The 55804-nt window shown below is 63.2% G+C and carries 54 protein-coding genes and 1 tRNA gene (2 of these 55 running past the window's edge); 36 read left to right on the top strand and 19 right to left on the bottom strand.

The window, feature by feature from the left end; translation table 11 throughout:
• The 4 genes from ACSHWJ_RS01000 to ACSHWJ_RS00985 form a co-directional block, all read left to right on the top strand.
• Positions 1-1125, top strand: the end of a protein-coding gene (locus ACSHWJ_RS01000; protein ID WP_432539165.1) for a phosphoketolase family protein. 1311 nt of this gene lie to the left of the window's left edge; only the last 1125 of its 2436 coding nucleotides appear in the window; its start codon lies beyond the left edge, outside the window; its stop codon occupies positions 1123-1125.
• 61 nt (positions 1126-1186) lie between these two features.
• Positions 1187-1486, top strand: a complete 300-nt coding sequence (locus ACSHWJ_RS00995) for a hypothetical protein (protein WP_218797771.1) — start codon at positions 1187-1189, stop codon at positions 1484-1486.
• Between the two features lie 6 nt (positions 1487-1492).
• Positions 1493-2677, top strand: coding sequence for an acetate/propionate family kinase (locus tag ACSHWJ_RS00990; RefSeq protein ID WP_218797772.1), 1185 nt, complete (start codon positions 1493-1495; stop codon positions 2675-2677).
• A 48-nt stretch (positions 2678-2725) separates the two neighbouring features.
• Positions 2726-3262 carry a DUF2058 domain-containing protein gene (locus ACSHWJ_RS00985; RefSeq protein ID WP_256996453.1) on the top strand — a complete coding sequence of 179 codons (537 nt, stop codon included), beginning with the start codon at positions 2726-2728 and terminating at the stop codon, positions 3260-3262.
• Positions 3263-3610: 348 nt separating this feature from the next.
• Here ACSHWJ_RS00985 and ACSHWJ_RS00980 read toward each other — a convergent pair whose 3' ends face one another.
• Genes ACSHWJ_RS00980 through ACSHWJ_RS00970 form a run of 3 tightly spaced genes read right to left on the bottom strand, consistent with a single transcriptional unit; the run spans position 3611 to position 5041 of the window.
• A complete protein-coding gene (locus tag ACSHWJ_RS00980) occupies positions 3611-4249 on the bottom strand; it encodes an RluA family pseudouridine synthase (RefSeq protein WP_017365308.1) in 639 nt (212 codons plus the stop codon).
• A 1-nt stretch (position 4250) separates the two neighbouring features.
• Positions 4251-4913 (bottom strand): thermonuclease family protein, encoded by a 663-nt coding sequence (locus ACSHWJ_RS00975; protein ID WP_256992912.1) that lies wholly within the window; start codon positions 4911-4913, stop codon positions 4251-4253.
• Positions 4910-5041 carry a hypothetical protein gene (locus ACSHWJ_RS00970; protein ID WP_256992913.1) on the bottom strand — a complete coding sequence of 44 codons (132 nt, stop codon included), beginning with the start codon at positions 5039-5041 and terminating at the stop codon, positions 4910-4912. The genes ACSHWJ_RS00975 and ACSHWJ_RS00970 overlap by 4 nt, the downstream gene beginning before the upstream one ends.
• 139 nt (positions 5042-5180) lie before the next feature.
• On the opposite strand from ACSHWJ_RS00970, the gene ACSHWJ_RS00965 reads away from it, so the two are divergent.
• From ACSHWJ_RS00965 to hypF, 10 genes are all read left to right on the top strand, one after another.
• Positions 5181-6743 carry an efflux transporter outer membrane subunit gene (locus ACSHWJ_RS00965; RefSeq protein ID WP_432539164.1) on the top strand — a complete coding sequence of 521 codons (1563 nt, stop codon included), beginning with the start codon at positions 5181-5183 and terminating at the stop codon, positions 6741-6743.
• 31 nt (positions 6744-6774) lie between these two features.
• On the top strand, positions 6775-7923 hold the full coding sequence (locus tag ACSHWJ_RS00960; RefSeq protein WP_256996455.1) for an efflux RND transporter periplasmic adaptor subunit: 1149 nt from the start codon (positions 6775-6777) through the stop codon (positions 7921-7923).
• Entirely contained in the window at positions 7920-11087 is a 3168-nt protein-coding gene (locus ACSHWJ_RS00955) for an efflux RND transporter permease subunit (RefSeq protein ID WP_218800114.1), read from the top strand. The genes ACSHWJ_RS00960 and ACSHWJ_RS00955 overlap by 4 nt, the downstream gene beginning before the upstream one ends.
• A 41-nt stretch (positions 11088-11128) precedes the next feature.
• Positions 11129-11803 carry a CerR family C-terminal domain-containing protein gene (locus ACSHWJ_RS00950; protein ID WP_218800115.1) on the top strand — a complete coding sequence of 225 codons (675 nt, stop codon included), beginning with the start codon at positions 11129-11131 and terminating at the stop codon, positions 11801-11803.
• A 105-nt stretch (positions 11804-11908) separates the two neighbouring features.
• Complete coding sequence (locus ACSHWJ_RS00945) at positions 11909-13375, top strand: DegQ family serine endoprotease (protein WP_249385345.1); 1467 nt, start codon at positions 11909-11911, stop codon at positions 13373-13375.
• 112 nt (positions 13376-13487) lie between these two features.
• Positions 13488-13724, top strand: a complete 237-nt coding sequence (locus ACSHWJ_RS00940) for a HypC/HybG/HupF family hydrogenase formation chaperone (protein ID WP_218800117.1) — start codon at positions 13488-13490, stop codon at positions 13722-13724.
• Entirely contained in the window at positions 13717-14070 is a 354-nt protein-coding gene (gene hypA, locus ACSHWJ_RS00935; protein WP_010960867.1) for a hydrogenase maturation nickel metallochaperone HypA, read from the top strand. Before ACSHWJ_RS00940 ends, hypA begins: the two co-directional genes overlap by 8 nt.
• A gap of 35 nt (positions 14071-14105) precedes the next feature.
• Positions 14106-14957 (top strand): hydrogenase nickel incorporation protein HypB, encoded by an 852-nt coding sequence (gene hypB, locus ACSHWJ_RS00930; RefSeq protein ID WP_249385344.1) that lies wholly within the window; start codon positions 14106-14108, stop codon positions 14955-14957.
• 12 nt (positions 14958-14969) lie between these two features.
• Positions 14970-16070, top strand: coding sequence for a hydrogenase formation protein HypD (gene hypD / locus ACSHWJ_RS00925; protein WP_218800119.1), 1101 nt, complete (start codon positions 14970-14972; stop codon positions 16068-16070).
• An 8-nt stretch (positions 16071-16078) separates the two neighbouring features.
• Positions 16079-18343, top strand: coding sequence for a carbamoyltransferase HypF (hypF, locus tag ACSHWJ_RS00920; protein ID WP_218800120.1), 2265 nt, complete (start codon positions 16079-16081; stop codon positions 18341-18343).
• Positions 18344-18365: 22 nt separating this feature from the next.
• Here hypF and ACSHWJ_RS00915 read toward each other — a convergent pair whose 3' ends face one another.
• Together ACSHWJ_RS00915 and ACSHWJ_RS00910 are read right to left on the bottom strand one after the other, a co-directional pair.
• A complete protein-coding gene (locus tag ACSHWJ_RS00915) occupies positions 18366-20612 on the bottom strand; it encodes an AAA family ATPase (RefSeq protein ID WP_218797775.1) in 2247 nt (748 codons plus the stop codon).
• 8 nt (positions 20613-20620) lie between these two features.
• Positions 20621-21046, bottom strand: a complete 426-nt coding sequence (locus tag ACSHWJ_RS00910; RefSeq protein WP_218797776.1) for a hypothetical protein — start codon at positions 21044-21046, stop codon at positions 20621-20623.
• A gap of 210 nt (positions 21047-21256) precedes the next feature.
• Between ACSHWJ_RS00910 and ACSHWJ_RS00905 the strand changes: the two genes are divergently transcribed.
• The 5 genes from ACSHWJ_RS00905 to ACSHWJ_RS00885 all read left to right on the top strand — a co-directional run bounded on the left by ACSHWJ_RS00905 (position 21257) and on the right by ACSHWJ_RS00885 (position 27393).
• Positions 21257-22759, top strand: a complete 1503-nt coding sequence (locus ACSHWJ_RS00905) for a DUF2779 domain-containing protein (protein WP_218797777.1) — start codon at positions 21257-21259, stop codon at positions 22757-22759.
• A gap of 52 nt (positions 22760-22811) precedes the next feature.
• Positions 22812-23864: a helix-turn-helix transcriptional regulator gene (locus ACSHWJ_RS00900; RefSeq protein ID WP_218797778.1), complete on the top strand. Its 1053-nt coding sequence runs from the start codon at positions 22812-22814 to the stop codon at positions 23862-23864.
• Between the two features lie 151 nt (positions 23865-24015).
• Positions 24016-24339, top strand: a complete 324-nt coding sequence (locus ACSHWJ_RS00895; protein WP_218800124.1) for a hypothetical protein — start codon at positions 24016-24018, stop codon at positions 24337-24339.
• 86 nt (positions 24340-24425) lie between these two features.
• Positions 24426-25985, top strand: a complete 1560-nt coding sequence (locus tag ACSHWJ_RS00890; protein ID WP_432539162.1) for an McrB family protein — start codon at positions 24426-24428, stop codon at positions 25983-25985.
• A gap of 4 nt (positions 25986-25989) precedes the next feature.
• Positions 25990-27393 (top strand): McrC family protein, encoded by a 1404-nt coding sequence (locus tag ACSHWJ_RS00885; protein ID WP_218800126.1) that lies wholly within the window; start codon positions 25990-25992, stop codon positions 27391-27393.
• Between the two features lie 40 nt (positions 27394-27433).
• Here ACSHWJ_RS00885 and ACSHWJ_RS00880 read toward each other — a convergent pair whose 3' ends face one another.
• The gene (locus ACSHWJ_RS00880) at positions 27434-27943 is read right to left on the bottom strand and encodes a hypothetical protein (RefSeq protein WP_218800127.1); all 510 of its coding nucleotides are present in this window, start codon (positions 27941-27943) and stop codon (positions 27434-27436) included.
• A 210-nt stretch (positions 27944-28153) separates the two neighbouring features.
• Here ACSHWJ_RS00880 and ACSHWJ_RS00875 point away from each other — a divergent pair, with 210 nt between their 5' ends.
• Entirely contained in the window at positions 28154-28582 is a 429-nt protein-coding gene (locus ACSHWJ_RS00875) for a hypothetical protein (RefSeq protein ID WP_218800128.1), read from the top strand.
• 118 nt (positions 28583-28700) lie between these two features.
• Positions 28701-28928, top strand: a complete 228-nt coding sequence (locus ACSHWJ_RS00870; RefSeq protein WP_218797784.1) for an AbrB/MazE/SpoVT family DNA-binding domain-containing protein — start codon at positions 28701-28703, stop codon at positions 28926-28928.
• 87 nt (positions 28929-29015) lie between these two features.
• On the opposite strand, the gene ACSHWJ_RS00865 is transcribed toward ACSHWJ_RS00870, so the two are convergent.
• The 4 genes from ACSHWJ_RS00865 to ACSHWJ_RS00850 form a co-directional block, all read right to left on the bottom strand.
• A complete protein-coding gene (locus tag ACSHWJ_RS00865; RefSeq protein ID WP_218797785.1) occupies positions 29016-29585 on the bottom strand; it encodes a Uma2 family endonuclease in 570 nt (189 codons plus the stop codon).
• A gap of 67 nt (positions 29586-29652) precedes the next feature.
• Entirely contained in the window at positions 29653-29922 is a 270-nt protein-coding gene (locus ACSHWJ_RS00860) for a hypothetical protein (RefSeq protein ID WP_010960885.1), read from the bottom strand.
• Entirely contained in the window at positions 29919-30686 is a 768-nt protein-coding gene (locus ACSHWJ_RS00855) for an SIR2 family NAD-dependent protein deacylase (RefSeq protein ID WP_218797786.1), read from the bottom strand. Before ACSHWJ_RS00855 ends, ACSHWJ_RS00860 begins: the two co-directional genes overlap by 4 nt.
• Before the next feature lie 7 nt (positions 30687-30693).
• Positions 30694-31191: a hypothetical protein gene (locus ACSHWJ_RS00850; RefSeq protein ID WP_218797787.1), complete on the bottom strand. Its 498-nt coding sequence runs from the start codon at positions 31189-31191 to the stop codon at positions 30694-30696.
• Positions 31192-31361: 170 nt separating this feature from the next.
• Between ACSHWJ_RS00850 and ACSHWJ_RS00845 the strand changes: the two genes are divergently transcribed.
• From ACSHWJ_RS00845 to ACSHWJ_RS00830, 4 genes are all read left to right on the top strand, one after another.
• On the top strand, positions 31362-31964 hold the full coding sequence (locus ACSHWJ_RS00845) for a hypothetical protein (protein ID WP_218797788.1): 603 nt from the start codon (positions 31362-31364) through the stop codon (positions 31962-31964).
• A gap of 5 nt (positions 31965-31969) precedes the next feature.
• Positions 31970-32974 (top strand): chromosomal replication initiator protein DnaA, encoded by a 1005-nt coding sequence (locus tag ACSHWJ_RS00840; RefSeq protein WP_218797789.1) that lies wholly within the window; start codon positions 31970-31972, stop codon positions 32972-32974.
• Between the two features lie 112 nt (positions 32975-33086).
• Complete coding sequence (locus ACSHWJ_RS00835; RefSeq protein ID WP_218797790.1) at positions 33087-34139, top strand: PspC domain-containing protein; 1053 nt, start codon at positions 33087-33089, stop codon at positions 34137-34139.
• Entirely contained in the window at positions 34139-36475 is a 2337-nt protein-coding gene (locus ACSHWJ_RS00830; RefSeq protein ID WP_256996457.1) for a mechanosensitive ion channel domain-containing protein, read from the top strand. Before ACSHWJ_RS00835 ends, ACSHWJ_RS00830 begins: the two co-directional genes overlap by 1 nt.
• Here ACSHWJ_RS00830 and ACSHWJ_RS00825 read toward each other — a convergent pair whose 3' ends face one another.
• Positions 36476-37696 (bottom strand): toxic anion resistance protein, encoded by a 1221-nt coding sequence (locus ACSHWJ_RS00825; RefSeq protein ID WP_432539161.1) that lies wholly within the window; start codon positions 37694-37696, stop codon positions 36476-36478.
• A 205-nt stretch (positions 37697-37901) separates the two neighbouring features.
• Here ACSHWJ_RS00825 and ACSHWJ_RS00820 point away from each other — a divergent pair, with 205 nt between their 5' ends.
• From ACSHWJ_RS00820 to ACSHWJ_RS00800, 5 genes are all read left to right on the top strand, one after another.
• Complete coding sequence (locus ACSHWJ_RS00820) at positions 37902-40811, top strand: ribonucleoside-diphosphate reductase subunit alpha (RefSeq protein ID WP_432539160.1); 2910 nt, start codon at positions 37902-37904, stop codon at positions 40809-40811.
• Between the two features lie 112 nt (positions 40812-40923).
• Positions 40924-41343: a hypothetical protein gene (locus ACSHWJ_RS00815; RefSeq protein WP_010960894.1), complete on the top strand. Its 420-nt coding sequence runs from the start codon at positions 40924-40926 to the stop codon at positions 41341-41343.
• A 35-nt stretch (positions 41344-41378) separates the two neighbouring features.
• Positions 41379-41933 carry a cytochrome b gene (locus ACSHWJ_RS00810; protein WP_432539159.1) on the top strand — a complete coding sequence of 185 codons (555 nt, stop codon included), beginning with the start codon at positions 41379-41381 and terminating at the stop codon, positions 41931-41933.
• A gap of 55 nt (positions 41934-41988) precedes the next feature.
• Entirely contained in the window at positions 41989-43200 is a 1212-nt protein-coding gene (locus ACSHWJ_RS00805; RefSeq protein WP_218800140.1) for a ribonucleotide-diphosphate reductase subunit beta, read from the top strand.
• A gap of 115 nt (positions 43201-43315) precedes the next feature.
• Complete coding sequence (locus ACSHWJ_RS00800; protein WP_218800141.1) at positions 43316-43726, top strand: VanZ family protein; 411 nt, start codon at positions 43316-43318, stop codon at positions 43724-43726.
• Here the strand turns inward: ACSHWJ_RS00800 and ACSHWJ_RS00795 are convergent.
• Positions 43653-44804, bottom strand: coding sequence for a fatty acid desaturase (locus tag ACSHWJ_RS00795; RefSeq protein ID WP_249385334.1), 1152 nt, complete (start codon positions 44802-44804; stop codon positions 43653-43655). The genes ACSHWJ_RS00800 and ACSHWJ_RS00795 overlap by 74 nt on opposite strands.
• A gap of 20 nt (positions 44805-44824) precedes the next feature.
• On the opposite strand from ACSHWJ_RS00795, the gene ACSHWJ_RS00790 reads away from it, so the two are divergent.
• From ACSHWJ_RS00790 to ACSHWJ_RS00780, 3 genes are all read left to right on the top strand, one after another.
• On the top strand, positions 44825-46588 hold the full coding sequence (locus ACSHWJ_RS00790) for a carbamoyltransferase family protein (protein WP_041361102.1): 1764 nt from the start codon (positions 44825-44827) through the stop codon (positions 46586-46588).
• A gap of 5 nt (positions 46589-46593) precedes the next feature.
• Positions 46594-48549, top strand: a complete 1956-nt coding sequence (locus ACSHWJ_RS00785; RefSeq protein WP_432539321.1) for an iron-containing redox enzyme family protein — start codon at positions 46594-46596, stop codon at positions 48547-48549.
• Between the two features lie 106 nt (positions 48550-48655).
• The gene (locus ACSHWJ_RS00780; protein WP_010960901.1) at positions 48656-48862 is read left to right on the top strand and encodes a hypothetical protein; all 207 of its coding nucleotides are present in this window, start codon (positions 48656-48658) and stop codon (positions 48860-48862) included.
• A 145-nt stretch (positions 48863-49007) separates the two neighbouring features.
• Here ACSHWJ_RS00780 and ACSHWJ_RS00775 read toward each other — a convergent pair whose 3' ends face one another.
• Genes ACSHWJ_RS00775 through ACSHWJ_RS00760 form a run of 4 tightly spaced genes read right to left on the bottom strand, consistent with a single transcriptional unit; the run spans position 49008 to position 51117 of the window.
• A complete protein-coding gene (locus ACSHWJ_RS00775) occupies positions 49008-49985 on the bottom strand; it encodes a foldase protein PrsA (protein WP_218797795.1) in 978 nt (325 codons plus the stop codon).
• Positions 49985-50272 (bottom strand): BolA family protein, encoded by a 288-nt coding sequence (locus ACSHWJ_RS00770; protein ID WP_017365332.1) that lies wholly within the window; start codon positions 50270-50272, stop codon positions 49985-49987. Before ACSHWJ_RS00770 ends, ACSHWJ_RS00775 begins: the two co-directional genes overlap by 1 nt.
• Positions 50269-50571: a YciI family protein gene (locus ACSHWJ_RS00765; protein ID WP_010960904.1), complete on the bottom strand. Its 303-nt coding sequence runs from the start codon at positions 50569-50571 to the stop codon at positions 50269-50271. Before ACSHWJ_RS00765 ends, ACSHWJ_RS00770 begins: the two co-directional genes overlap by 4 nt.
• A 3-nt stretch (positions 50572-50574) precedes the next feature.
• Positions 50575-51117, bottom strand: coding sequence for a septation protein A (locus ACSHWJ_RS00760; protein ID WP_017365333.1), 543 nt, complete (start codon positions 51115-51117; stop codon positions 50575-50577).
• Between the two features lie 189 nt (positions 51118-51306).
• On the opposite strand from ACSHWJ_RS00760, the gene ACSHWJ_RS00755 reads away from it, so the two are divergent.
• A complete protein-coding gene (locus ACSHWJ_RS00755; protein WP_010960906.1) occupies positions 51307-51618 on the top strand; it encodes a DUF1244 domain-containing protein in 312 nt (103 codons plus the stop codon).
• Here ACSHWJ_RS00755 and gloA read toward each other — a convergent pair.
• Positions 51615-52007: a lactoylglutathione lyase gene (gene gloA / locus ACSHWJ_RS00750; RefSeq protein ID WP_010960907.1), complete on the bottom strand. Its 393-nt coding sequence runs from the start codon at positions 52005-52007 to the stop codon at positions 51615-51617. The genes ACSHWJ_RS00755 and gloA overlap by 4 nt on opposite strands.
• Before the next feature lie 176 nt (positions 52008-52183).
• Between gloA and ACSHWJ_RS00745 the strand changes: the two genes are divergently transcribed.
• Positions 52184-52274: transfer RNA gene (locus ACSHWJ_RS00745), tRNA-Ser, on the top strand.
• 156 nt (positions 52275-52430) lie between these two features.
• Here the strand turns inward: ACSHWJ_RS00745 and ACSHWJ_RS00740 are convergent.
• Positions 52431-52805 carry a hypothetical protein gene (locus tag ACSHWJ_RS00740; RefSeq protein WP_041361104.1) on the bottom strand — a complete coding sequence of 125 codons (375 nt, stop codon included), beginning with the start codon at positions 52803-52805 and terminating at the stop codon, positions 52431-52433.
• A gap of 429 nt (positions 52806-53234) precedes the next feature.
• Here ACSHWJ_RS00740 and ACSHWJ_RS00735 point away from each other — a divergent pair, with 429 nt between their 5' ends.
• Positions 53235-55694 (top strand): putative bifunctional diguanylate cyclase/phosphodiesterase, encoded by a 2460-nt coding sequence (locus tag ACSHWJ_RS00735; protein ID WP_218797796.1) that lies wholly within the window; start codon positions 53235-53237, stop codon positions 55692-55694.
• Between the two features lie 21 nt (positions 55695-55715).
• Here the strand turns inward: ACSHWJ_RS00735 and ACSHWJ_RS00730 are convergent, their stop codons facing one another.
• A protein-coding gene (locus ACSHWJ_RS00730; protein ID WP_017365336.1) for a hypothetical protein crosses the window boundary here: on the bottom strand, positions 55716-55804 show its 3' end. It continues 220 nt past the right edge of the window; only the last 89 of its 309 coding nucleotides appear in the window; its start codon lies off the right edge, out of view — the gene reads right to left on this strand; the stop codon is at positions 55716-55718.

Here is a 55804-nt window from a genome sequence, read left to right as displayed (position 1 = left end):
CTGTTCGGCCCTGACGAGAATACCTCCAACAAGCTGGACGCCGTCTACGCCGCTGCCAAGAAATTCTGGATCGCCGAGTATTTCCCCGAAGACCAGGATGGCGGCGAACTGGCCCCCGACGGCCGGGTCATGGAAATGCTCAGCGAGCATACCCTGGAAGGCATGCTGGAAGGCTACCTTCTGACCGGGCGCCACGGCTTCCTCTCGACCTACGAAGCCTTCGTCCACGTCATCGATTCGATGTTCAACCAGCACGCCAAGTGGCTGTCCATCTGCAACCAGCTGTCCTGGCGCCAGGACGTGGCCTCGCTCAACCTGCTCATCACTTCGACGGTCTGGCGACAGGACCACAACGGCTTCACCCACCAGGACCCCGGTTTCCTGGACGTCGTCGTGAACAAGAGCGCCGACGTCACCCGCATCTACCTGCCGCCCGACGTCAACAGCCTGCTGTCGGTCGCCGACCACTGCCTGCGCAGCCAGAACTACATCAACGTGATCGTGTCGGACAAACAGTTGCATCTGCAGTTCATGGACATGGACGCCGCGATCGCCCATTGCACGGAGGGCTTGGGCATCTGGGAATGGGCCAGCAACGACGATGGCCAGGAGCCCGACGTGGTCATGGCCTGCGCCGGCGACATCCCGACCCTGGAAGCCCTGGCCGCCACCGCCCTGCTGCGCGAGGAGTTCCCGGAACTGAAGATCCGCTTCATCAACGTGGTGGATCTGTTCAAACTGCAGCCCGAGTCCGAGCATCCGCACGGTCTCAGCGACAAGGATTTCGACAGCCTGTTCACCAGGGACAAGCCGGTCATCTTCAATTTCCACGGCTATCCCTGGCTGATCCACCGGCTCGCCTACCGGCGCACCAACCACGCCAACATGCACGTGCGCGGCTACAAGGAGAAAGGCAGCATCAACACCCCGCTGGAACTGGCGATCAACAACCAGATCGACCGCTTCAGCCTGGCCATCGACGTCATCGACCGGATTCCGGAGATCGCGGTCTCCGGCGCCCACGCCAAGGCCCGGTTCCGCAAACAGCAGATCGCCTGCCGCCAGTATGCCTACGAGCACGGTATCGACATGCCGGAGGTCGCGGGCTGGCGCTGGCCGGGCTGAACGGCCACGGTGGTGACGCCCGGCCGTCCTCCTCTCTCAACCATGGCCAACGGGAATCCCCATGACACCAGTTTCCAAAGATCAAGGCGTGGCGGTTGCTCTGCTCACGGAATTCACCACTCACCGCTTGCCGCGGGCATTGGACATCCGAGCGAAAGTCGAACGCAAGGAGCCGCTCGATGACCTGGACATCGGTTTTCTCCGGGAAGTCTTCGAAACCGCCCAGCTCATCAAGTCGCAGGTGGACCGCCAGCCCGAGTACCAGGAGATATACGCCCGCGCGGTCGCGCTTTACAAGGAGATCATGGACCAGGCGATGGCGAACGAACGGGAACGGGCGGAACCGGACTCCCGGCTCTGAAAAGCCATGGGCAACCCCGTCGCCGTCGTCAACGCCGGTTCCTCGACCGTCAAGTTCTCCCTGCTGAACGGCGAGAGACGGGTGTTCGACGCCCTGCTCGACCGGCTCGGGAGCACGTCCGCCAACGGCGCTTGCGCCAGCTTGCGCGATGCCCAAGGAGCCCCCCTGTTTCAAGGACCGATCCCAGCAGACAACCACGAAGATGCACTGATCTGGCTGTTCGACTGGCTGGCCCGCGCCGGCGACGGCTGCAAGCCCGTCGCGGTCGGCCACCGGGTGGTCCACGGCGGCGATGGCCTGACCCGGCCGGTGAAAGTGACCGGCGAAATCATCGAAAAAATCGAGGCACTGATCCCGCTGGCTCCCCTCCACCAGCCACACAACCTGGCACCCATCCGGCTGCTGGCGGCGAAGTTCCCCGACATCCCGCAGGTCGCCTGCTTCGACACCGCCTTCCACGCCAGCCAATCCGCCGTGGAAAGGCGCTTCGCCCTGCCCAGGGAATACGAGGCGGCCGGCATCCGCCGCTACGGCTTCCATGGCTTGTCCTACGAATACGTCGCCGCGCGCTTGGCCGAAATCGACCCCTGCGCGGCGGACGGCCGCACCATCGTCTGCCATCTCGGCAACGGCGCCAGCCTGTGCGCCATGAAAAACGGCCGCAGCGTCGCCACCACCATGTCCTTCACGGCCCTGGACGGCATCCCCATGGGCACCCGCTGTGGCGCCATCGACCCCGGCGTGCTGCTGCACCTGATGACCCAGCCGGGCATGGATGCCGCGACGCTCTCGGACCTGCTGTACAAGCGTTCGGGTCTATTGGGGCTGTCCGGCCTGAGCGGCGACATGCGCGATCTGCTGGCCAGTGACCGGCCGGAAGCCGCCGAAGCCGTCGAGTATTTCTGCTACCGCATCGCCCGCGAAATCGGCTCGCTGACCGCCGCACTGGGCGGGCTGGACGCCCTTGTCTTCACCGCCGGCATCGGTGAACACGCTGCGCCCGTGCGTGCCCGCATCTGCGAGCTTTCGACCTGGCTCGGGGTCGCGATCGATCCGGCTGCCTACCCGATCCTGCATACGCCGGACAGCCGCATTCATGTGCTGGTGGTCTCCACCGACGAGGAAGCCATGATCGCCCGCCACGTCCGCCGAACCCTGGGACTGCCGCAAGGTTCCCCCCGATCCCTTTAAGCCTTAACATTCGCCCCCCGTGACAGAGCAGCGAACAGGATGCCTCCCATGAGCAACCCTCTCCAGGAACAACTGCGCAAGGCAGGACTGGTCAACGACAAGCAACTGAAAAAGGCGCAGAAGGATCTGCGCAAGGAACGCCGGCATGCCGCCGAAAACAAGGGTGCGGCTGCCGAAAAGACCGGGATTCAGCAGGCTCAGGCCGAGAAGGCCGCGCGCGACCGCGCGTTGAATCTGCAGAAGAAGGAAGCCGACGAGCGCAAGGCGCTCATCGCACAGATCCGCCAGCTCGTCGAAGCCAACCGCCAGCCCGCCGACGGGGAAGTCCTCTTCAACTTCGCCGACGGCGGCATCGTCAAGCGCATCTACGTCACCGAGGCCTTGCGCAAGCGCATCGTCCAGGGCCAGATCGCCATCGTCAAACTGGACGGCAAATACGAGCTGGTGCCGGCGGACATCGCCGAGCGCATCGCAGCGAGGGATGCCTCGTGCGTCGTGTTGAAAAACGCGCCGAGCCGAAGCGGCGAGGAAAACAGGGACGATCCCTACGCCGCCTACCAGGTGCCGGACGACCTGATGTGGTAGTCCGCACGGTCGAACGACGTCCATCGGCCGGATCTCCCCCCTCAGGCTACCCGGACGGCAGCCGAACTTCTGCCGACGCCGACCCAGACCATGCATGCCGGGCTCAAGGGTGCCCACGGCAGCCCGCGCCGGGTCGGGGAATCATGGGGTCGCGGATTCCCGTCCGGCCAGCAGCGCGTGGAACGGCTGATGCCGGCTGCCGGATCGATCCCCCCTCGGATCGGGGGCGCCGATAGCCAGCGAAGCGTTCCGGGAAGACGAAAGACCGAGGGAAGGTCTCCTCGGAGTTCGCCAGGAGGCTGCATGTCAAAGGCCGGTTCTGACAATCTGGTGCCAGCAGTCTCCGGCTCAAAACGGCACCGGGCTTTCGAATTCGAGCCACTCACCGCTCACCGGATGGAAGAATCCCAAAGTCCTGGCATGCAGCAGCAGTCTTCCAGCACGGGATTTCGCCGCTTCGTGCCCATACAGCGGATCACCGAGCACGGGATATCCCAGGGCGGCAAGATGGACGCGGAGCTGGTGGGATCGCCCAGTCACCGGTTCGAGTTCCACGCGGGTGGCACCGTCTTCATGACCCAGGATTCGCCAGCGGGTCAGGCTGGGTTTGCCGCGCAAAGGATCGACCTTTTGCAAGGGGCGATTGGGCCAGTCGGACAACAGGGGGAGATCGATGCTGCTCCAGCCGTTCTCTGTTTCCGGCGGTGTCCCCAAGACGCCATGCACGAGCGCTTCGTAGCGCTTGAGCACTTCCCGCCGGGCGAAGGACTGGCTGAGGGTGCGCTGCACCGCGATTCCGCGCGCCATGACCATCAGGCCCGAAGTGGCCATGTCGAGCCGGTGCACGACGAGGGCGTCGGGATAGCGGGCGCGCACCCGAGCGCTCAGGCAATCCTGTTTGTCCTGACCGCGCCCCGGTACCGCCAGCAGGCCGCTGGGCTTGGAAAGCACCAGCAAGGCAGCGTCGGTGTGAACCACCTCGATCATTTCAACACAGTTCTTCGCAAGGCGTACCGTCGCCGTCCCGGTCCAGTGACTTGACACCGCAGCGGAGCAGATAGAAACGCGCCTCCTCGCAGGAGAGCATCTCAGCGCAACGGTGTTTGGCGCCACAGGGGGAAACACGATCTGCCGGAGATCGCCTGGGGTCGGAATCCGATGATGCGGCCCGGTGGCGGAACCGCCAGGGTGGAACCGGACGAGGCTGTGACCACAGCCCCTTCTTTTCCTGCCGCGCCCGTTCTTCGGCACGGAAATAGGCCTGATCGGCGGTGTACCGTCGGTATACCCATGCCATGCCACGCCGGACCTGCTCCAGGCCGGCATCGGTCCCTTCCTCCCACACCCGGCCTACTATTCGGCCGTAGCGGTCTGCGTCCACACGCTCGACGGTCACGGTCCTCCCCAGCAGCAGCTCGGACAAGGACTGTCTGGACGCCTGCCAGTCCGCCTGTCCATGTTCCGGGGCGTCGATCTGCGCCAGCCGCACTTCGACCTCCCGCCGGCCGGCATCCACGACGATGATGGAGTCGCCGTCCAGCACGGCCGACACCCTTCCGCTGAGGCTCGTATCTGCCAAAGCGGCCGCTGCTTCCAGCAGCAGGCAGGCGGTCAGTGCGACGGCGGAAGGGCGTCGAAAGAACCGTATCACCGGGCTGCGTCGGACAGAAGCGATAGGGGGATGAACGACAGGAATTCGTCCCGACGTTCGTCGATGATGCGGCTGGTGATGGACCACTGCGGAGTCCGGATGATCGCTGCGCGCTGCACGGGAGGCATGATGGGCCATTTTCCGCCAGATGCCGGCGGATCGTCCATCCCCCGAAAAACGTCAAGGGGGCGCCTTGAGAAAAATTCGGGTTGACATCCAAACGCTTGTTTCGTATCTTCGATTCAAACATACGTTTGAATTGACCGAATGAAACGCTTGAATCAGCCGGCTAATCACAATCCGGGCGGCGAAAACAGCCAGCGCTTCGCAGGGCTCCTCCCCGCTGGAGACCATGGCCACGGCAGAGCCACGCACCGGGTCCTGCGCCTTTTTGCATCCCTGCTGGGCGCGGTGTTCACCGCCTGTTCGCCGGTGGGTCCGGACTACCGGCGCCCGGACACGACGATGCCGGAACGCTGGCACGAAGCCGAGCCCCCGCCGGCGGCCCCGTCGGAAACAGTCGGCGCGGATTGGTGGAAAGCCTTCGGCGATCCGGTACTGAACCGGTTGATCCGGGAGGCGATGGTCGCCAACCTGGATCTCAAGCAAACCTACACCCGCATCCGCGCCGCCCGGGAACAACGGATCGTCGCCATCGCGAACGGTCTGCCGATCGTCTCCAACAAGGAGAGCGTGAGCCGGCGCCTCAACAATGCCGGCCAGAGTGGCGCGGGTGGACAGCCCGGCGGCGTCGGCTTCGGCAACAACATCGACATCTTCCAGCTCGGCTTCGACGTGCAATGGGAGATCGACCTGTTCGGCGGCATCCGGCGCTCGATCGAAGCGGCCGAGGCCAACCTCGAAGCCGAGGTCGAAAACAGCCGCGCGGTGCTGGTCACGCTGCTGGGCGACGTGGCCCGCGCCTACATCGAAATGCGCAGCAACCAGCACCTGCTGAACGTCAGCCAGGCCAACCTCAAGCTCCAGCTGGAAACCGCGCGGCTCATGCGCATCCGCTACCAGGCCGGCCTGTCGGACTCGCTGGAAGCGGTTCAGGCCGAAGCGCTCGCCGCGCAGACCCAGGCGCAGTTGCCTGTGTACGAGACGGCCCGCAAACAGGCCATGCACCAGCTCGAACTGCTCCTCGGCAAGCCGCCCGGTGCCTTGCAGACCCTGCTCGATCCCGAGCAGCCGGTGCCGTCGGCGCCCGACCGTATCCTGCTCGACCTGCCCTCCGAGCTGCTGAGGCGCCGGCCAGACATCCGCCTGGCCGAGCGGCAACTGGCCGCCGCCACGGCTCAGGTGGGCGTTGCCACGGCTGATCTCTATCCCAAATTCAACATCGCCGCCTTCCTCGGCTTCCAGAACATGAAGATCACCGACGTCACCGCCTTGAGCAAATCCTGGTCGGCCGCCGGCACCTTGACCACGCCGATATTCAACTGGGGCAGGATCCGGGCCAACATCGACGCCAAGAAGGCCCAGCAGGAGCAGAGCTTCCTGGCCTATCAATCCGCGGTGCTCGGTGCCTTGAAGGACGTGGAAAACTTCCTGGTCGCTTACGCCCAGGAAAAGGACCGTCGGGCCGCCCTGGAGCAGGCGGTGGAATCGAACCGGCTGGCGCTGAAGCTCTCCAAGGAGCGTTACCGTTCCGGGCTCACCTCGTTCCTCAACGTACTCGATTCCGAGCGGGCGGTTTACTCCGCCGAGAGCGACCTGGTGAGGAGCCAGGCATCCGTGGCCGCCGATCTGGTGTCGCTGTACAAGGCCCTCGGCGGCGGCTGGGAGACCGCCCTGGTCGATTCGGGCAAGCTGGCCGGCGGAAGCTGAATCGGCCTTTCATGCAGGAGAATCCCCGACCGTGAACGACATCATACATTCCCGCGCCGTCCCGATGGCTCGCATCGTGGCTGCGATCACTCTGCTCCAAGTCGCCGGCTGTGGCGGCGGCGAAAGCGGCATGGCGGGCCTGCCGACACCGAAGGTGGAGGTGAGCCAGCCGGTGCGCCGGGAAATCCTCGAAACGGACGAGTACACCGGACGGCTGCAGGCGGTGGAATCCGTGGACGTCCGTGCCCGGGTTTCCGGTTACCTCGAACAAATCCTTTTCGCCGACGGCAGCCGGGTCAAGAAAGGCGATCTGCTGTTTGTCGTCGATCCCCGGCCCTATGTGGCGCAACTCCAGCAGGCGCAGGCCGGACTCGAGCGGGCCCGATCGAGGCTCAAGCTGGCCCGGAACCATCTGCAGCGGGCCGAGAGTCCACTGAAGGAGCAGGCGATTTCGGAAGAGGAATACGACACCCGCCGCCAGAGCCTGGTGCAGGCTCTGGCCGACGTCGAATCGGCCCGGGCGGAGGTCGATCTGGCCCGGCTCAACGTCGAGTTCACCCAGGTCCGCGCGCCCATCGACGGACGCATTTCCCGCAAGCTCCTCACCGCAGGCAACCTGGTCACGGCGGATACCACGGTGCTGGCCGGCATCGTCTCGGTCGATCCGATGTACGTCTATTTCGACGCCGACGAACGCGCCCTGCTCAAGTACCGCCGACTGGAACTGGCTGGCGAGCGCAAGGATGGAATGCCGCTTGAAATGGGACTGCTGGACGAACAGGGTTATCCGCATCGCGGGTATCTCGATTACGTCGATCCGGAGGTCAACGCGGAGATGGGCACCGTGCGTGCCCGCGGTGTCATCCCCAATCCCGACGGGTTGATGGAGCAAGGGCTGTTCGCCAGAGTCCGGATTCCCGGCGGCAGCCGCCACCAGGGTCTGCTCATCCCCGACCGCGCGATCGCGATGGATCAGGGCAAGAAGTACGTGATGGTCGTGACCGCCGATAACCGTGCGGAATACCGCCCCGTTGTGACCGGGCGGCTGTACGATGGCCTGCGCATCGTCTCGGATGGCCTGTCGCCCGAAGACTGGGTCATCGTCAACGGGCTTCAGTTCGTGCGGCCCGGCACGCCGGTCGATGCGACCCGCATCGACATGCCGGAGGCGGCTCGATGAAATTCGCCCATTTCTTCATCGACCGGCCGCGCTTCGCCATCGTCCTCTCCGTCATCACGGTGCTGATCGGCGGGATCGCGATGTTCGCACTGCCGATCGCGCAATATCCAGAAGTGGTGCCGCCTACCATCGTGGTATCGACCACCTATCCGGGCGCCAATCCCAAGGTGATCGCCGAAACCGTGGCGGCGCCGATCGAGCAGGAAGTCAACGGCGTCGAGCGCATGCTGTACATGTCCTCGCAGTCGACCAGCGACGGCCAGATGCAGCTCACGATCACCTTCGAGATCGGCACCGACATGGACATCGCCCAGATGCAGGTGCAGAACCGGGTCTCCAATGCCCTACCGAAGCTGCCGGAGGACGTCCGCAGGCAGGGCGTGACGACCAAGAAATCTTCGCCCGACATCCTGCTGGTCATCCATCTGGTCTCGCCGAACCAGCGCTACGACCAGCTTTATCTCTCCAACTACGCCCTGCTCAACATCCGCGACCAGATCCTGCGGCTCCCGGGGGTGGGCGATGTCCGAACCTTCGGCGCCGGCGATTACAGTATGCGGGTCTGGCTCGACCCGACCCGGATCGCGGCTTTGAACATGACCGCCGGCGATGTGGTGCGCGCCATCCGCGAACAGAACATCCAGGTGCCGGCCGGCGTGATCGGGCAGCCGCCGCTGGACGGCAGCCCGGACTTCCAGCTCAACGTCAACACCATGGGTCGCCTCGCCAGCGTCGAGCAGTTCGGCGCGATCATCGTCAAGTACGGCGAAGGCGGCAGCCTGGTGCGTCTGCGCGACGTCGCCAGGATCGAGCTGGGCGCCAACCGCTACTCCCTGCGCAGCCAGCTGAACAACGAAGACGCCGTCGCCATGCCGATTTCGCTGCGGCCGGGCGCCAACGCCCTGGATACGGCCCGGCGAATCAAGAGCAAGATGCAGACCCTGAAACAGCGGTTTCCGGAAGGAGTGGATTACCGGATCGTCTACGACACCACGATCTTCGTCGAGCAATCACTGGACGCCGTCACCCGCACCTTTTTCGAGGCGTTGGCCCTGGTGGTGCTGGTGGTGCTGGTGTTTCTGCAGACCTGGCGCGCCGCGCTCATCCCGCTGCTGGCGGTGCCGGTGTCCATCGTGGGGACCTTCGCGGTCATGGCGGCGCTGGGCTATTCGCTGAACAATCTGTCGCTGTTCGGGCTGGTACTCGCCATCGGCATCGTCGTCGACGACGCCATCGTGGTGGTGGAGAACGTCGAGCGCCACATCGGCCTCGGGCTTTCGGTCAAGGAAGCGGCGCGCCAGGCCATGCGGGAGGTGACGGGACCGATCATCGCCATCTCGGTGGTGCTGGGTGCGGTGTTCATTCCGGCGGCCTTCGTCTCCGGCATCAACGGGCAGTTCTACCGCCAGTTCGCCGTCACCATCGCCGCTTCCACCCTGATCTCGGCGTTCAACTCTCTGACCTTGAGCCCCGCGCTCGCCGCGGTCCTGCTCGAGCCCCACCATGCCCGCAAGGACCGCTTGAGCCTTTGGATCGACCGGTTGTTCGGCTGGCTGTTCCGTGGGTTCAACCGGGGTTTCGATGCCTGCTCCAACGGCTACGCCGGCCTGGTCAAACGCCTGCTGAGGCTGTCCGGCGTCGTGCTGGCGCTGTATGGAGGGCTGCTCGCCTTCACCGGCTACGAATTCGAGCGGGTGCCTGGCGGGTTCATTCCACTGCAGGACAAGGGCTATCTGGTGGTATTTGCCCAGTTGCCGGAGGCCGCCTCTCTGGAACGAACCGATGCCGTGCTGCACAGGGCATCGGAAATCATCCTGGCCCAGCCGGGCGTGCAGGGAACGGTGGCGTTTCCCGGTTTTTCGGTCGTCAGCGGCGCCAATACCTCGAATGCCGGCACCATCTTCGTGCCTCTCAAGCCGTTCGAGGAGCGGGTGGCCAAGGGCCTGTCGGCCCAGCGGATATTGGGCGAATTGCAGCCCAAGCTCGGCGGCGTGAAGGAGGCTTTCATCGGCATCTTTCCTCCGCCGCCGATCCTGGGTCTGGGCAGCCTTGGCGGCTTCAAGCTGCAGATCCAGGACCGGGGCAACGAGGGCTTCGACGCGCTGAACGGCGCACTGCAAGCCGCCCTCGACGCAGGCCGGCAGACACCGGGACTGGCGGGACTGTTCACCAGTTTCCAAAACAACGTTCCGCAGCTCTATGTCGACATCGACCGGGTCAAAGCCAAGTCGCAGGGCATCCCGCTCTCGGAAATCTTCGACACCATGCAGATTTATCTCGGATCGCTCTATGTCAACGACCTCAACCTGTTCGGCCGCACCTACCAGGTCACGGCCCAGGCCGACGGCGAGTACCGCCGCGAACCCGAGGACATCGGCCGGCTCAAAACCCGCAACGCCGCGGGGGCCATGGTACCGCTGGCGGCGCTAATGACAGTGAGGGAAATCAGCGGGCCGGAGCGGGTGCTTCGCTACAATATGTACCCTGCGGCCGAGATCAACGGCTCTCCCGCGCCCGGTGTCAGTTCGGGGCAGGCGATCGCTCTGATGGAGGAGCTGTTGAGGAGGACCCTGCCGCTGTCCATGGATTTCGAATGGACCGAGTTGACCTACCAGCAGATCCTGGCGGGCGACACGGCCGTCTATGTGTTCGCCCTCTCGAGCCTGCTGGTGTTCCTGGTCCTGGTGGCTTTGTACGAAAGCTGGATACTGCCGCTCGCCATCGTCCTCATCGTGCCCATGACCCTGATGTGCGCTCTGGGCGGGGTATGGCTGCGGAGCGGAGACAACAACATCTTCACCCAGATCGCCTTGCTGGTGCTGGTCGGCCTGGCGGCCAAGAACGCCATCCTGATCGTCGAATTCGCCAAGACCCGGCGGGAAGAAGGGGTGGACGCGATGGCGGCAGCCCTCGAAGCCTGCCGGCTGAGGTTCCGACCGATCCTCATGACTTCGTTCGCGTTTATCATGGGCGTTTTGCCCCTCATGTTCGCCACCGGGGCGGGCGCCGAGATGCGGCAGGCCTTGGGGGTGCCTGTGTTCTTCGGCATGTTGGGCGTGACGGTGTTCGGCCTGCTGTTCACCCCGGTGTTTTATCATGTCTTGCAAAGGCTTGCCGACCGGAGCCGTGGCCATGCCGTTCCAGCGGCCGGCAGGTCCGGATGAAATCGGGACGGCCGACCGAATCCGTAGCTCGAATCGCCAGTATGAACGCATCAAACGACACGCCTCGCCACGATCCCACCCGCAAGCGGCTGTTGCAAGCCGCATTGGAGATATTCGCCGACAAGGGTTTTCGCGATGCGACGGTGCGGGAGATATGCGCCAGGGCGGAGGTCAATGTGGCCTCGGTCAATTATCACTTCGGCAGCAAGGAAGCGCTCTATTCCGAAGTTCTCGGCTTCGCCTACCGGGAGGCCAGCGAACGCTATCCCTATACCAAGGCCGGAGATAAGAGTCTGCCGCCCGAGGTGCGGCTGCGCCACTTCATAGGTAATCTGTTGGGGCGAATGCTGGACGATACCTACCTCGGCCGCCACGGCAAGCTGCTGGCGCGTGAACTCGCCGATCCTACTCCTACCGGTGCGCTCGATCAGGTGATCGAAACTACGATGAAGCCGCATTGCGAACTCCTGGACGGGATTGTCGCGGAGCTGGTCGGCCCCGGCTATAGCGAAGCGGACATGCACCGGCTGGGTCTGAGCGTCGTCGGGCAATGCCTGATGTACTACCATTCGCGTTCGCTGATCGACCGCGTCTATCCGGAAATCATCGCAACGCCGGAGGACATCGAGAGAACCGCCGAGCACATCGCCCGCTTTTCGATCGCTGCCTTGAAACATCTGCACTTGGAACAGCCGGCCCCCGACCGGGCGGGCTGACCGCCCGAGGAAATCCGTATTTGGCTTTTAAGCTTGTTTTAAGTTTCCCTTCTTATCGTGTTCATCCAGCGGCAAACACCGCTGATTCGTGAGGAAGAAACCGCCATGCCAAAAAACGTCATGCTTTCCGCCCTGATCGCCGCCTCCATCCTCGCCGCCATGGGCGCCGGATATGTCCGCTACGGCGGCTACACCCTGGTGCCCAAATCGGATCTCATGCAGCCGCCCCCGCACTCGACCCAACCGCCGGAGGCCGCAGCCCGTGCCACGCCGTCTCTGCCTGACTTCGCCGCCATCGTCCGGCGTAATGGACCGGCGGTCGTCAACATCAGCGTCACCGGCACCAGCCGGGTCAATCTGCCGGAGATGCCCCAGTTCGACCCCAATGATCCGTTCGGGGAATTTTTCCGACGGTTCCAACCGCAGATTCCCCGTGGCGAGGATGCTCCCGCGCACGGACTGGGCTCGGGATTCATCATCCGTCCCAATGGCCTGATCCTGACCAACGCCCATGTGGTCAACGGCGCCCAGGAAGTCACGGTGAAGTTGAATGACCGGCGCGAATTCAAGGCCCGGATCATCGGTATCGACAAACCCACCGACGTCGCCCTGCTCAAGATCGAGGCCGAAGGTCTGCCGGTGGTGCCGCTGGGAGATCCCGCGCGATCCGGGCCCGGCGACTGGGTGGTGGCGATCGGCTCGCCGTTCGGTTTCGAAAACAGCGTGACGGCGGGCATCATTTCGGCGAAATCGCGCAGCCTGCCCGAGGAAACCTATGTGCCGTTCATCCAGACCGATGTCGCCGTCAATCCGGGCAACTCCGGCGGCCCGCTGTTCAATCTGAGCGGCGAAGTCATCGGCATCAACTCGCAGATCTACAGCCGCACCGGCGGCTACCAGGGCCTGTCGTTCGCCATCCCCATCGATGTCGCGCTGAAGGTCGAAAAGCAGCTGCTGGCGGACGGCAAGGTCAGCCGAGGACGGCTCGGCGTCGGCATCCAGGAATTGAACCAGTCACTGGCCGAATCCTTCGGGCTGGATCGCCCGACGGGCGCCCTGGTCGATTCGGTGCCCAACGACGGGCCGGCGGCCAAGGCCGGTATCAAGCCGGGCGACGTCATCCTGAGCCTCAACGGCCAGCCGATCGAAAATTCCGGCCAATTGCCGCCACTGGTTGCGGACATCAAGCCAGGCAGCGAAGCGAAGGTGGGCATCTGGCGTAACGGCAAGCGCGAGGAGATCACGGTCCAGGTCGGCGAAATGCCGGACACACAGCAGGCCGCCGCGACCGGCAACGGGCTGGCCAAGGGGCGGCTGGGGCTGGCGGTGCGGCCCCTATCGCCGGAAGAACAGCGGACGGCCGACGTCGACGGCGGTGTGCTGGTCGAGGCGTCCGCGGGCCCGGCCGAACGCGCCGGCATCCGGCCGGGCGACGTGATCCTCGCACTCAACGGCCATGCGGTGGCCAATCCCGGCGAGCTGCGCGAACTGGCGGACCGGGCCGACAAGCACGTGGCCCTGCTGGTGCAGCGCGGCGGTACGAGGATTTTCGTGCCGCTGGATTTGGGCTGAAGCCGAAGCGGTGTATATTGACGGGCATTTGAACCGGCTCCGAGGATTCAAGCTGACCATGTCCCGAATCGAACCGACCGCGGATCCGGTCCGCAGACTCTAGGAGGCGGCGATGTGTCTCGCCGTACCGATGCAGATCACCCGGCTCGACGGCTTTTCCGCGCGCTGCACGGCGCGCGGCGTCGAGCGGGAGGTCAGCCTGTTCATGCTGCAGGACGAAGGCGTCGTCCCCGGTGACTTCGTCCTGGTCCATGTCGGCTACGCCATCCAGAAGATCAGCCGGGAGGATGCCGAGGCGACCTGGGAGCTGTTCGACCAGATCCTCGCCGCGGGCGATGCCGATGCATGAGCTGTCGGTCTGCATGGAGCTGATCGACCAGGTCGAAGCCATCGCCCGCAGCCACGAGGCCGAACGGGTGGACACCATCGTCCTGCGGATCGGATCGCTCTCCGGCGTCGAACCCGGCCTCCTGGAAAGCGCCTTCGAAATGGCGCGGCTGGGCACGGTCGCCGAGCATGCGCGCCTGCGCACGGAGAGGATCGAGCCGAGGATACGCTGCCGCGCCTGCGGCCTGGAGGCGGACGCCGGACCGGGCGACCTGCGCTGTCCGGCCTGCTTCGGCACCGACACGGTGCTGATCGCCGGCGACGAGATGATCCTGGCCCGGGTCGAATTGCTGCAGACCGCGGACTGAATCCGCTTTTCGAGACTGTATGAGGTAAGCCCACCATGTGCGACACCTGCGGCTGCAACATCACCGACGGCAACCGCCATCTGCTGCGCGCCGACGGCTCGCACGCCAAAGTCACCGCCGTCTCCGTCCTGAACAAACTGCTCCGGCACAACGACGCCCAGGCCGAGGCGAACCGGGCCCTGTTCGACCGGCACGGCGTACTGGTCATCAACCTGATGTCCTCGCCCGGCTCGGGCAAGACTTCCCTGCTGGAAGCGACCATCAAGGCGCTGAACGGCGGCCTGCGCATCGCCGTCATCGAAGGCGACCTGGAAACCGAGAACGACGCGGCGCGCATCCGCGCGCTGGGCGTCGAGGCGCACCAGATCACCACCGGCACGGCCTGCCATCTCGACGCGCATCTGGTCGCCAATGTATTGCCCAGGCTCGATTTGGAGAACATCGATGTCCTGTTCATCGAGAACGTCGGCAACCTGGTCTGCCCCGCCAGTTTCGACCTGGGCCATCATCTCAATGTGACCCTGCTGTCCGTCACCGAGGGCGACGACAAGCCGGCCAAGTACCCGGTCATGTTCCGGGCGGCCGACGCCATGGTCATCAGCAAGACCGACCTGCTGGCGGTGCTCGACGAGTTTTCGCCCGACAAGGCGGAAGCCTGCCTGCGGCGGCTGGCCTCGAATGCCCCGGTGCTGCGCGTCTCCAGCAAGACCGGCGAGGGGATGCGGGAATGGCTGGACTGGCTGAACCAGCGGCTGGAGCACTACCGGAACCTGCGGCGCGAGAACCGCAGCCTGAGCCCGGCGGTGCAGTCCGAAGGCCGGAGGCTGCATGGCCTCGCCAGGCCGGACGTCCGTTTCAAGCCCGCACCGAAGCCCCAAACGGCCTGAAGGCCCCAGGCGATGAGCGACGCACGGCTTTGGCTGGAGCGGATCAGGGAGCTGCCGATTCCGGACGGTATCCGCATCATGAACGTCTGCGGCGGGCACGAGCGCTCGATCAGCATGGCGGGATTGCGTACCGCCCTGCCGCCCGCCATCCGCCTCATCCCCGGCCCCGGCTGCCCGGTCTGCATCTGCCCGGAGGAAGACATCTACCAGGCCATCCGGCTCGGTCTCGAGGGCGAGGCCGTCGTCGCCACCTTCGGCGACATGCTGCGGGTGCCGGTCAACCTCGGGCGCCAGGCCGTGCGCACGCTGGAACAGGCCAAGGCGGCGGGCGCCGACATCCGGCCCATCGCCTCGCCCATCGAGGCACGGATCATCGCCGAAAAGGCGGCCGGCAAGCCGGTGGTACTGTTCGCGGTCGGCTTCGAGACCACCATGGCGCCGGTCGCCGCCCTGATGGCGGAAGGACTGCCCGACAACCTCTACATCCTGTGCAGCGGCCGGTTGACCTGGCCGGCGGTCAAGCTGCTGCTCGATTCCGACGAATGCGTGCTGGACGCCCTGGTCGCGCCCGGCCACGTGGCCACGGTGATGGGGCCGGAAGAATGGGCCTTCGTCGCCGACGACTACCGCTTGCCGGTGGCGATCGCCGGCTTCACCCCCGCCAGCCTGCTCCGGGCCATCCACTCGACGATCGTCCAGTGGCTGGAGGAAACGCCGCGGCTGGACAATTGCTATCCGGAGGCGGTGAAGCCGGGGGGCAATCCGAAGGCTCGGGAATTCCTGGACCGCAGTTTCGACGTCACCGCCGGCAACTGGCGCGGCATCGGGCCGATCGCGGCTTCGGCCTACGCGCTGAAGCCGGGATTCGCCGCGCACGACGCCCGCCTGCATTTCCCCGACTACGACGCGGGCGACCGCCGTCATGCCGGCGAGATGCCGGCGGGCTGCGACTGCGCCCGCGTCGTGCTCGGCAGGATCCAGCCGGACGAGTGCCGCATCTACGGCAAACCCTGCACCCCCCGCAGCCCGGTCGGCCCCTGCATGGTCTCGGACGAAGGCGCCTGCCGCATCTGGTGGGCGGCCGGCGTGCGCAAGGACTCCGCCGCCGCCTGAACGCCCGCATGCGGACCGCCCAGCGCATACAGGTCCGCGGCCGTGTGCAAGGCGTGGGGTTCCGCCCCTTCGTCTGCCGGCTCGCCCGCGAATTCGGCCTCGCCGGCTGGGTGAAGAACGGCGGCGGCGGCGTCGAGATCCATGCCGAAGGCGAGCCCGCCGCGATCGAGCGGCTCATCGATGCGCTGGTCTCCCGTGCCCCGCCGCTGGCCGATCCACAGCCGCCCGTTCGCCTGCCCGCCGAATTCCGGGGCTACGCCGGGTTCGAAATCCTGCTCAGCGATTCCGGAAACGAAACGCCCATCCACGTGCCGCCGGACCACTTCGTCTGCCCCGATTGCCTGGACGAAATGCGAGACCCCGCCGCCCGCCGCTACCGCTACCCCTTCATCAACTGCACCCAGTGCGGGCCGCGCTATACCCTCATCGACCGGCTGCCCTACGACCGCCCGAACACCGCGATGGCGGACTTCCCGCTGTGCCAGGACTGCCGGCGCGAGTACGAAGACATTCACGACCGGCGCTACCACGCCCAGCCGCTGGCCTGTCCTCGGTGCGGGCCGGTGCTGGAATTTCGCGAGCCGTCCGCATGCGTCGCTAGACCCGGTAACGAACCGGCGCTCTCGGGCTGCATCGAAGCCCTACGGCAAGGCCAGGTCGTCGCCGTCAAAGGCGTCGGCGGCTACCACCTGCTCTGCGATGCCCGCTCGGATGCCGCCGTCGGGCGCCTGCGCGAACGCAAACGCCGCCCGGACAAACCCCTCGCGGTGCTGATCCCCTGGTTGGAAGGCGAAGGGATCGACTGGCTGGCACGCCTGGCCGAGCCGCGCCCTGACGAACGCGCACTGCTGGCATCCCCGCTCCGGCCCATCGTCATCGTCAAGCGCGCCGCCGACAGCGATCTGTCCGGCCTCATCGCGCCGGGCCTAGACGAGATCGGCCTGATGTACCCCTACAGCCCTCTGCATCACCTGCTGGCGGGCGACTATGGCGCGCCGCTGGTCGCCACTTCGGCCAACCTCAGCGGCGAGCCGGTGCTGACCGACGGCGCGGAAGTCGAGCGCCGGCTGGCTCACGTCGCCGATGCCTTCCTGCATCATGACCGGCCGATCCGCCGGCCCGCCGACGACTCAGTTTACCGCCGCAGCGCCGGGAGTATGCGGCCCTTGCGGCTGGGTCGCGGTACGGCGCCGCTCGAAATGCGCCTCCGCTATCCGGTGGCCGAACCCACTCTTGCGCTCGGGGCCGATCTCAAGAACACCATCGCCCTGGCCTTCGAAGACCGCGCGGTTGTCTCCCCACACCTCGGCAATCTCGGCGCGCCGCGCAGCCTCGACGTATTCGAGCAACTGATTCGGGAGCTGTCCGCCTTGTACGGGATCGAGCCGAAGCGGGTGGTCTGCGACGCCCACCCCGATTATTTTTCCAGTCGCTGGGCCCGGACCTGCGGACTCGAAATCCACCGCGTCCTCCACCACCACGCCCACGCCTCGGCGCTTTACGGCGAGTTCGGGCCGGACGGCGACATCCTGGTGTTCGCCTGGGACGGCACCGGCTTCGGCGGCGACGGCACCCTGTGGGGCGGCGAAACCCTGCTCGGCCGGCCCGGCGGCTGGCGGCGGGTCGGAAGCCTGCGGCCGTTCCGGCTCATCGGCGGCGAAAAGGCGAGCGCCGAGCCCTGGCGCTGCGCGCTCGCGGCCTGCTGGGAAGCGGGGCTGGACTGGTCCGGCTGCCCGGTCGACCCCGCGCCGTATCGGCACGTCTGGGAACGCGGGATCAACAGTCCCTACACGAGCTCCGCCGGACGTCTGTTCGACGCCGCCGCCGCCCTGCTCGGCGTCACGCTGAATCAAAGCCACGAAGGCCAGGCCGGTATGCGGCTGGAAGCGCTGGCCGGCGACACGGCGGATTTCATCGAACTGCCGCTGCGGCGTGAGAACGGCCTGTATCGCGCCGACTGGAGCCCCCTGCTGCCCGCTTTGATGGACGGGAGCCAACCGGCCGGCTACCGCAGCGCCCTGCTCCATACCAGCCTGGCCCGCGCGGTCCTGGCCCAGGCCCGAGCGATCCGTGGCGAATCGGGCGTAAACCTGGCCGGCCTCACCGGCGGCGTGTTCCAGAACCGTATTCTCGCCGAACTGACCGCGGGTCTGCTGCGGGCCGACGGATTCGAAGTCGTCCTGCCCGCCAGCCTTCCTGTCAACGATGCCGCGATCGCCTACGGCCAGATCGTCGAGACCGCCGGCGCCGGCCGCGCGTCCAGCCCCGCTTGATGCCGGGCCGACTGCCGGTTTATCAAGCCTCCTCCAGGGGCTCCGTCCGCTTCAGCCGGCATTCCGCCGCCAGTCGGCGCAGGAACTGCTCCGGGGCCAGCCGCTCGCCGAGCAGCGTGCACTGGCGCGTGACCGCGGAGAAATCGCCGGGCGTGAGGCCCTGTAAGCCCTCCAGCGCATAGATCAGGTCCGCCGGCACCGGCGCCGTGGCATCCCCGAAAGCCTCCCGCGCAAACAGAGCGAGCCGCTGCGCGGGGGTCAAGGCGCGGAAATGCAACTTGAAATCGAACCGGCGCAAGGCCGCCGCATCGATGCCGCTCATCAGATTGGTGGCGGCGATGAAGATGCCGGGGTAGCGCTCCATCTGCTGCAGCAGCTCGTTGACCTGGGTGCGCTCCCAGGACCGTTGCGCTTGGCGCCGGTCGGTCAGGAAGCTGTCGACCTCATCGAGCAGCAGGACCGACTGCGAGGGATCGCACTCCAGAAACAGACGGGCCAGATTCCGCTCGGTTTCACCCACGAAGGGGGAAAGCAGATCCGAAGCCTGGCGCGCCACCAGTTCCCGGTCGAGCGCCTCGGCCAGGATTTCGGCGAAGGCGGTTTTGCCGGTGCCCGGCGGGCCATAGAAGCACAGGCTGCCGTGGCCGTGCTGCGAAAGGGCCCGGACGATGGCGCCGGGACTCACTCCGCCGGCCAGATTCAGGAAGGCCGCATCGAACCGGGTGGCAGCCCTGCGCCGGCGGGGTGAGGGCGAACCGTGCAACAGCGTGCGGAGCGCGGCCACACCGGCCCGGATCGTCTCCTCGGGCGGCGCTTCCGGCAGCAGCTCCCACAATCGGCGCGCCGAGCCCAACTGGGCCGGGGCAAGCGCCGCGTCATCAGCCAGCTCGTCCAGCAGCGACGGCGGGACCGCGCACTCGCCGAGGTGAGACTCCACCATCTGCCGGCGCACCGAGCGCGGTGGCTGAACGAAGGCGACCGGCAGCAGGAAGCGCCGCAGGAAAGCCGGATCGAAGCAATCCGTGGCGTTGGTGACCCAGATCGCCGGCACCGGGTTCTCTTCCAGGATGCGGTTCATCCAGCCCTTCTGGCGGCCGGTGGCGCCGCGTCCGCGCATCCAGGAAAACAGCGGGTCGGACATTTCGAACACGTCCTCGACCTCGTCGAAGATCAGCATGGCGCCCCGCCGCCGGGCGAGCAGGCGCTGTGCGAGCTGGTAAGCCGACAGCCGGCCTTCGCGATTCAACCCGTCGCCGTCGTCATCGCTACTCCTGACCTGGTAGGCGCACAGTCCGGAAGCCTGGGCCAGCGCGCGCGCCAGCTCCGTCTTGCCGGTGCCGGGCGGGCCGTAGAACAGCAGATTGATTCCCACCGCCCCCTCCGCCGCGGCGCGACCCAATACCCCCTGCAGTCGCTCCGTCGTGTCCCGCAAATGGGGAAAGGCCTCCAATGGCCAGACACCGGCGGGAGCGGGTTCGATCAGCTCGGCCAGCAGAGCGTCGGCATCCGGCGGAGCGGCCTCGAGCACCCGGCGCAGCAAGTTGGTGGGACTGAGGAAATCCTCCAGATCTCTCTGAAGCCCCGAATCGCACTCGACCAGCTCCAACGACTGCAAAGGTGCCTGCCTGGCCAGGGCGCCCCGCACCGCCTCCGGCTCCACGCCCAGCATGGCAGCCAGGCGTACGAGGTTGAGCCGGCCAACGGCGCGTGTGGCGTATCGAGCGCCCGGCTCGGCACGCAGCAACACACGGAGCGGTCGGCTCAATTCCCGGTGTTCGAGATAGTCGAGGATCAGGATCTCGGTGGCGCTCAGCCCCAGGGCCTGGCCCAGGGTCGCAACGGTGGAGGACGTCGGCGCCACGCCGTCGGCCTCGGTCAGACGCCTCACAATCTGCTGCGGCAGCGTCTCGAACACCGCCCGGCAGCGCTGCCGCCGTTCGACGACCGGCGCGGGCCGGGCCGGTTCGTTCCGGTCGCGGGCAAAGGCCGCTTCCAGATCCCGGACGACCTCTTCCCCCGAGAGCGTTTCCGGCTCCAAAGCCTCGCCAGCCCATGGGACCTCTTCCTCGGAACAACCCATGAGTTCACGGGCCGCCCGCGGATCGAGCAGCGGCGCCGTCAGCCGCCACAAGGCACCGAGCACCTCATGGTCCGACAGATTCAGGGCACGCTGCGGATCGTGCCGGAACAACTGCAGCGCGTACCGCGCCAGACGGCGTTCGACCGGAGGCACGGCGGCGAATTCGGCGCGCCACAAGCTTCGATGCATCGGTGGTGTCATGCGTTCTCCCTCCAGGGTTGAAAGCGGCGGCTGTCGAAGTGGAAGGTGACGAATTCGCCGCGGCCGGGATCGCGGTCCCAGACCACGCCTAGCACCAGGTCCAGCGGTTCGCGGAAGTAGGTGCTGCCGCTTTCCTCCTCATGGTCGAGGACCGGCGGCTCCAGCAAGGCGACCACGACCGCCGGCTGGCCGTACCGGGGAATCCGTCTGTTCTTCAGGCCGGGCTTCCACGTCACCAGATCGCCCGGAGCAAAGCGGTGAGTCTGGGAGAACAGGCGGTAGCGCGTTCGCAGGGCCGCGGCGATGTCGCCCCGCATGCCGTCCAGCGGCTCATCCTCGAGCAAAGGGATGGGATTGTCCTCGCTCAGGCCGATGCGCTCGAGCAGTTCGCGGGAGGACAGATGTTGAGGTTTCCGGGCCATGGTGTGTCTCTCCAAGGGCAGGGTGGATCGTGTGCCGGGTGGCGGAGAACCATTGAATGTGATCACCACGACAGTTGAAGTCGCACTCGTTGCGGCACGGGTTTCGCCGGCAGGCCTGCGCCCTGCCTGCTCACCGTCGAAAGCCGGGTGCGACGTGTGCTGACGCGAGTGGGGCTAAACTGAACTCCTCATTCCCGGGAGGCGTATTACGTGGCCTACGGCTTGTCCAAATCGAAACTGATGGCCCACCGCCAGTGCCCGAAGTGCCTCTGGCTGCAGGTTCATCGGCCGGAGCTGACCGAATGGGCCGATGCCTCGTCCATCGCCATCCAACACGGCTACGGTATCGGCGAGGTGGCGCGGACGCTGTATCCGGATGGCTGGCTCATCGACGGAGCCAACCTGGCGGATGCCCTGGCCGACACCCGGCTGGCGCTGGCCTCCCAACTGAACCGGACGCTGTTCGAAGCCACCTTCGAGCATGAGGGCGTGCTGATCCGGGCCGACGTGCTGATACCGGAAGAGGGAGAGCACCGGCTGGTCGAAGTGAAAGCCAGCACACGGGTGAAGGACTATCACCTCAGCGACTGCGCCATCCAGGCCTGGGTCTGCCGCCAGGCCGGCCTGAGCTTGAACCGGGTCGAGCTGGCCCACGTCGACAGCGGCTTCGTCTATCCCGGCGGCGGCGACTACCGCGGATTGCTGCGGCACGTCGATCTGACCGGGACCATCGAACCCCTGATATCCCAAGTGCCCGGCTGGATCGAAGCCGCCCGCGCCACGCTCGAACGCGGCGAACCGGCCATCGCGCCGGGGGCGCAATGCCATACCCCCTACGACTGTCCGTTCCTGACTCATTGCGCCGACGCCGCGGGGCTACCCGAAGAATCCGAATTCCCGCTGCGGCTGCTGCCGTACCCCGGCAAGCTGATCGAAGAACTCGAAGCCGAAGGCTACCGGGATCTGCGCGACGTGCCTGCCGAACGCCTCGCCAAACCGAAACACCGGCGCATCCACCGGGTCGCCCTCAGCGGCCAAGCCGAGCTCGATCCCGCCGCCGCGGCCGCCCTGTCCCGACACCAATACCCGCGCTACTACCTGGACTTCGAGAGCATCCAGTTCGCCGTGCCCCGCTGGGCCGGCACCCGCCCCTACCAGCAGCTCGTGTTCCAATGGTCCTGCCATGTCGAGGACGCGCCAGGCGAGCTGCGCCACCTGGAATTCCTCGACGGCAGCGGCGACGACCCGCGCCGCCCCTTCGCCCAAGCCCTGGTCGAAGCGCTGGGCGAACACGGCCCGGTATTCGTCTACAACATCGGCTTCGAACGTACCCGCACGAACGAACTGGCAAGCGATTTCCCCGACCTGTCCGCGCCGCTGCTGGCGATCGGCGACCGCATGGTCGACCTGCTGCCTCTCGTCCGCAAACACTACTATCATCCCGGCATGGACGGCTCCTGGTCGATCAAGAGCGTGCTGCCCACCCTCGCCCCGGACCTCGATTACACGGCCTTGCAAGTCCAGCACGGCGCCATGGCTCAGGAGGCCTACGCCGAACTCATCGACCCCGGCACGGTCCCGCAACGCCGCGGCGAACTGCGGCGGAACCTGCTCGACTATTGCCGGCTCGACACCCTCGCCATGGTCCGTCTGGCCTGGTACCTGGAAGGCACAGCTTACTTACCCTCTCCCCCTGGGAGAGGGCTAGGGTGAGGGTCCTTTTTAACTCCTAACTCTCCGAAACCGAACCGCAACGAGAACCCCCATGGCCAGAAAACAGTACGGCGAATCCCTTTCCCAGTATTTCGAGCTGCTGAAGCTGATCCCCAAGCATCCCGCCCAGGCCACCGCCAGTGAACTGCAAACCAAGCTCAGCGAACGGCTCGGAGAAAGCGTCGACAAACGCTGGATCGAACGCGCGCTCGGCACGCTCAGCCAGCAATTCCCCCTCCACTGCAACGACAAAGGCACACCTTACGGCTGGTGCTGGGGAAAAGGCGCCTCGCTCGACATCCCCGGCCTGACGCTGCGGGAAGCCCAGACCCTAGCCCTGGTCAAGCAACAGCTCGCCCCCCTGCTGCCGCCCGCGCACCTCGAACCCCTGCAGGCCGTGTTCGGTCACGCCGAAGAAAAACTCGAGACCGATCAAGCCAGGAACCCCGAAAGACGCCACTGGCAGGACAAGATACGCACCCTGCCCGCCTGGCAGCCGCTGCTGCCGCCGCAGGTCGACGCGGCAGTGCGCGACACCGTGTTCGAGGCCCTGGACCGCGGCAAACAGCTCCGGGTGAACTACCAGAAGCCCTGGCAGGACAAGCCGGTGGAATACACCCTGCACCCCCTCGCCCTCGTCCAGCGCGGCGTCTCGATCTACCTGGTCTGCACCTACGACGGCTACGACGACCCGCGGGTCGTCGCCCTCCACCGCTTCAAGAACGCCGAGCGGCTGGACGCCCCCGCCGAACGTCCCGCGGGTTTCGACCTCGACCGCGCCATCGCCGACGGCCTGTTCGGCATGGGCGGCAGCCTCGAACCGATCCGCCTCGTCGCCCGGTTCTACAACCCCGTCGGCCAGCACCTGTTGGACACCCCCCTTTCCGACGACCAGAAGGTGGAGCCCTGCGATCCCTACCACTTCGTGCTCACCGCCACCGTCCTGCACACCGGCCAGCTCGAATGGTGGCTCTGCTCGTTCGGCGCCGACGTGGAAGTGCTCGAGCCCGCCGAACTGCGCGAGGCGATGGCGAAACGGACGCGCTGGCTGGCGAAGAAATACCTCGAGAAACCCTCGGGACCGGAAACCGGCGAGCAGGAATGACAGGGCTGGGGGAGGAAAAGATTCCCGGCTCGATGACCGGTTACGGAACCATGTCGGACAACATACCCTCTCCCTCTGGGAGAGGACCAGGGTGAGGGAAATCAAACCATGCCGTTGCCTTGTTAACAATCAAGAACACCGGAGTAACCCCATGAAACCGTATAATTCCGCCATCACGATAATGGCCTTCACGGCATCATTGCAGTTTTCATCGGCCACTCAGGCCGACGCCTCCTACCTATACATGATCCCGTCGATCATGGGCATGGGAACCTCCCTTTACCAGCAGCATCAGGCCATGGCGATGCAGGAGGAAGCGCAGCGACGGCAGATGGAGAGTCTTCGGATGCAACAAGCGGCGCAGCGGCCAGCTTCATCTAACGAAATTGCCGAACTCACCAGATTAACGAAAGAACAACAAAGCCAAATAGCCGAATTGCAAAAGAAGATTGAAAAATATACAAACAATAAATAGCCAATATGCTATTCTAACCAAGGCAACAACGCGGCCCTATCGGGCTACCTTTCACGAACCGCGGGCGCAAAAGTCAGGAGGAAACGATGACAGTCTGGAAACTAGGAATTGATGTTGGATGTAGCAGTTACCTGGAGCTATCTGCAAGAAATGTCGTCGCACAGGGATGGCATGGGACTGGCGATTTATCTTTTCTTTTTGGACCAGATACAAATAAAACTGAAAGATGGTTGAAAAAGCTGCGGCCAATGCCAGATACGGCGAAAGCACAACGAACATTAACAAACCTATTAAGTAAGATCGGGAAAGGCGATATTATTATTGGCTACCAAGGAAATACAATTGTTGGAATATGCCAGATTCCTGATGATTTCGTATACATATACGAAGATTATCATGCGAGTTGTGTAACTTGCAGTACTCCAGGTCACTGCGAATATGCGCACTGCCTTTTCCCCGTGAATTGGGTAGATTGGAGTATTTTTACCTCTAATTTACCACACGGCACATCTTTGCCGGCACTTAATGCTGGACAGGGCATTCCAGGAATCGTAGAAAATCATGATAATTCCCCGGCTATCGAGAAAGCTTGGGACGTGTTTGTTAAAAAGTATGGGCATAGTGTCGCCCCGGCTTCTGATTCCCTAACTGCGGAGGCGTTAAATCAGCATCAACAAGAGATCGATAAAAAACGGATCGAGTGTCTAAAACAAATGAGTTGCCAATTGATCAAAGCTCGTACGGAGCATTTAGAAGAAGTAATTAAGGTCGCAAAGCAGCTTATTTTCTATGGTCCACCAGGAACCGGAAAAACCTATCTGGCCAAAGCCTTGGCGGCAAAGCTGCTGAAACTGAACCAGTGTAATGCCGACGCCGAACTAACAAATCGTCGGTTCGGAAACGGAAACGGATCTTGGGACATCGTTCAGTTTCATCCTTCTTACTGCTACGAAGATTTCGTGGGTGGCATTCGTCCCGATTTGAAGGCAGGGACTCTCCGCTACACGCTTGTAGTGGGCATTTTCAAGAAAATTTGTGACGCGGCCCGGAGGAACCCTACGCAGAACTACGTACTGATTCTCGATGAAATCAATCGCGCCAATCTTCCGGCTGTTCTCGGCGAATTGCTTTATGCACTGGAATACCGAGGACAACCCGTGAGGACTCCAAATAATGGCAACATCGTGGTGCCGGAGAATCTTTACATCATCGGCACCATGAACAATATCGACAAGAGCTTGGTGACATTCGACGTCGCCTTGCAGCGAAGGTTTGCTTTCGAATATCTTGACTCCGATATCGATATTGCTTATGCCGTACTTTATCACGAATATCACACGAACCCCACGGCTCTGACACAGGTTGATGATTACATCGACCGTTGCAGGACAGTTAGCAACAAGATTATGCAAGAACTACATCTTCCGTCTGATCGCCCCATAGGCCATTCGTACTTCATTCGAATCAAGGACTACATCAATCAGGGTCCAAAAAACTCAACCACGCCCCTGGACGAGCATTGGAAAGATTGTCGTGGCATCCTATGGGATTACCACATCCTGCCTCTCCTCGAGGAATATCTAGGAAAGAGATACGCCGACGGCAAAAATATATTAGATGATATTCGGCAACGTTTCGTTGATTAGCTCTATGATTAAACTCCACCTGAAGGATAGCCAACTCGAAGGTGAACGGCTCGTTAATCGCTCCATCGGAAATATCATACAAGCGCTCGACACCCTCGATGAACTTATTGAACCAGCAGGCCATGGCACAGCGCCACGAGATAAGCTTCGCGCACTCCAGTGGGCGGGGGCGAAGATAAAGGCTCTGGAGACATCGCCAATCACCTATCATCGAAATGCAAACGATATAGTCGATGTCTTCACCAGCCATTATGTGGGTTTTTTCATAACGGACGACGTTTGTATAAACATCGCTCCAAGGTTATTTTTGGATGATACACCGCAGAATGATGAAAATGGCTGGAGGCTGTTTTGTCACATGCTGGGCTACGCCAACAATGCGCACTTGGCGGAAGGCCAAGACCGGTGGAAAGAAAATGGAAATGGCTTTTCCTGGCCTTGGTTTATGGCGATTTTATGGCTGGCTGCGCTTGAGCGGGGAATGATCAATAACATCATTCCGAAGTCATACATTACGACGACAAAAAACCTGGATACCGTGAGGGGGCGAATAGTTTTTTCGGACCATATCCGAAAGAATATCGTCAATCAGGTCAAGCAATGCTGCGAATTCGATGAGCTTAGTTTCAATGTGCCTATCAACCGTGCCGTTCTAGCCGCTACACTACGCCTCAACGAGCAGAATGTACCTGACGGGATGTTATGGGAAGCCTTGGAACACTGCGAAAAACTCCTGTCGTTAGGAGTGAAGTGTGACCCGGAAATTACTCCGGATGAAATCGATGACATCGACTTCACGATGGTGACTGAGACCTATCGGCCTGCAATGTCCTTGGCCAAGATGATCTTGGGAAATTCCGGTGCGGACAGGTTCGGCTTCGATGGCATGGGAATGCCGTCCGCTCTCTTCGTCGACTTGGCTTCGCTGTGGGAGGATTATATTTTCTGCGTCTTGAAAAGACATCTTCCGCCTGAGTTCAGGATCGAATCGCCAAACTACAGTAATGCGAGAACGTTCATGTTGGAAGGAAATGCAAGACCCATCCGGCCGGACTTCTTGGTATACAAATCAGACTCAAACCAACTGGTTGGGATTATTGATGCAAAATACAAAAACTATCGTATTTTAGGCAGCAATGAAAAAGTGCCATACGCCGTGGCAATTGGAGATTTCTATCAGATGAACACGTACTTGTTGCATTACTCCAATCAAGGCAGCCGTCCGTTAACCGGTTTGTTTGTGGCTCCGGCGAACGCTGATAACGATGATATTGTGCAATATACTGGCAACGAAAATCTGAAAATTGGATTATGCAATTTTCCGGTTAGCAAGTTGCTCGACAATAACAAGACAGAGGAATCACACAGAGAATTTGCCGACCGGATAGCTGAGGCATTGAGAGCATGACTTTTTATCATTCGAGCTCATCAACGATAGGTTTACCTCCTCAGTTTGACCTGTAGCCCGTCCCGAAAACATTAAAATATTGCTTAACGACCTTGATATCCAGCCATACCGATCCGATCCGTAGCATGTTGACCCAATCCAGGTTCAGGTGGTCGTAAAGATCGTGATACAGCCAGCAATGGGTTTCGCCTTCCGGATGATCGTTGTGATTCTGGCCATCGGCCAGCAGCGTGCGGAGTCTTCCGCCGGCGTCGAGTGAAATTCCGGTGAGGTATTCGGTCTGCTCGGCGAGGATGTTGTCGTCGTCTGAACGATACTCCGGATCGTCTTGCCTGAGATGGTAAGTGATCACCGCTTCCAACTCGTAATCGTTCATCGGGTCAGCGGGATCGTGTTTACGCGCCTGCATGGCCCGATCTGCGGCTATGGCTTCTTTTACGATGAGGTTCTCCAGTTCGGCCAAATAGGCGTTGAGGCGGCGCAGGGCTGCGCTTTCCGCTGGGCTCAGGACTTTTGTCGTGGAGCGTGGCGGGATACTTCTGCTCTGCATTGGAGATGACCTGGCGAAACGGATACTTCAAAAATAGCCGCCCATTGCGGCGGTGGACGTCGCGATCAAAACAGATAGCCAAAAATATCATATGAGTTCCGTCGTTTAATCCAATATTTCTTACAAAGCCTACCCCGGTATCTGTTTTTTGGCTTGATGTTTCTTATATCCATTTGATACTTATAACGTAACCCCTTCGGAGCCGCCGCTATGCCACAACTCATTCAGCACATCGATGCCATCGCCCGTGAAAAGAAACGAGGCGTGTTGTATTTGACTTTCCATCCTGATAGCGCTCATGGATTCCGTCTCGAATCGGAGCGCAATTATGAATATCGCCATGACGCCGTACGCCAGCGAGTGCTCGCATGGCTGGAAGAACATGGCTACACTTGGCAGCCCTGCGGGGATTTTGCCAATGAGAATTCCCTTAGGGCCTATCGGGGACAGATATATATCGATATACCGCTTGACGAGAGCGATCAACGCTATTGCTTCCTACGGGATTTCCTAGAAAATCCGGATGGCAGCATGCGGCAACCACAGGTGGAATTTTGGTATTTGTCGCTGGAAAGCGCCATGAAAAATGCGCACCACGATGAACCGGGGTTCTGGGAACGCTGGGCGGAAACATTCTGAGCGTTTGAAGTACCATAGGAACCGGATGGCATAGGGTATTGGCATACGTTGCTTTGTTTCCACAACCAGCCTGTAATCGGTAGCATAGCTGTCGTTATAACATCGACAGGGAGCCGCCATGCACTACACCCTCAGACTGACCCAGATCGGCGATTCCGTCGGAGTGATTCTGCCCAAAGAAGTCTTGGCGCGGCTGAAGTTGGAGAAGGGCGACGCTGTGTTCCTGGCCGAGTCGCCCGACGGCTTCCACATCTTGGGCTACGATCCTGCCTTCGAGCGGCAAATGAGCGAGGCCGAGGAAATCATGAAGCGGCGGCGCAATGTGCTTCGGGAACTCGCCAAGTGACCGTATTCACCGGGGTCGACGAAGCTGACGCCTTGACCCATATGACACAACTGTAGCCGCGCCGACCGTGAACGGAGCGAGCGGATGCTAGGTCGCATCCGGCACCCATAAATCCGCCAGCGCAAACCGCCATTCGCCGAAGGGCGGGGCGCCAACCTCTTCGTTCTGCTGCCAGGCCTGTTCCATCAGCCAATGGCCTTCGTGCAGCCGGAACACTTCCAGGGTGCGCTGGTCCGGGTCCACCAGCCAGAGCCAGCCGACGCCGTGTTCGGCGTAGAGCGGCATCTTCACCACGCGGTCGATCCGGGCGGTGCCCGGCGAGAGCACTTCGCAGACCCAGTCCGGCGCCAGCGTGAAATAGGCCTCATCCGGAAACACGGGCATCCGCTCCCGCCGCCAGCCCGCGAGATCGGGGACCAGGATGTGCGCGCCGAGATGGAGTTCCGGCTCGAAGAGTATCCACCAGCCGCCGGGGCCGCCTCTGCCGTGGTCGAACGGATTCATCAAGTCCCCGCCGAGGACCGAGACGGCGCGGGCATGCCGAGGCGCGGGCCGCGGCTGGGTGATCAGCTGACCGTGCAGAATCTCGCCGATCACGTTGTCCGGAAGATCGAACAGGTCTTGATAACTGGCGAGGCGTTTGGCGGGAGCGGTCATACGGTTCTTTTCTGCGGTTCTGCGTCTGGAGAGCCGATTCTGAAACCGGCGGGGGCTTGCGGCAAGCTCAGCGCCCCATTCCCGCCAGACAGGCCGCGCGCAGGTCTTTGTCGCGGACGTTGTAGCAGCGCGATTTGTCGCCGGTGAGGCGGGCGAGGCAGAGCTGTTTGGCGTCGGGGTCCTGGATCGAGTAGCAGCGGCTCTTGTCGCCGCGGGTGTCGGCGAGGCAGGCGTTGCGCAAATCGGGATCGCGGATGTTGTAGCAGCGGGCGGGATCGTCGGCGGCGGCCGCCAGGCTGATGCCGAGGGCGGCTCCAGCCAGGAGTTTGATCTTCATGGGCGTGATCTCCTGAGGGCTTGGAGCAGCAGCGGCATGACCTTGCCCGCCGCGCCCCGCAGATTGTAGCCGGCATGTCCGTCCAGGGCGGTTTCGGCGGGGTTGACCTGGACCACCGTGGCGCCGCGCCGGGCGACAAGCGCCGGCAACTGGGCCGCGGGCCAGACCAGGGCGGAGGTGCCGATGGAGAACATCAGATCGCAGGCCTCGGCGGCCTGGCGCGCGGCGTCCCAGGCCGCCTGCGGCAGGTTTTCGCCGAACCAGACCACGCCGGGCCTTACCGGCGCGCCGCACCGGGCACAGCGGGGCGGGTCGACACGCCGGCCGCCTTCGGGTTCGTCGGGAATGCCGGGCGGCAGCCTATATGGCGCCTCGCAGGCGGAACAGCGCGGACGGTGCAGGCTGCCGTGCAGACGGATGGGATCGGCGCTGCCGGCGCGTTCGTGCAGGTCGTCGACGTTCTGGGTGATGAGCGTCAGGCGGGGACAGTCCGCCGCCAGCGCGGCGATGGCGTAGTGCGCCGGGTTGGGCTCGGCCCGGAGCACCCGCGTCCGCCGCCATTCGTACCAGCCCCATACCAGCGCCGGGTCGGCCGCGAAGCCTTCGGGGCTGGCGAGGGTGGAGGCGTCGTAGTTTTCCCAGAGCCCGGTCAGCGCGTCGCGGAAGGTTGGGATGCCGCTCTCGGCGGACACCCCGGCGCCGGTGAACACCGCGATGTGGCGGGCGTCACGCAGGGAGGCCAGCAGTTCATCGGAGAATTTCATGGGGTGCCTACAGGATGCGCTGTTTCAAGCCGCCATCGCCGACCAGGTGAATCTCGACCGCGGCGGTTTTGCGGATCTGGGCGATGTTCGCCCGCCAGTAGCCATAGGCGATCGGGTCCCAGGCGTCGGTGATGATGACGGCCTGTCGGGTCATGCCGGCGCAGCCGCCTTGCATGTGGCGGACGAAGCGGTCGAGGATGTGGGCGAAACCGTACCAGTCTCCGCCGTGAAACCGGTGATGGTGGTGAAATTCACGCTCCCATTCATCGCACCGGGCGTCGCTCCGGAGACGGCTCCCGGCGAGCCCCTCCAGGGCGATGAAGTACGCCACATTGTGGCAGGCGTTGGTCGGTTTGCCGGGGTAGCAGTTGACCTCGCCATAGTGGCCGGACAGGATTTCCCCGAGCCTGTCCATGTCCAGTTCGCCACGGGCGGCTGCCGTGGCGATGGCGCCGACGGCGGCGGCATGTTCGCTGGCGTGTTCTTCGTTGCGTGTTTCCATCATGTTAGTTCCTGACGTTGTCGTTGCGATCCGGGCGGTTCGCGCCCTCGGGGTATAGCCTACGGAGGAGCCGCGTCGTTTCAGGTCGCATCCGGCGCGGAAATTCGTACGCGACCTGAACCGACGCCCCGTGCGGCTAGGCTGAGTGCTCCTTATTTCCAGGGAGCACCGTCATGAACCGCGAAGCCGGCTATTTCCTGCCCAAATCGATCCGTGAAGTCGATCGCCGCCACGCCCGGCCAAATCCGGCCCAATACCTACCGTTCCCGCTGGAGCCGAACTCGTCTCCCCCACCCCGCCGTCCGGCTTCGGCGCTGAAATTCTCCTCCGGTCTCCTCACCGGTGTGGTTCTGGCCACCGCCGCCGTTCTGCTGTCCGACCTCATGGGCATTCGCGTCAGGCTCCCCTCCCCGTCTCAGGAGACCAGCACCGCCGCTGTCACGGCAGTCCGGCCGCAAGCCCCCGCCGAGGTGATCGACAAATACGAGCAGCTCAAGCGGCAGGTCGAGGAGGCCGACCGCCGGGTGCTGGACGCCGATCAGCGCGTGGTCGAGCTCAACAAGGCGCTGGCGGAGCAGACCCTGAAAGCGCAATTGGCCCAGAAAACGCTGGATCAGCTGCTGGAGGGATTGCAGAAGAATGCCGAGGACCGCGGCAACGGCGGCGCCACCTCCAGCCTGCGGGAACAGGCGCACAAACTCTCTCCCGCGATCATGGCCTGGCTGGCGGCCGGCGGGGAGAACCTGACGTTGTGCAAGAAGACTTCCGAACGGTAACCGCGATGCATCCCGAGACTCCGAACCCGTCTTTCCGGTTTTCCAATTTCATCGAGGCGCGATCGAACAGCAAGGCCGGAACGGCTGCGCTGCGGGTCGCCCGGAACCTGGGACCGGCGTCTGTCCCTCTGGTCATCTGGGGCGCGGCCGGTCTGGGCAAGACACATCTGCTCCAGGCCATCGGCAACGAAAGGCTCCGCCTGAATCCCGAGGCCCGTATCGTCTATCAGACCGGGGACGGCTTCGAGGCGGACCTGGCCGCCGCTCTGCAGGAAGGGGCTGTCGCCGGCTTCAGAAGCCGCTACGAAAGTGCCGACCTCCTGCTGTTCGACGACGTTCAGCGCTTGGCGGGGAAGGTTCGCGCCCAGGCTGAACTGGTCTGGCTATTCGATGCGCTGCTCGAAAGCCTCCGGTCGATTGTGCTGGCGGGCGACCGCTCTCCCTACGACATGACGGGGGTGGCCGGCGATCTCAAGACGCGATTGAACCTGGGACTGTCCGTGTCCATCGAACCGCCGGACCTGGAAACCCGCGCCGCGGTCCTCATGCAAAAGGCGCGGACATGGGGGATCGACTTGCCTCCGGAGGTAGCGTTTTTCCTCGGCAGGCGCATCCGTACGGATCTGGCCGAGCTGGAAAGGGCGCTGCTTCGGCTGGCGGCATGCGCCCGGCAGCCCATCACGCTCGAAACCGCGGCCTGGGAACTGCGTCACGTCATCGCCTTGCCGGAACGGATGATCACCGTGGAACGCGTCCAGGCAGCGGTGGCGGACCATTTCGGCATCGCTCCCGGCGATCTGCTGTCGAACCGGCATGCCCTTCCGCTCCAGCTTGCCATAGCTTTGTGCCTGGAGCTTACCGATCATGGCCTCGAGGAAGTTGGCCGCAGGTTCGGAGGCAGAGACGCCGCGGCGGTGCTGCTCGCCTGCCGTGAGGCGCAGACAGCGCGGGAAACCGATGCGCGATTCCGGGACGATTTTTCCCATTTGCTGGGAATACTCGCCCTCTGACCGGGTACCCCCGGATTTCGGGGAACGCATCCCGGACTGGAGGGAACAGGCACGGCCCGAGTTGCGCTATGCTTGGCGGGTTTACGGCCGCCCGATGGTTTCGATGCGATCCATGCAACCCCCTTCTCCCCTCCCCCGTCCCTCCCGCCTCGAACGCGATCCCGACCGCCGCCGCATCGGCGGTGTGTGTGCGGGGATCGCACGCTATTTCGGGCTGGACGTGTCGCTGGTCCGCCTGATCTTCCTGGTCTCGATCTTCTTCAGCTTCAGCTTTACGTTCTGGCTCTACCTGGTGCTCTGGCTGGTGCTGCCGGCGCGGGGAGCGGGTTTGTCCTGGGGACTGCGGAGAAAGGCGCGGGGTCTGGCCCGGCGGTTCGACGGCGCCCGCGCGCGGGCGAGGCTGCCGGCGCTGCAAGCCAGGCTTTCGGAGACCGAGGCTTTGGTGCAGTCACTGCTTCCACAGCTTGATCTTCCCCGCTCGCAGCAGTCGCCGACCTTGCTGGCGGTGCGCAAGGCGGCACTGGAAGAACTGCCCGCGCTGCTGAACCATTATCTGGAACTTCCCGAGCACTACGCCGCCAGTCACAGGCTCGACGACGGCAGGACGCCCGAACAGCAACTCGTCGCCGAACTCGACACGCTGGAACAGAGCCTTCGGCAGATCGCGTTCGAAACATTCAGCGAGCGTTTCGCCCGCACCGCCGGCAATCTGGACCAGCTTCGCGAACAGTTCGACGAAGACCCGGCGGCGACGGTACGGGTGCGGCTGGAAAACCTCCAAAACCGCATCGCCGGACGCCTCGACCCCGAGGCGGAAGCCCGGATCGCCAGCATCGGCGAGTCGCTGCTCGCGGCTCTGGACCGGCTCCTGCGCGCGGCCCATGAGGCCGACCCCATGCTCTACGACGTCCGCCGCATCGCCCTGGAATATCTGCCGGACGCGGTGGAGCACTATCTCGCGCTGCCCGCCGACCTGGCCCGCACCGAACCGCTGCTGCACGGCAAGACGGCGCAGGCGGTGCTACATGAACAGCTCGACGTGCTGGACCAGTCCCTGCGCCAGATGCTGAACAGCCTGTACCGGGACGACGCCCAGGCCATCGCGGTGCATGCCCGGTTCCTGAAAGACAAATTTGACCGCTGGCAGACCGGATGGGGTTCCTGATGGCAACACTGAGCGTGCGCGGCCGTATGGGCGCGCTGTTGGCGCTGCTCGCTCTGGCCGCGCCCGGCGCATCCGGCCAGATTCCCGCGGTGCCGGGCGGCAATGCCCAGGCGGAAGCTTCCCCTGCCCCGGCCGCAATGCCGGCCCCTGCGGAACTGCGTCCGGAAATCCGGCGAAAACTGGAAGACGCCACCGCCTTGCGCGACAGACTGGCGAGCGAGGAAAGCGCGCCGGAATTTACGCCCGAGGACAAGGCGCTGGCCCGCCGCCAAGCCGACCTCCTGGTGTACGTCTATCAAGCCGAATTGGAGACCTTGTCGGAACAGGAAGCGGCGAGCCGGGCCCGCGATGAGGCCAAGGCCAAGGAAGCGGCCTGGTCGGGTTTCGACCAGCCGCCGCCCTATTCGGTGCTGATGTTGGACGATCTTCAGGATGCGCTCGACGCCGCCCGGACTAAAACCGCAGCCTTCGAATCCGCCCAGGTCCAGATCCAGCGCGACGCCGTCCGGTTCGAGGCGGACGCCAGGCAGGAAAAGGCCGCAGTGAGACTGGCCGCCGAAGCCGTGGAGAAGGCCAAAACTCCGGAGGACGGAGCCAAGGCGAAATCGAACCAAGCCTTGGCCCAACTGCGTCAACGCGTGATGGACAACCGGTTGGCGTGGAGCGGGCTCGAATTCATCCTGGCCAAGACCCGCCTTGAAGCTTCGAGGTCGGAAGCCGCGCTGCTCCAGAGGCAGATCGCCAAGGCCAGGGACCATGGCTCGTTCACGCCCCGGGACCTGGAGGACGTACTCGAGCGCCTGCGGCAGTCTCAGCAGCCCCTGGAGCGGGAACAGCAAAGCATCCTGTCCGATCACGAACACTGGAGCCGGGAGCGCGATGCAGCCGCGCGAGCCCTGCAGCAGGCCAAATCCGATGCCGCCACACCGGCGCCGGAGATCGATGCGCTCATCGCGCGCCTGAGAGCCGCGGACGCCTGGCTGCAGACTCTCCGGTTCCGCAGCTACACCGTAAACACGAGGGGGACGATTGGCCGGTATCTGTCCGATCTCTGGAAGCAACGCTACGTCCTGGTGACCAGCTCCGACCCCGAAGCCCGGCGCCAGGCACTCGACCTCATCGGCCAAAGCATCGAACGGCTGCAGCCCGTATTGGCCTACCTCGACGGCGAATCGGATCTGGCGTATGCGGAAGAACGCGGCCAGGCGGCACGGCTGGACAAGCTGCAAGGCAGTTCCGACCAGATCCGGGACTACGAACAATCGGCGGCCGAAGCCTACCGCGCCCGCCAGGAAGCCGTCCAAAAGTTGCGGCTCTTCGTGGACCGTACCGAACGCACGCTACGGCGCTGGCGGGACGAACACAAGGTTCAGCTCAGCGTGCTCGGCTTCAAACAGCGGTCGGGCGAGTTTATCGCCACAGCCGTCGGTATCGGCAAATCGGTCTGGCAATTCGAACTGTTCGCCGTCGACGACAGCATCGAAATCGAAGGCAAGGCCGTCGCCATCAGTCGCAGTGTGACTTTCGGCAAGAGTGTCGGTGCGGTGCTGCTGTTCCTGCTCGGCTACTGGCTGTCCGGCGTGTTCACCCGGCGGTTCCAGCATGTCCTGATCACCCGCGGCGGCATGGACGCCCCCCAGGCCAATCTGTTCCGCCGTTGGCTGCGCGCTGCCTTCATCGTGGTGCTGCTCCTCGTCGTGCTCGATTTCATGAGCATCCCGCTCACCGCCTTCGCCTTCCTCGGCGGCGCCCTCGCCATCGGCGTGGGCTTCGGCACCCAGACCCTGCTGAAAAATTTCATCAGCGGCGCCCTGATCCTGTTCGAACGCAAGATCAAGGTCGGCGACATCGTGGAAGTGGACGGCATCGTCGGCACGGTAACCGACGTCGACGTCCGCTCGTCCACGGTGCGCGGCTTCGACGGGGTGGAAACGATGCTCCCCAATGCGACCTTTCTCGAAAACAAGGTCACCAACTGGACCTACACCACGCCCAAGCTGAGGCGCTCGGTCAAGGTCGGCGTCGCCTACGGCTCTCCATCGCACCGGGTTTCCGACATCCTGCTGGAATGCGCCGGCCGCCACGGCCTGATTCTCGGCGATCCGGCACCGTTCGTCTGGTTCGAGGATTTCGGCGAAAACTCGCTGGTGTTCGGGCTCTATTACTGGCTGGAGATGCACCCCTCCATGAGCGCCTACCAGATCGCCAGCGACCTCCGCTTCATGATCGAAAAACGCTTCGCCGAGGACGGCATCGCGCTGGCGTTCCCGCAGCGCGACGTCCATCTCGACAGCGTCGGCCCCCTCCAGATCGAAATGGTGCCGCGCCGGACCTGACTACAGAACGATCTCATCTTGCTTCGCGGCGGACAGGGTGCCGGCCGCTTCCGCCACCGTCTCTTCCCGTGTACGGTCGAGATAGGTCTTAGACTTGGCGACAGCCTGGGTCAGGGCATCCACCGTCTGCCGCATGTGGTCCAGCGCCTGCAGCTTGTACGCAGCGACCCTGTCCACGGTCTCGTAGATGTTCTGGAAAGCGGCCTGGAGCTGTTTCAGATCGACGGCTGTGCCGCCGGCCTGCTCCTGCACCCGGCCGGCCTGCTGCTTGAGCATGGCCGAGGTGGATTCGATCAGGCCGCCGGTGGTGGCGCGCAAGGCACCGACCTGATCCAGCACCAGTTTCTGGTTGGCCAGGGCCTGGGCGACGATGACCGCGGTACGCAGCGCGGAAATGGTGGTCGTGGTCGCCCGCTCCACGCCCTTGATGAGTTCCAGGTTGTTCTTGCGGATCATGTCCATGGCGAGGTAGCCCTGGATGGTCACCGCAAGCTGGGTCAGAATGTCCTGAACCTTCTGGCGCACGTAGAACTGCAGCTCCTCGCGGACCACACGGGCTTTCTCCGGGTCCTGCGCCTTGATCTCGGCGAGTTTCCGCTCCAGTGCGGCGTCGATCCTGCTGCCGAGATAGGCATACTGCTCCAGCTTCTCCATGATCTTCCAGGCCTGGATCTTCTCCTCCTCGATCGCGGCATTGTCCTTGCGCAGCTCGTCCTGGCCGGCGTAGAGGGCCTGGATGATGCCGTTGATATGGGCCTGAGCCGATTCGTACTGGCGGAAATAGTCGTGGATGCGGCTGCCCATCGGGATCAGCCCCAGCAGCTTGCGCGGCTCCAGCAGATTGCCCTGGCGCGCGGGGTCGAGTTCCTCCACCTTGGCGCGCAGATCCAGCAGGGCGCGGGAAATGTCCGAGCCGCTGTCGAACACCCCGGCGCTCATGGCCCGCATGGGCTTCTCCAGCAGGCGGTTGGAAATGCCAGCCGCTGCCCGGATTTCCTCGTTCCCCAGGGTGTGCGCCCCGGCCAGTCGGGCCTTGAACTCCTCGCTCTGTAGCGGGTGGCCGATGACGGCGGCGATGAAGTCCTCCACCTTCATGTCCAGTTTCGCCAGGGTCTCGGGTTCCAGCCGGACCATGCCGGCCGCCTGCGCCGCGTCGACCGGCTGGACCGGTTGCGGCGGACTGAGCGATTCGGGGGGCATCGGCTCGGAATTTGCGCTCATCGGGGCTCCATCAGGGAAGGAAACGGAAGATGCAACTGTATCACCCGATCGCCCGGACATGCGAACCGGCGTGGGCCGGCGTAGCTTGTCCACAGGTCATCCACAGGTCATCCACTGTCTGGACACAATATCATGTGATTGACGTGATCAAAAAACACCGTCTATAGTGTTCATACGCACGACCACAACCCAGGAGGTCCTGTTCATGCTTACCGAAAACGCCGCACGTCCCCTCTCCGACATTCCGCTCGATGCCACTTCGGCCGAGCTCCGCAGCCTCTCTCCCGGCGAAGTCCGGGTCATCCGCCGCAATGGCAAAGTGACGGGTTTCGATGCCGCCAAGATCAGCGTCGCCATCACCAAGGCGTTTCTCGCCGTGGAGGGAGGCAATGCGGCGGCGAGCCGGCGCATCCATGAAAGTGTGGAAGAGCTGACCGACCTGGTGGTCAGGGCACTGCTGCGGCGCCTCCCCGGCGGTGGCACCATCCACATCGAGGACATCCAGGACCAGGTCGAACTGGCACTGATGCGAGCCGGCCACCAGAAGGTCGCCCGCGCCTATGTGCTGTACCGGGAAGAGCGTGCCCGTCTGCGCGCCGAAAAACAGAATGAGGGAAAAGCGCAGGGCGGTGCAGAAGATGTGGTCCAGGTCACCCTGGAAGACGGCACCCGTAAGCCCTTGGACACCGCTCGCCTCCGCCACGTTGTGGAGGAGGCCTGCCGCGGCCTCTCGGACGTCGAACCGGAATGGATCATCGAGGAGACCCGTCGTAACCTGTTCGACGGCGTGCCCGAAAAAGAGGTTGCGCCGACCCTGGTAATGACCGCCCGCACCCGCATCGAGCAGGAATCCAACTATTCCTACGTCGCCGCCCGCCTGCTGCTGGATGCGCTGCGGCGGGAAGCTCTGAGCTTCCTCGGCCACGGCGCCGTTTCGGCCACCCAGGACGAGATGAGCGAACGCTACGGCGAATATTTCAAGGACTACGTGAAGCGCGGCGTCGAGCTGGAGCTGCTGTCGCCGGAACTCGCGCGCTTCGATCTGCAGCGGTTGGGGGAAGCGCTCAAACCGGAACGCGATCTGCAGTTCAACTACTTGGGTCTCCAGACCCTGTACGACCGGTATTTCATCCACAGCGGCGATATCCGCTTCGAATTGCCCCAGGCTTTCTTCATGCGCGTCGCCATGGGGCTGGCCATCCAGGAAGTCGACCGTGAGGAACGCGCGATCGAGTTCTATGATCTCTTGTCGTCCTTCGACTTCATGTCTTCAACACCGACGCTGTTCAACGCCGGTACACTGCGGCCGCAGCTCTCGTCCTGCTATCTGACCACGGTGCCGGATGACCTGGACGGTATCTACAGCGCCATCAAGGACAACGCCCTGCTCTCCAAGTTCGCCGGGGGCTTGGGTAACGACTGGACCCGGGTGCGGGGCATGGGGGCCCACATCAAGGGGACCAATGGCAAATCCCAGGGCGTGGTGCCCTTCCTCAAGGTCGCCAACGACACGGCGGTCGCGGTCAATCAGGGTGGAAAGCGCAAGGGCGCGGTCTGCGCCTATCTTGAAACCTGGCACATCGACATCGAGGAGTTCCTCGACCTGCGCAAGAACACCGGCGACGACCGCCGTCGTACCCACGACATGAACACCGCCAACTGGGTTCCGGACTTGTTCATGAAAAGGGTAGCGGAGGAGCGGGAGTGGACCCTATTCTCGCCGAACGACACGCCCGATCTGCACGATCTGACGGGCCAGTCCTTCGAACGGCGCTATCAGGAATACGAAGCCAAGGCCGACCGCGGCGAAATCAAGCTGTACAAGCGCCTCCCCGCCGTCCAGTTGTGGCGCAAGATGCTGTCGATGCTGTTCGAGACTGGCCACCCCTGGCTGGCTTTCAAGGACCCGTGCAATCTACGCTACACCAACCAGCATGCCGGCGTGGTGCATTCGTCCAACCTCTGCACCGAGATCACCCTGCACACCAACGACAACGAAATCGCCGTATGCAATCTGGGCTCGGTCAACCTGGCGGCGCACATCACGCCGGACGGCGCGCTGGACACGGAGAAGCTACAGCGGACCATCGCCACCGGCATGCGCATGTTGGACAACGTCATCGACATCAACTACTACAGCGTGCCGCAGGCGCGCCGCTCCAATCTGCGTCACCGTCCTGTAGGCTTGGGGATCATGGGGTTCCAGGACGCATTGTATAAGCTGCGGCTGCCCTATGCCTCGCAGGAAGCAGTGGCTTTCGCCGACCTGAGCATGGAAGCGGTTAGCTATTACGCGATCCAGGCTTCGTGCGACCTGGCCGCCGAGCGTGGCCGCTACAGCAGCTTCGACGGCTCACTGTGGAGCCGCGGCATCCTGCCGATCGATTCGATCGCCCTGCTGGAAGAGGGCCGCGGCGGCTATCTGCAGATGGACCGGAGCCAGACGCTGGACTGGAACGCCCTGCGGGAGCGGGTTCGCACGGTCGGCATGCGCAACAGCAACACCATGGCCATCGCCCCCACGGCAACCATCTCGAACATCTGCGGCGTCTCGCAGTCCATCGAGCCGACCTACCAGAACCTGTTCGTCAAATCGAACCTGTCGGGCGAATTCACCGTGGTCAACCCCTATCTGGTCCGGGACCTCAAGACCCTGGGTCTGTGGGACGCGGTCATGATCAACGACCTCAAGTATTACGACGGCAGCGTGCAGAAGATCGAACGCATCCCGGAAACCCTGAAACAGCTCTATGCCACTGCGTTCGAAATCGACGTCCGCTGGCTCATCGAGGCCGGTTCTCGCCGGCAGAAATGGCTGGATCAGGCGCAGTCACTGAACCTGTACCTGGCCGAACCCTCCGGCAAGAAGCTCGACACGCTTTACAAACTGGCCTGGGTGCGCGGTCTGAAAACCACCTATTACCTGCGTTCACTGGGGGCGACCCACGTGGAGAAAAGCACGGCCTTCGACGGCAAACTCAATGCGGTGAAGACCGATCCGATCGACGATGCGATTCCGGGTCTGCGACCGCTGGAAACCGTCTACGCCGACACCCGGCCGGCCGAACCCAAAGCCTGCCTGATCGACGATCCGACTTGCGAAGCGTGCCAGTAGCCGGAACGCTCATCCTTGTGCATCATGGACCCGGCATCCGGTAAGGCCGTCGGGTCCTGGCGGAAGGCTCCCTGAAAACAACTGAAACCATAAGAGAGGCAAGGAGAGGCAAATGAGCGAACTGACCAAACTCATTTATGCATTCGTCGGCATCATGATCGTCGGCTTTGGGATCGTGTATTTCTCCAAGGAAACCGAGCAGGACAAAGTCGGCCAGGCACTGCTGATGTCGGGCAACATGCTGAACACCTATGCTCGGGAATCCTGCACCCAGGCCGGCGAAGCCAAGGCCGGCACCCACCTTTACATGCCGAGCGAGTCGCAGAGCGACGGCAACAGCTATGTGAGCCTGACCTGGAACTACACCAACAACGGCGACCATGTGCTGACCTGCCGCTACGAACGCGACAAGGGCATCACCGAAATGACGCTCGACGGCGCTCCGGTTGGCAACGTCAGCGTGGACCGGGGGGCGGATGCGCCTTCGCGCGCTGCAGGTGCGGCCAACGGCAAGCACGACGCCGGCCACTGAGACCGTCACCTGATCCACGATAGGGAAGTGCGTCCATGAATACGACCCAGGGCGAATACACCACCACCGCCAAATGGCTGCATTGGCTCATGGCCGCGCTGATCGCGCTGGCATGGCTGATCGGCTTCTACGTCTCGGATCTGCCGAAAGGACCGGAGAAAACCGCCATCATGGCCTGGCACAAGGGGTTGGGCACGGCGGTGTTGGCACTGATAACCGTCCGGCTGGCCTGGCGATTGCTCCATCCGCCCCCGCGGCTGCCGGACACCCTGTCGCCCGGTCTGCAACGGGCAGCGCATTCGGCACACTGGACGTTGTATGGACTGATGATCGCCCAGCCCCTCAGCGGCTGGGCCGTCAGCTCCGCCAACGGCTATCCGGTGAAGCTGTTCGGCCTGATTACACTGCCCGCCCTGGTCGAAAAGAACGAGGTCCTGGCACAGACCTTCGTGGAGATCCACGAATTCCTGGGCTGGGGTCTGGCCCTGCTGGTGGTGGGTCATGTCGTCATGGCGATCAAACATCATCATGTGGACCGCAACGGCATCCTGCACCGGATGCTGCCGGGCCGCCGCCCGACCTCCGACTGAGCCGGACTTTTTCCTTATCCGTGACCTCGATACTACCTCTAAGGGAGTGACAACGATGCTGAATTGGGACGATCCTCTGGCTGGCCTGACGCCACGGTCGAATCCGCCGGCCAATACCGCCCTCACCCTGGATCTCGAAACCTTCGTCGAGCCCGCTCCGACGCCGGAGCCGCTGGCCACCGCGGCCCGGCTCGATAGCATTGTGCCTGCCACCGGCGCAACGGGCCTGGAAAACATCGAGATGGGCGCCCGCCGTATCCAGGTGGACGACAAGAGGATCATCAACTGCCGTGCCGACCTCAACCAACTGGTACCGTTCAAGTATCAATGGGCCTGGCAGAAGTACCTGGACGCCTGCGCCAACCACTGGATGCCGCAGGAAATCAACATGAACGCCGACATCGCCCTGTGGAAGAGCGCGGATGGCTTGACCCCGGACGAACGCATCATCATCAAGCGCAACCTGGGCTTCTTCTCCACAGCGGACTCTCTGGTGGCCAACAACCTGGTACTGGCCGTCTACCGCCACATCACCAACCCGGAATGCCGCCAATATCTGCTGCGTCAGGCCTTCGAGGAAGCCCTGCACACCCATGCCTATCAGTATGTGGTGGAGTCTCTGGGGCTGGACGAAGGCGAGGTGTTCAACATGTACCGCGAGGTACCGGCGGTGGCACGCAAGGCCGAGTGGGCCCTGCCCTTCACCCAGTATCTCGCCGACCCCTATTTCAAAACCGGCACGCCCGAGAACGACCAGAAACTGCTGCGCGAGCTGATCGCCTTCTACGTGATCTTCGAGGGCATCTTCTTCTACGTCGGCTTCACCCAGATCCTCTCCATGGGCCGGCGCAACAAGATGACCGGCACCGCCGAGCAGTTCCAGTACATCATGCGCGACGAGTCCATGCACATGAATTTCGGCATCGACGTCATCAACCAGATCAAGGTCGAAAATCCCCACTTGTGGACGGACGGCTTCAAGGTGGAGATGGTGCAGATGATCCGCGAGGCGGTGGACATCGAAACCCAGTATGCCTACGACACCATGCCGCGCGGCATCCTGGGGCTGAACGCGCCGATGTTCAAGGAATATCTCCAGTTCATCGCCAACCGCCGCTGCGCCCAGATCGGCCTGCCGGAGCAGTATCCCGGGGCAAGCAATCCCTTCCCCTGGATGAGCGAAGTGCTGGATCTGAAGAAGGAGAAAAACTTCTTCGAAACCCGGGTGACCGAGTACCAGACCGGTGGCACGTTGAGCTGGGACTGAACGGGCATCGAACGAGCAACGCGTCCGCCGTGATTTCCGCTCCACGCATAGGCTTCCCCCGTCTAGCCCGTGCGGGAAATCCGGCGGATTCTTCTGCCAGAGCAAGGGAACGGGCATGAATGATCCGACACGGAACCCCTACCGCTACGCCACCGTTTGGCGAGGACTGGGCTGGATCATGGTTGCCGCCGTCGTCGTTCTATCCCTCGTCCCCCAGTTACCCAAGGCTCCGTCCCTGCTGGGCTGGGACAAAGCCCAGCATTTTCTCGCTTATGCGGTGCTGACCGCATGGTTCTGCCAGGCCTATTCACGGCACTGGCGCTGGCCGGCCTTCTTCGTCGCCCTGGGAGCCCTGCTCGAGCTGCTGCAAGGCTTCACCGGCATCAGGACCACTGACCCTTTCGACATACTGGCCAACAGCATCGGGGTATCCATAGGTCTCGGTCTGAGCTTTACCCCGCTGGCATCCGGCCTGCGCCGTTTCGACGATCTCGTTTCCCGCTGCCTGGAAACGCCGTCCGAATAGCACCGCTTGCCGTGTCTGCCTTCGGAAGGCGCGGTTCCACCCCTCCCCGCCCCAAATCGAGCTGACGTTCCGCCCACGTCCGGAAGCTCTCGTTGCGCCGCTGTACCCACAGCGCCATGACCATGTAGCCGTAAGGCATCTGCGGTCCTTCCACCGCAGGGCGCAGTGCCCAGAAGCTCACGCCGGGACGGCGATGGTGGTCGGCATGCCGGGTCAGCGCAAGGAACATGAACAGACTCACGGCCGAATCGTTACGCCAGGCGAGGACTCTCCCGGGACCGGAATCTTCGGTCAAACCGTAGTGCTGGAAGTAGTTGACCGACTCCAGTGTCCGTATGGCCCCCCTCGCCTGATGCAGTAGTACCAGCATCGCCAGCGGGCCGAACAACATCGTGTAGACCCCCAGCCATCCCAGTTCGAACGCCATCCCCGCCAGAACCGCACCACGCCGAGCCGACCAAGCGATGCGCCATTGCTGGCGCAGGCCGCGCCGGTAGAATGCTTCGAAGCTCTCTCCTCTGAACGCGGTGGAGGGATCGTCGGCGCTTCCCAGGCGGGCGTGGTGCCCCAGCTTATGTGCCAGGTAGAAGTGATCGTAGCCCAAGGTAGCCAGCAACAGCCGTCCCAGATGGCGCTGTCCGGCCGAGCGGCGGTGGATCAACTCATGCGCGGGGCAAATGCCGGCGGAAACGAAGTCCGCCGAGACCATCGTCCGGACCACCAGCAGATCGGCCAGACTCGCCCCGACTTCCGCCATGCCGCTCCAGCCCAGTTGGGAAACCATCCGCCCCAAAGCGAACAGATTCAACAGTTGCAGAACCGACAGCAGATACAGCAGAGCATCAAACAAGGAAGCCGGAACCGGTTCCGGCACGACCCGGGTCTCCGCCGGCCCGAAATATTCGGCCAGCAGCAGGAGCAGCATGGGCAGGGTCCACAGCAATGCCACCAGCGGACGGTGGGGGCCACTGGCAAGGAATCCGAGCACCGTCAGAGGAAACACCAGACTGAGGCTGTAGCCGGTCCACCACGGCAGCGGCCGAATGGCCCCCAACCGGGTTTTCGATAGAATGCTCATGAGCTTTGCGGAACCTCACGATGCGGCCATCCAAAGCGCGAACCTATTATCTCGGCCTCTGCCTGACCTATCACGATCCGGCCCTGGCGATCGTCGGCCCCGATGGCGGCGTCCTGTTCGCCGAAGCCGCCGAACGGCGGCTCCAAAGCAAGCGGGCCCTGAATACTCCGCCCGATGACCCGTTCCACTTGCCCCTGCTGCTGCAGGAGCATTGCGCCGATGCCCGCGAGTTCGTCGTCGCCAGCAACTGGCGGGCCACCCGCCCCCTGCATGAGCACCTTGCGCACTGGCTGGGCTGGCTGTCCCCCCGCGGCATCCTCACCAATGCCGGCCGGCGGGTGCATACCTGGCTGGAACCTTACCAGATCTACCACATGCAGGCCGCCCAGCATCACGCCCTCAAGAGCCGTCTGCTCAATCTGGCGCGGACCCTGCGCCGTGATTTCCCCGGCATTCCGGTCCGCATTCGCGGCTACGACCACCACCTCTGCCATGCCGCCCTGGCCTGCTATGCCAGCCCCTTCGACACCGCCGCCTGTGCCGTGATCGATTCCTATGGCGAAACCGGTTCGATGGCCTTCTTCGATTACCGCGACGGCAGACTGCGCCCGATCGCCCGGCAGCGGGGACCGCAGAGTCTCGGATTCTACTATATGAAGCTCACCGAGCTGTGCGGATTCGACTGGACGGGCGGCGAGGAATGGAAGGTCATGGGGCTGGCTGCCTACGGCCACAACGATCCTGAAATCCTGGCATGCCTGCATGACATGATGACCGTGGATGGCTTGGAACTCCTGACGCGGTACCCGGTCTTTTTCGACCGCCTGCGCCGACTGGAGGCCCGGCGACGCCGTCCCGGCCAAGCGGCGGAGGCCGTGGCCAACCTGGCTCACAGCGGTCAGCGTTATTTCAGCGATACCGTTCATCGCCTGCTCAGCCATCTGCATGACCGCCTCGGCTCGCCGCATCTCGCCCTGGCCGGCGGCTGCGCCCTCAATTCGGTCTGCAATGGCAGGATTCTGGAGTCGACACCCTTTCAGGCACTCTACGTGCCGCCGGCCCCGGCCGACGACGGCACCGCCCTCGGCGCCGCCTGGCTGGCGTACCGGGAAGATCATCCCGGTGAGGTCTTCGCAGCCGGCCGACTGTCACCGTATCTCGGCAGTGCGGTCCCGGCGATGGACGCCGAGCGTTTCGCCCATTACGCCGGCCTACCGGTACGGCACCTTCCCGGTGAGCTCCTCATCGACGCCGCCGCGGAGCTGTTGGTCCGAGGCAAGATTCTCGGTTGGGTGCAGGGAAGAGCCGAGTTCGGTCCCCGCGCCCTGGGCAACCGTTCCATCCTGGCCGATCCCCGCCGCGGGGAGACGGGGGAACGGATCAACCGCGAAGTGAAATTCCGCGAGCGCTTCCGTCCCTACGCCCCGGCCGTCCTGCACGAACATGGCCCGAACTGGTTTCTGTCTTATCAGGAATCACCCTACATGGAGCGCACCCTGCGTTTCCGGCCGGAGGTGCGCGAGAGCGTTCCGGCGGTGGTCCATGTGGATGGAACCGGACGGCTGCAGACCGTGAATCCGGAATGGAACCCGCGCTTCCACGACCTGCTCGCTCGCTTCCACCGCCAAAGCGGCGTCCCGCTGCTGCTCAACACCAGTTTCAACGTCATGGGTAAACCCATCGTGCACGGCCTGGAGGACGCATTCGGCGTATTCCTGGGGTCTGGAATGGACGCCCTGGCGATCGGCGATTACCTCTTCATCAAACCGGAGACACCGCCGTGACCTGTATGCGTAGCCTGTGCCGGACCCTGCTGCACGGCCCCGCCGATGCCGGATCACTGAGGACGGCCGAGACGTTTTTCCAGTCCGTGCTGGCCGGCCGGAACGGACCGGTTCCGGATTTCGGGCACCCCTGGCGGGCACCGGCGTTACCTCCGCCGGACGATCCGACCGAACGCCGCAACATTCTTCTCGCGCTGGCACCGGTCATGCTGCTGGACCAGATCTGCCTGGCCCGTGCGGCACGGCCCGCCACCGCCCACCGTCCGGCCGAGTGCCATTTGTTCGATCTGTATTGCCGCAGCATCGGCCTGGATGATCCCGCGGTCTCGGCTCCCATCCGATTTCGGGCTCGACTCGCCCTGGCCGGGGTGGCCGCGCCTTCCTTGAACGATCCCGGTTTTTTCCAAACTCCGGGCATTCCCGATTTCGCCTGGAACCTGCCCGCCGTCCAGCTCTGCCTGTTCCACCGGCCGCGCCGCTACTTTCCCGAGCTGCTGGGCTGGACCCTTGCGCACAATCTGCGGGAACCCGCCTGGTGGGACGGATCGGAAAGCGCCGACCCAAATGACATGGCCCGAAACCGCGCCTTGGCCCATGCGGCGCTGGAGGCTTTCGGCGCAAGGGACGAAGAGCGCATCCGTGCCGGCTGGGACCTTTATCGCCGACTATTCGCCGAACTGTTGAATCAGGCTGCCGCCACGGCTGACCGGAAGCTTCCGGCCGACGAGGCGCTGGCCCTGATCATCGAGGCCAGGCGCAGCCATGCCGTCGGCCATCATGGAAGAATCCTGCTGGACGGACGCAGCCTCGATGAATGGCTGACGGACCCCGATCCGGGCCCGCTGCTCCGGGCCCTGCGCGAATCGGCTTGGGTGGACCGGACCTGTCCCCCGTCCAGCCGCCTGATCCGGGCCATGGACTTTGGTGGGCCGATGTTCGGCGTATTCAGCCGCGCCGAGCAACGGATCTGCCTGGACTGGATCCAAGACGACAAGCACCCGCTACCGCTTGCCCCGCAAGCTCCGCCATTCGTGCCACGCCCCGCCGAGACCGCTCCTCCCCGGGGACATGGCCTCAGATCGAAACGCGCGCTTTACACCGCCTTGCTGGGCGCCGAATCGACCCCGGACCTTCCGGGACGGGCCGCAGGCACGGTGAGCAGGGTACTCCGGCTGACCCGTCTCATACTGCCTCTGCAGCGCGGGCACCGGCGCTTCTTCCCCTATACCGAATCCGGTTTCCAAGACCGGATCGAGGCCATCCATGCCCACGAAATCGGACGCTATCGGCCGTCAGACCAGCCCCCCCAAATCGGCGAGGCGTTCTGCCGCTGGGTCATCCTCCAATTGGCCCCGACGATCCTGGTGGACGGCTGCTGGCTGGCCGGAATCGGCACGGCGGCGGAATGCCTGGATACCGCCGGCCGCCACCTCCTCAAGATATACGCCGACGAATTGGGCAACGGCCGGCCCGAACGCAACCATCCCAACGTCTACCGCTACCTGCTTGGCCGGCTCGGCATCGAGCTGCCGCCATTTGACAGCGAGGCATTCGCCAGCGATCCGCGCTTTCTCGATGATGCCTTCGACCTTCCCGTCTATCTCCTCGCCGTCGGGCAACACCCCCAACGCTGGTTTCCCGAGCTGCTGGGGCTCAACCTCGCCATCGAACTCAGCGGCCTGGGCGCCGGCTACATGCGAATGATCGACCTGCTGCGCAGCCACGGCATCGATTCCGCCATCGTTCAACTGCACCTCAGCATCGACAATCTCGCCTCCGGCCATGCCGCCCTGGCCCGGGAAGCCATCATGATCTACCTGGACGAAATGGAACGGAAAGGCGGACGGAAGGTTTCGTGCCAGCTCTGGAAGCGGATCTGGACCGGCTATCTTTCACTCTACACCGCCGCATCGCGCCTGGCTTGGCGGCTCCACCGTCGGTCGGCCCGGAGCGGAAACTGAAAAGAATACTTGACCGTGAGCCTCGAGATGCCTGATGAGTCGATCGAACCGCGCCGGCTTTCTCGGAGGCTCTCACATTTGAGAGTAGGAAGCCTTGAAGAAAGCGATGAAATTCCCTCCCCACGAAGTCAGGGAGCGGGAGCATCAGGGGAGGCATGAATCGCGCCTGGCGGCGATCCGCTCCATTGCCACGAAGACCGGTCGTACGGAGAAGACGCTGCGGCGCTGGATATGGCAGTCGGAGAAGGACGACGGCCAACGCGAGGGGACGACGTTTGACCGCAGCCTGTCCGATTCCGCCATCGCCGCGTGACTCAAAGCAAACAGCCTCCGGAAAACACGGGGCGGTTCAGCGACGTAAGACTCGAAAAAACTGTGGTGGTTCTCCGGCCGGTAGCGCCCGTTGCGCTACCGGCCGGACCTGGAGACATCGGGACGGGTGTCCCGAGTACGGCCGACTATTTCTTGGGCGGGGCCGTGGGAGCGGAAGTCCCGGCCGGCACTGCCGCCGGCTCGGCCGCGCCGGACTCCTTACCCTCCAACGAGCCAGCCGGAGCCGCTGCAGGGGAAGCCTCGGGCGTCGGCGTCGGCGTCGCAAAGCGCTCGACCTTTGCTTTCGCCATCAGATCATCGATGTACTGATGCAGTTTCTGCGTCTGCAACATGGACTTGATCTGCTCCTTGACGGCATCGAACGCCGGCGGAGCGGACTCGCGCGACTCCTCGCGCTGGATCACGTGCCAGCCGAACTGCGTCTGAACGGGCACCTGGGTGATCTCGCCGTTTTTCAGCTTCTCGACCGCCTCGGAGAAGGGTTGAACCATCTGCTGAGGACTGAACCAGCCCAGTTCGCCACCTTCGTTGTTGGAGCCCGGGTCCTTCGAAAATTTCTTGGCGAGGTCTTCAAACTTCGCACCTTTGCCGAGCTTGGCGATGATATCCTTCGCCACGTCTTCCTTGTCGACCAGGATGTGGCGGGCCCGGTATTCGGCGCGCTGCATGGCGCCAATGCGGCTGTCGTACTCCTTCTGGAGCTCCTCATCGGAGATGGTGAGGTTTTTCATGAAGTCCTCGGCAGCGATCTGCGAGAGAATCACCCTTTCGGCGTTGTCGATCCGCGCCTGGTATTCCGGATTCTTGGTCAATTGCTTGGCCACCGCATCCTGCCGCAGCAGTTCGCGCTTGACCAGCTCGTCCACGATTTTTTCCTCCGAAACCTCGCCGCTGCGACGCTGGGCGAGCTCCGATTTGATCGCGCCGACTTCGGCCTTGGTGATGGCCGTGCCGTTGACGACGGCCACCGAGTTCTCCGGCGTCGCTGTGATGCCGGCCTTGGCCGCAGACGCCTGGGACTTCGGCGTTTCGGGAGCGGGCTGATTACAACCGGTCAAGGCGACCGCCAAGATCGCTGCGCCGCTGGCGAGAGTCTTTTTCATCAAAGATTTCCTGTTGTTGGATGTTCAGAAGGAGTCAGGGCTTTCATGCTGAAGGCATGAATTTCGTTGTGCATCATGTCGCCCAGCGCCGAATACACCATCTGGTGACGTTGCACCAGAGATTTCCCGTCGAAAGCGGCTGACACGATCGTGGCATGGAAATGTCCACCGCCCGCCATCGCCCCCGCATGACCGGCATGGGATGCGCTTTCGTCGATGATTTCCAGATGCAGGGGCGCCAGTGCCCCCTGAAGGCGTTCGCGAATCTGTTCGACCCGGCTGCTCATTTCGGGTATACCTGCCGAAAGGGTTTGACCACCACGCGGGCATAGACGCCAGCGCGACCGTAAGGATCTTCGTCTGCCCAGCGTTGCGCGTCTTCCAGGCTCGGAAATTCCGCGACGATCAGGCTGCCGGTGAACCCGGCCTCACCCGGATCCTCGCAGTCGATCGCAGGGTGCGGCCCCGCCAGCACCAGCCGGCCTTCGTCCTGCAACCGGTCGAGCCGCTGCAGATGAGCCGGGCGGGCCCCCTTCCGCATCTCGAGACTGCCGGGGCGATCTTCGCAAAGTATGGCATACAGCACTTCTCACTCCTCGGTCTTGGCATCGGGAACATGGCGCGCCAGGAAGATCGATTGGGCCACGACGAACACCAGGGTCAAGCCCACCATGCCGAACAACTTGAAGTTAACCCAGGTCTCGGTGTCGAAACTATAGACGACGAACAGGTTGGCTGCGCCCACGGTCAGGAAGAACAGAACCCAGGCCAGATTGAGCCGCTGCCAGATTTCCTTGGGCAGGTCGATCTGCTGCCCCATGATCCGTTCGATCAAGGTGCGCTCGCCGACGAAACGGCTGAGCAGGAAGCCCAGACCGAATGCCCAGTTGAGCACGGTCGGCTTCCATTTGATGAACAGCTCATCCCGGAACACCAGGGTGGCTCCGCCGAACACGACGATCAGACCCAGCGTCACGAGGTGCATCGGTTCAACCTTGCGTGTCCGGTACCAAGCGACGCCAACCTGCAACAAGGTCGCTGCGATGGCCACCGCCGTGGCGATGAAGATGCCCTGAAACTTGTAGGCGACAAAAAACAGGACGATGGGAAGAAAATCGGACAACAGTTTCATCGGTACTCGAGCATTTGGGAAGACGCCGGAACCAGTCCTTGCCTTCCGGCGCGGCCGTCTGCGGTATCGGACGGCATCGCAGTCGCCAAACAGAGGCAGTCACGGAGGCCCATAGTTTACACGTCCCGGTGGCGGTGGGCATTATGATCTTCATTTCATCCGGCTTCACGCTTCCCTACACTTTGTTTCATGGACCCAAAGCAACGCACAGAAATCGAAGCGCGGGCGTTCCGCCGCCTCATCGCCCATCTTCGAACCCATACCGAAGTCCAGAACATCGATCTCATGATCACGGGAGACTTCTGCCGCAACTGCCTGGCGAAATGGTACAAGGCGGCGGCGGACGAGATCGGCGCGGAACTGGCATATGCCGACGCACTTGCCGCCGTCTATGGCATGCCTTACGACGAATGGAAAACCCGCTTCCAAACCGAGGCGACGCCCGAACAACTACGGCAATATGAGGAAAAACAGAAGCGCAGACGGCCCCCATCGGCCTAGCCTGCGGGTTTGTGTTCGATCAGTTCGATCCGGTAGCCGTCGGGGTCGGCAACGAACGCGATGACCGTGGTTCCATGCTTCATGGGGCCGGGCTCCCTCACGATCTCGCCCCCTAATGCCCGGATCCGCTCCACGGCCGCATGGATGTCATCCACCCCCAGTGCGATATGACCGAAGCCGGTACCCAGCTCATACTTGCTCACGCCCCAGTTGTAGGTCAGTTCAATCACCGCATCGTGCGCCTCGTCACCGTAGCCCACGAACGCCAAAGTAAATTCGCCGTCCGGAAATTCCATCTGCCGCAGCAGTCGCATGCCCAGAACTTCGGTGTAAAACCAGAGGGACTTCTGAAGATCCCCGACTCGCAGCATGGTATGCAAAATACGCATGGTCTCGTGCTCCTTTTTGCTCGTAGATCGCCATCATGGCCGGCAAGCACAGCCGGCACGGAAGATGATAGCGCGGAGCGAAAGGAAAAACGTCGGATTCCCCCGCGCCGCAGAGCGGCCGCCGCGAACAAGAGCTGACAGTCGGAAAAATCTCGGATAGAATGCGCTCCTTCAACGGAGAGATGTCCGAGTGGTTTAAGGAGCACGCCTGGAAAGTGTGTATACGGTGATACCGTATCGAGGGTTCGAATCCCTCTCTCTCCGCCATCCGTCTGTTCCAGACAGTCCCCCGGCCCGCAGCTGTGCGGGCTTTTTCGTCGAGCTTTCCAACCGAGCGCCTTTCATTCCTAGGCAGTGTATCTTGCCGTTCCCCCTCCAATGCCGGTGAGGAGACCAGCCAGATACACCGCTCGGCCCCATCCGCTACCGCTTCACCCCGTTGGAGATGCCGCCCGTACCGAAGGTGTTGCTCCATTGCCCCACGAACGCCAGCTTGTTCCTGGCAAGCTGCAGGTCAAACGTCGAACTGCCACCGCTGAAATCCATCTGCAGGGACGCACTGCAGTTCTTGTCCACGCTGGCCGTTCCAGTCACATCGAATTCCATGTGATGCCCCATCACACAATGGCCGGTAAATGCGCCTCGAGCGACGTTGATTTCGCATCGTCCGGTATGTTGTTCGGCGAGATTGGACTGGTACATGATCCATGTGCCGTTGAGGTCCGGGGTCTTGCATCCGGCCTGCAGTTGCGCGCTGAACAGGGCAACAGGGAAAGCAGCAAGCAGCAGTTTTTTCATCTTCGTGATGCCTCGTCTTGTTCTTGTCGGGTTCGACCGCCTCGATGAGAGGCGAAATTTCCTTCACGCGATGTCGCGTGGGCATACCGCAAGCAGCTATCATGCCCTGGTCGTCGCCCGGCCTCCCGTCCGATTTGACAGCGGAAATGAAGCAAGCGGGTCCCGTCCCGCTTCACGAAATGAGGCATATGCCGCAGTTGATGGGTTGGTTCGCGCACGACCGGCACTCCAGAAACGACGAAACTCGAGGTGGAACATTGGCCAGCGGGTGATAAGCTTGGTCTCGATAACGTGGTGTTCGGCCTGCAGCGCGACATCCGGCCGACTTTGATGTGCTTCCGGCACGGCTGCGTCGTGCGGTCTCGTAGCGGGACCGCCGATGTCACCGTCGTCCCGGAATGAACTGCGGACGGGAGGAGATACGCGGCCATGGCTCCGATCACGGCATTGAAATCCTCGCTGGGTTACCTGCCCCATGGCTATTGCTACGCATGGGTTCCGGAACTGCTCTGGCTGCACGTGATCTCCGATCTGGTCATCGCGGCCGCTTACTGCGCGATCTCCATCGCGCTCCTCTATTTCGCGAAACGGCGGCGGGACGTGGTTTTCCGCAGCGTGTTCCTCCTGTTCGGCCTATTCATCCTGGCATGCGCCGGTACGCACTTCATGGGAGCCTGGACGGTCTGGTACCCCGCCTACTGGACGGACGGTGCCATCAAGGTCATCACTGCGGCGGTCTCCTTCGGCACCGCGATTCTGGTCTGGCCGCTGATACCCCGAGCCCTGGAAATTCCGTCTCCCAGACAATTGCTCGAACTTAATCAGCATTTGGCGAGCGAGGTGAGCGAGCGAAAACAGGCGGAACAACGCCTGCGCATGCTCATCGACGCAGAGCCCGAATGCGTCAAAACGGTGGGCGCCGACGGCACCCTCCTCGATATGAACCGAGCAGGTCTTCAGATGATCGAGGCCGAATCGATCGAAGAGGTGCGGGGAAAGCCCATCACATCGCTCGTCGCTCCCCAGGACGTCGAACGGTTCAAGGCTTTCAACCAGCGGGTGCTGGCAGGCGAAAGCGGCATACTGGAATTCCAAATCATCGGCCTCAAGGGCGGCAGACGCTGGCTGGAAAGCCATGCAGTGCCTTTCGCCAGCCGCCCCGGCGCCCCCGATGCAGTACTGGCGGTCACGCGTGACGTCACCGAACGTAAACTGGCGGAAGAAGCCGTCCGGTTGGCGGCGACGGCTTTCGAGACCAGCGAAGCCATCATGATCACCGATGCTGCCGGTATCGTACAGCGGGTCAACTCGGGCTATTCCGCGATCACCGGTTACACCTCCGATGAAATCGTGGGCACGCCTTCGGAGTTTCTTCACCCTGGCGGAGAGGAAGGCAAAACTTCCCCACGGGCGATCCTCGAAGCCTTGAAAGGGACAGACTGCTGGAAGGGCGAACTGACCGCCCGGCGCAAGAATGGCGACGTCTGTCCGGTATGGCTTTCCATCAAGGCGGTACGTAACGACGAGCAGATCCTCACCCATTATGTCGTGACCTTCGTTGACATCAGCGAGCGCAAGCGGGCGCAGCAGGAAATCGAGCAGTTGGCCTATTTCGATCCTCTGACCGGCCTGCCGAACCGCCGCTTGTTTCTCGAACGGCTGAATCAGGCCATTGGCGAAAGCTGTGTCAACGGATCCCGCTGCTCACTGCTGTTCGTCGATCTCGACCGGTTCAAGCATCTCAACGATGCACGCGGCCACACGGTGGGTGACCAACTGCTGCGCAAAGTCGCCGAGCGCCTGTCCGAGGGTGTCGGCCGGGGCGGCATGGTCGCCCGGCTGGGCGGCGACGAATTCGTGATCCTGCTGAATGGCCTGGATGAAGAATTCGAATCCGCCTGCCGACGTACCATGGATGTTGCGGAAAATCTCCGGGTGATACTGCAACGGCCCTTCGTCCTCTCCAGCGGCCAGCACTACGTCACCGCGAGCATCGGTACCGCCATTTATCCGTTCGATACGGACTCGGCAGACGATCTGCTGAAAGCGGCGGACATGGCCATGTACGAGGCCAAAGCCTCAGGACGCAACACGGTGAGGGCTTATGCATCGACCATGCAGGCCGCGGCCGAGACCCGTCTGACCCTGGAAAGGGACATGCATGCAGCGCTGGAACGCAGGGAGTTCCGCCTCTATCTGCAGTCCCAGGTCGATGGGAACGGCAGAATCGTGGGCGCGGAAGCACTGCTGCGCTGGCAGCACCCGACCGAGGGAATACTGTTGCCTGACAAGTTCATCGCCCTGGCCGAAGAAACCGGACTGATTCTGCCGATCGGGGAGTGGGTCTTCGAACAGGTCTGCCACGAAAACGTGCGTCTGTCACAGGCGGGACACCGGTTGAGCCTGTCCGTGAACATCAGCCCCCGCCGCTTCCAGCAAGCTGATTTCCTCGACCACGTCCAGCGGATTCTGAAACGAACCGGTGCCAATCCTCATGATCTGATCTTCGAAATCACGGAAGGTCTGCTGGTTTCGGACTTCGACGACGCCATCGCGAAAATGAGCTTCCTGGAAAGGCTGGGCATCCGGTTTTCGGTGGACGACTTCGGTACCGGTTACTCTTCGCTGGCTTATCTGAAACGCCTGCCGCTCAGTGAACTGAAGATCGCGCAGACCTTTGTCAATGACTTGCCGGATGACCCCAGCGATGTCGCGCTGGTCCAGACCATCCTGTCGATGGCCTACCATTTGAACCTGGAGACCGTGGCCGAAGGTGTCGAAACCCGCGCCCAGCTCGAATTTCTGAAGGCCAGGGGCTGCACGCGCTTTCAAGGATACTATTTCAGCCCGCCGCTTCCGGCCACGGAATTCTTCGAGAAGCTCGCGTGATACCGAACCGCTGGACTGCCATCAATCCGTCGGCCGCATCAACGGGGTCTCGACGCTGATCTCGCTCTCGCATCTCGGGCAGGCATACCAGGTTTCGGCGTCTGATCCCC

The organism is Methylococcus sp. S1M (assembly GCF_051295855.1).
GTDB lineage: Bacteria > Pseudomonadota > Gammaproteobacteria > Methylococcales > Methylococcaceae > Methylococcus > Methylococcus capsulatus.
This window is presented reverse-complemented; position numbering and strand designations above follow the sequence as displayed.

What these genes read in the sequence shown, in the direction of transcription:
- ACSHWJ_RS00875 (WP_218800128.1), top strand. Translation starts at nt 28,154, where the DNA reads ATGCCACAACTCATTCAGCACATCGATGCCATCGCCCGTGAAAAGAAA.
- ACSHWJ_RS00775 (WP_218797795.1), bottom strand. Translation starts at nt 49,985, where the DNA reads ATGAAAAAGACTCTCGCCAGCGGCGCAGCGATCTTGGCGGTCGCCTTG.
- ACSHWJ_RS00845 (WP_218797788.1), top strand. Translation starts at nt 31,362, where the DNA reads ATGAACCGCGAAGCCGGCTATTTCCTGCCCAAATCGATCCGTGAAGTC.
- ACSHWJ_RS00940 (WP_218800117.1), top strand. Translation starts at nt 13,488, where the DNA reads ATGTGTCTCGCCGTACCGATGCAGATCACCCGGCTCGACGGCTTTTCC.
- ACSHWJ_RS00880 (WP_218800127.1), bottom strand. Translation starts at nt 27,943, where the DNA reads ATGCAGAGCAGAAGTATCCCGCCACGCTCCACGACAAAAGTCCTGAGC.
- ACSHWJ_RS00770 (WP_017365332.1), bottom strand. Translation starts at nt 50,272, where the DNA reads ATGAGCAGCCGGGTCGAACAGATTCGCGAACGCCTTCAGGGGGCACTG.
- hypA (WP_010960867.1), top strand. Translation starts at nt 13,717, where the DNA reads ATGCATGAGCTGTCGGTCTGCATGGAGCTGATCGACCAGGTCGAAGCC.
- ACSHWJ_RS00980 (WP_017365308.1), bottom strand. Translation starts at nt 4,249, where the DNA reads ATGATCGAGGTGGTTCACACCGACGCTGCCTTGCTGGTGCTTTCCAAG.
- ACSHWJ_RS00755 (WP_010960906.1), top strand. Translation starts at nt 51,307, where the DNA reads ATGGACCCAAAGCAACGCACAGAAATCGAAGCGCGGGCGTTCCGCCGC.
- ACSHWJ_RS00985 (WP_256996453.1), top strand. Translation starts at nt 2,726, where the DNA reads ATGAGCAACCCTCTCCAGGAACAACTGCGCAAGGCAGGACTGGTCAAC.
- ACSHWJ_RS00760 (WP_017365333.1), bottom strand. Translation starts at nt 51,117, where the DNA reads ATGAAACTGTTGTCCGATTTTCTTCCCATCGTCCTGTTTTTTGTCGCC.
- hypD (WP_218800119.1), top strand. Translation starts at nt 14,970, where the DNA reads ATGAGCGACGCACGGCTTTGGCTGGAGCGGATCAGGGAGCTGCCGATT.
- ACSHWJ_RS00915 (WP_218797775.1), bottom strand. Translation starts at nt 20,612, where the DNA reads ATGCATCGAAGCTTGTGGCGCGCCGAATTCGCCGCCGTGCCTCCGGTC.
- ACSHWJ_RS00780 (WP_010960901.1), top strand. Translation starts at nt 48,656, where the DNA reads ATGAAATTCCCTCCCCACGAAGTCAGGGAGCGGGAGCATCAGGGGAGG.
- ACSHWJ_RS00945 (WP_249385345.1), top strand. Translation starts at nt 11,909, where the DNA reads ATGCCAAAAAACGTCATGCTTTCCGCCCTGATCGCCGCCTCCATCCTC.
- ACSHWJ_RS00965 (WP_432539164.1), top strand. Translation starts at nt 5,181, where the DNA reads ATGAAACGCTTGAATCAGCCGGCTAATCACAATCCGGGCGGCGAAAAC.
- ACSHWJ_RS00735 (WP_218797796.1), top strand. Translation starts at nt 53,235, where the DNA reads ATGGCTCCGATCACGGCATTGAAATCCTCGCTGGGTTACCTGCCCCAT.
- hypB (WP_249385344.1), top strand. Translation starts at nt 14,106, where the DNA reads ATGTGCGACACCTGCGGCTGCAACATCACCGACGGCAACCGCCATCTG.
- ACSHWJ_RS00885 (WP_218800126.1), top strand. Translation starts at nt 25,990, where the DNA reads ATGATTAAACTCCACCTGAAGGATAGCCAACTCGAAGGTGAACGGCTC.
- ACSHWJ_RS00800 (WP_218800141.1), top strand. Translation starts at nt 43,316, where the DNA reads ATGAATGATCCGACACGGAACCCCTACCGCTACGCCACCGTTTGGCGA.
- ACSHWJ_RS00870 (WP_218797784.1), top strand. Translation starts at nt 28,701, where the DNA reads ATGCACTACACCCTCAGACTGACCCAGATCGGCGATTCCGTCGGAGTG.
- ACSHWJ_RS00895 (WP_218800124.1), top strand. Translation starts at nt 24,016, where the DNA reads ATGAAACCGTATAATTCCGCCATCACGATAATGGCCTTCACGGCATCA.
- ACSHWJ_RS00840 (WP_218797789.1), top strand. Translation starts at nt 31,970, where the DNA reads ATGCATCCCGAGACTCCGAACCCGTCTTTCCGGTTTTCCAATTTCATC.
- ACSHWJ_RS00805 (WP_218800140.1), top strand. Translation starts at nt 41,989, where the DNA reads ATGCTGAATTGGGACGATCCTCTGGCTGGCCTGACGCCACGGTCGAAT.
- ACSHWJ_RS00855 (WP_218797786.1), bottom strand. Translation starts at nt 30,686, where the DNA reads ATGAAATTCTCCGATGAACTGCTGGCCTCCCTGCGTGACGCCCGCCAC.
- ACSHWJ_RS00820 (WP_432539160.1), top strand. Translation starts at nt 37,902, where the DNA reads ATGCTTACCGAAAACGCCGCACGTCCCCTCTCCGACATTCCGCTCGAT.
- ACSHWJ_RS00890 (WP_432539162.1), top strand. Translation starts at nt 24,426, where the DNA reads ATGACAGTCTGGAAACTAGGAATTGATGTTGGATGTAGCAGTTACCTG.
- ACSHWJ_RS00785 (WP_432539321.1), top strand. Translation starts at nt 46,594, where the DNA reads ATGCGTAGCCTGTGCCGGACCCTGCTGCACGGCCCCGCCGATGCCGGA.
- ACSHWJ_RS00795 (WP_249385334.1), bottom strand. Translation starts at nt 44,804, where the DNA reads ATGAGCATTCTATCGAAAACCCGGTTGGGGGCCATTCGGCCGCTGCCG.
- ACSHWJ_RS00970 (WP_256992913.1), bottom strand. Translation starts at nt 5,041, where the DNA reads ATGCCTCCCGTGCAGCGCGCAGCGATCATCCGGACTCCGCAGTGGTCC.
- ACSHWJ_RS00950 (WP_218800115.1), top strand. Translation starts at nt 11,129, where the DNA reads ATGAACGCATCAAACGACACGCCTCGCCACGATCCCACCCGCAAGCGG.
- ACSHWJ_RS00815 (WP_010960894.1), top strand. Translation starts at nt 40,924, where the DNA reads ATGAGCGAACTGACCAAACTCATTTATGCATTCGTCGGCATCATGATC.
- ACSHWJ_RS00810 (WP_432539159.1), top strand. Translation starts at nt 41,379, where the DNA reads ATGAATACGACCCAGGGCGAATACACCACCACCGCCAAATGGCTGCAT.
- gloA (WP_010960907.1), bottom strand. Translation starts at nt 52,007, where the DNA reads ATGCGTATTTTGCATACCATGCTGCGAGTCGGGGATCTTCAGAAGTCC.
- ACSHWJ_RS00990 (WP_218797772.1), top strand. Translation starts at nt 1,493, where the DNA reads ATGGGCAACCCCGTCGCCGTCGTCAACGCCGGTTCCTCGACCGTCAAG.
- ACSHWJ_RS00835 (WP_218797790.1), top strand. Translation starts at nt 33,087, where the DNA reads ATGCAACCCCCTTCTCCCCTCCCCCGTCCCTCCCGCCTCGAACGCGAT.
- ACSHWJ_RS00955 (WP_218800114.1), top strand. Translation starts at nt 7,920, where the DNA reads ATGAAATTCGCCCATTTCTTCATCGACCGGCCGCGCTTCGCCATCGTC.
- ACSHWJ_RS00825 (WP_432539161.1), bottom strand. Translation starts at nt 37,696, where the DNA reads ATGAGCGCAAATTCCGAGCCGATGCCCCCCGAATCGCTCAGTCCGCCG.
- ACSHWJ_RS00865 (WP_218797785.1), bottom strand. Translation starts at nt 29,585, where the DNA reads ATGACCGCTCCCGCCAAACGCCTCGCCAGTTATCAAGACCTGTTCGAT.
- ACSHWJ_RS00850 (WP_218797787.1), bottom strand. Translation starts at nt 31,191, where the DNA reads ATGATGGAAACACGCAACGAAGAACACGCCAGCGAACATGCCGCCGCC.
- ACSHWJ_RS00860 (WP_010960885.1), bottom strand. Translation starts at nt 29,922, where the DNA reads ATGAAGATCAAACTCCTGGCTGGAGCCGCCCTCGGCATCAGCCTGGCG.
- ACSHWJ_RS00900 (WP_218797778.1), top strand. Translation starts at nt 22,812, where the DNA reads ATGGCCAGAAAACAGTACGGCGAATCCCTTTCCCAGTATTTCGAGCTG.
- ACSHWJ_RS00910 (WP_218797776.1), bottom strand. Translation starts at nt 21,046, where the DNA reads ATGGCCCGGAAACCTCAACATCTGTCCTCCCGCGAACTGCTCGAGCGC.
- ACSHWJ_RS00830 (WP_256996457.1), top strand. Translation starts at nt 34,139, where the DNA reads ATGGCAACACTGAGCGTGCGCGGCCGTATGGGCGCGCTGTTGGCGCTG.
- ACSHWJ_RS00740 (WP_041361104.1), bottom strand. Translation starts at nt 52,805, where the DNA reads ATGAAAAAACTGCTGCTTGCTGCTTTCCCTGTTGCCCTGTTCAGCGCG.
- hypF (WP_218800120.1), top strand. Translation starts at nt 16,079, where the DNA reads ATGCGGACCGCCCAGCGCATACAGGTCCGCGGCCGTGTGCAAGGCGTG.
- ACSHWJ_RS00790 (WP_041361102.1), top strand. Translation starts at nt 44,825, where the DNA reads ATGCGGCCATCCAAAGCGCGAACCTATTATCTCGGCCTCTGCCTGACC.
- ACSHWJ_RS00995 (WP_218797771.1), top strand. Translation starts at nt 1,187, where the DNA reads ATGACACCAGTTTCCAAAGATCAAGGCGTGGCGGTTGCTCTGCTCACG.